Here is a 57,671-nt window from a genome sequence, read left to right as displayed (position 1 = left end):
TTCCCGTATTCTGGTGCCTTTTGACGGCAGCCCCACCTCCGAACAAGCCCTGAAAGAAGCCGCTGGGCTGGCCCGGCTGGCCGGTGCGCAGTTGCGGCTGCTGCACATCGTCGATCCACTGGCCCACATTAGCGGCTTTGAGCGCCCCGAAACCTACAGCCAAGACGTGCTGCCGGCGGCGCTGCGCACCGCCCAAGCCTTGCTTGATCGCGCCTGTGAGCAACTCCACAACCAAGGCATCCGCAGCGATAGCCAATTGCTGGAAAATCTGGATGCCAGCGTGGCCCAACTGGTGGTGGAACATGCTCGGCAATGGGGCGCACAACTGATCGTGCTCGGCACCCAAGGGCGGCGCGGTTTGGAGCGCCTGCTCATGGGCAGTGATGCAGAACAAATTGCCCGTACCTCCCCAGTGCCTGTGCTGCTGGTGCGCCAGCACACCCCCGCCGCCCCCGCGGCCCCCACCCCCAGCGTGCCCTGACTCCCTGCCACTCTATGCCCGTGCAATACGATGCCCCTCCTGTGGCCCTGACCACCCGTTTCCTGCTGGTGCATCCGGCCCACTTTATTGCTTTGGGCTGTGGTGCTGGCTTGGCCCGCACCGCCCCCGGCACCGTAGGCACGGCGTGGGCATGGCTGTCTTTCTTGCTATTGCAACACTGGCTCGATCCGCTGCGCATGGGGCTGCTGATTGTGTTGGCAACGCTGGGGGGATGGTGGGCATGCACCGTCACGGCGCGGGCCTTGCGCGTAGCCGACCCCGGTGCCATCGTTTGGGACGAGGTGGTGGCTTTTTGGCTGGTGCTCTGGCTCGCCATGCCCATGGGTTTTTGGGGCCAGTTCACCGCCTTTGTGCTGTTTCGCTTTTTTGACGCCGTCAAACCCGGCCCAGTGGCTTGGGCCGACCGGCTCTTCAAGGGCTTTGGCTGGCGCGGGGGCTGGGGCATTCTGTTCGATGACTTTGTCGCCGCCTTTTGCACTTTGCTCGTGATCGCGCTTTGGCGCTTTTTTACATGACCCTTCCCACCTTCACAGGCACCGATGCCAGCACACTGGCCCATGTGCTGGCCTCCATCGCCACGGCATTGCAGGCCCGCCAGTGGACACTGGCCACCGCCGAGAGTTGCACGGGCGGCTTGATTGCCGCAGCCTGCACCGATCTGGCAGGCTCTAGTCTCTGGTTTGAGCGCGGCTGGGTCAGCTACTCCAATGCGGCCAAAACAGAACTGCTGGACGTGCCCGCCGATGTGCTCGCCACCCACGGCGCTGTCAGTGAGGCCGTTGCACGGGCCATGGCCGAGGGGGCATTGGCCCACTCTAGCGCCCAAGTCAGCTTGGCCGTCACCGGCGTGGCTGGCCCCAGCGGCGGCAGTGCCGACAAGCCAGTCGGCACCGTCTGGTTTGCATGGTGTGTTGCCGGACGCACCCACAGCCAGCGGCAACAGTTTCTTGGTGAGCGCCACGATGTGCGCGCAGCCACCGTGGCCCACGCACTGCATGTGCTGCAGACCTTGGTGCAGGCCACCGCCGCGTGATGCAGCAGCACTTAGCTCACTGTCATACCGTGGCGCACCGCATATTTGAGCAAATCAACGCTATTGCGCAAGTCTAGCTTTTTCATCAAGTGCATCTTGTGGGTGCTCACCGTCTTGGGGCTCAGGTGCAACTCTTGGGCAATCTCCCCCAGCGACAGACCGGCGGCAATGCGCTCGAGCACTTGCAACTCCCGTGGCGACAGCCGTCCTGGTGCGCTCTCAGCCTCCATCTTGCCGCCATAGCGGAACACCACCGCATCGACCAGTGCCGGATCAATAAAGTGCCCCTTGGCCGCAATTTTATGAACGGCCTCCACCAGCACCGCAGGGGCGCAATTCTTGCTCAGATACCCCGCCGCCCCAGCACGCAACACACGGGCCACCACATCGGGGTCGGCATGCATCGACAGCACCAACACCGGCAACTGCGGATAAAACAGTTGCAACCGCTTGAGCAACTCCACACCACTCAAGCCGGGCATGGACAAATCCAACACCAACACATCTACGGTGCAACCCGGCAACAACTCCAGTAGTTCTTGACCATCTGCGGCCTCTGCCACCACAACGATATTGCCCGCTTCCAGCAAAAGCTGGCGCAAACCGCTGCGCACAAGCTGGTGATCATCGGTCAGAACGACATGGACAGGGTGCATCCTGCTACTCCCTTTCAAGATATAGGCTCCTTACCAGCTCAGTATTACCTGATGATGAATCAGTATCCACTGAAGCGCAAATCAGCAAGTAACGGATATTCAGCACTGCACACAATTCATAGCATGGATCATGTCCTGCACTGTGGCTACAGCCAACGTGGTTTTTATAGACAATAGCTATTGTCTATGGATTCCTGCATCTGGCCTGACACGGATACGTGCAGTAACATAAACCGACCCATCCACTTTGAGGGACGTTGCACATGAATCTGGACGACGCTCTCCAAACCTTCATCGGCGAAAGCCGTGAACTGCTGGAAAACATGGAGGAGGCGCTGCTGCGCATTGAGCAGACCCCCGGTGACAACGATTTGATCAATGCAATTTTCCGGGCAGCGCACACCATTAAAGGTTCGGCAGGGTTGTTTGGAATCGACCATCTGGTGGCCTTCACCCACCATGCCGAAAACGTACTCGACAAGGTGCGTGCTGGCGAGTTGCCCATCAGCCGAGAATTGGTGGCTTTGCTGTTAGAAGTCTGTGACCATATCGGCACCCTGATTGATTTAGTCGCCAGCAACCAACCCCCCAGCTCCGAAATCCACCAACACAGCCAAGCCTTGGTAGAGCAGCTCAAGGCCAGCGACCAAAACAGCCACCACGCCCAAGCCACTGCACCACCAGAGGCGTCTTCTGCACCGGCACCGATGGCTACTTTGACCCACGCCAGCCCCGCACCTGATGCCACAGTGGGAGACTACGCTACCACCAGCCATTGGCATATCTCCCTGCGCTTTGGCCGCGATGTGTTGCGCAATGGCATGGACCCGGTGGCCTTTCTGCAATATTTGGGCACTTTGGGCCAAATCATTCACATCGTCACCCTGAGCGACGCCATTCCTGCCGCCGACGACATGAACCCAGAGGACTGCTACCTTGGGTTCGAAATCTGCTATGACAGCCAGGCAGAACAGGCCGCGATTGAAAACGTCTTCGAATTTGTGCGTGACGAGGCCCAAATTCGCATCCTGCCCCCGCACAGCCCACTGCCCGATTACTTTACCGGCCATGATGACTCGCCCGCAGACCTGTTGCGACAAAGCGAATGCCTCGTGCAATGTGCCAGCCTCACCCGTGCCGAGGCCCAAGCCTTCTTGCACCGCCCCGAAACCCCACCCCCACCCACTGCGGCCCCGGTAGCGGCACCGGCCCCAGCGCCTGCCAGCAGCACCAGCACGGCCATCACAGCGCCACCACGGCCCAAAGAAAACAAAAGCACAGATGCAGGGCTGATCCGCGTCAATGCACAAACTCTGGACGAGCACATCAACCTGGTCGGAGAGCTCATCATTGCCAGCGCCAGCATTAGCCTATGTGCCTTCAAAAGCGGCGCACCCGAGCTGCTGGAGGCCGCCTCCGTGATGAACCGCTTGGTGGAGGAGGTGCGCGATTCGGCCTTGCAACTGCGCATGGTGCAAATTGGTGCCACCTTTAACAAGTTTCAGCGTGTGGTGCGCGATGTCTCTAAAGAAATCGGCAAAGACATCGCACTAGAAGTCAGTGGGGCCGAGACCGAGCTGGACAAAACCGTGGTCGAAAAAATCAGCGACCCCCTCACCCATCTGGTGCGCAACTCGATGGACCACGGCATTGAACCAGCCGAAGTGCGCTTGGCCAGAGGCAAACCAGCCCAGGGCACCTTGCGACTGCACGCCTACCACGATTCGGGCAGCATCGTGATTGAGGTCTCTGACGACGGCGGAGGGCTGCCCAAAGAGCGCATCTTGGCCAAGGCCATTGAGCGGGGGCTGGTCAAGCCCGAACAGCCACTGTCCGACAGTGAAATTCACAACCTCATTTTTGAGCCGGGGTTTTCTACCGCCGAAAAAATCAACAACCTGTCGGGGCGGGGTGTGGGCATGGATGTCGTGCGCCGCAACATCATGGCCCTGCGCGGAAGCACCGAAATCGAGAGCACCGAGGGCGTAGGCACCACCATCCGCATTCGCCTGCCCTTGACCCTGGCCATCATCGACGGTTTTTTGGTGGGAGTGGGTCACTCCTCCTTCGTCATTCCGCTGGACATGCTGGAAGAATGTGTCGAACTCACTGCCCAAGAGATGCAGGCCGCCCAAGGCCGCGACCAACTCAACCTGCGTGGCGAAGTCTTGCCCTTTATCCGACTCAAAGAATTGTTTGCCATAGCCGATGCGCCAGCACCAGCACCAGCGCACGAGGAGGCCAACACCGCCACGACAGACCCAGAACTGGCCTTTTTGTTGCAACCCGTGGTGCGAGAAAACGTGGTAGTGGTCAGCTATGCAGGCCACCGGGCGGGGCTGGTGGTAGACACCTTGCAAGGTGAACACCAAACCGTGATCCGCCCACTAGGAGCCGTTTTTCAAGGAATTGCTGGCATCAGTGGCTTCACCATTCTGGGTTCGGGCCGCGTGGCATTGATCATGGACGTGCCCAGTCTGGTGCGCTATGTCACCCACCGGGATGCCCACCAATATCGGAGTAGCACCTGAGCACCCAACGATTTGCCATACAGAATCACAGTTATTCTTTGCCCATTGCACAAGGAAAAGGTGTTCCACAATGAAATTCACCATCACCAAAAAGATGGGCCTGCTGGCTGGATCGGCACTGATTGGCATTGCGATGCTGACCGCCATGGCTCAGCACAATATGGATCGCGTCTTCGAGGCAGCCAACTTCACCAGCGACAACACCGTGCCAGCATTGGTCATCTTGGCAGATGTGCAAAAGCATTTTCTCAATTTACGAGTCAGTGCCAACCGGCTCATCATCGTTAACAAAGAGTCCGATCGGATGGAGTTGGAGAACAACATCCGCAAAGACCGTGAAGGCATTCTGCAAGGGCTCAAGGATTACGAAAAGACCATTGCCGATGAGAAAGACAAGTCCCTCTTTCTGCAAGTGAGCAAAATCTATGCAGAGTATGAGCCGTTGCTGCTCAACGTTACCCAAGAAGTTCACAATGGCCCAGAAGGCATCGAAAAAGCCAAGGCCTTCACGATGCAGGCCGGTCTGATCGGCACACGGCTCGAAAGTGCCCTGGAAGAGCACTTTGGCTACAACGTCACGATGGGCAAGAAAGGCATTGCCGATGCTGTAGCCACCAAAGAGCGTGCCCTGACCCTCTCACTGCTGATTGCCGCTCTGACGCTGCTCACGGTGGGCATGATCAGTTGGGTGGTCACCCGCTCCGTGCTGCGCCAGCTCGGTGGCGAGCCTGACGAGGCCGCCCACATCGCCAACCGCATTGCGGTGGGTGATTTGAGCAGCAAGATCGCGCTCAGGCACGGTGACAGCACCAGCCTGCTGGCCGCTATGCAAGGCATGACACAGTCGATTCAGGCCGTACTGAACGATACCAATGTCTTGATTCAATCGGGTGCCGATGGGCGCTTGCATGTGCGTGCCGATGCCAGCAAACACCAAGGAGATTTCAAGAAGCTGGTGGATGGCATCAACCAAACCTTGGACGGCATCACTGAACCCATCGACAAGGTGATTGCCGTGATTGGCGACATGGAGCGTGGCGACCTGACCCGAACAGTGCAAGGGCACTACAAAGGCGAGATCAAGAACGTCCAAGACAGTGTCAACAACATGGTGACCAAGCTGGCACAAACCATCACCGAGGTCAACACCACGGCAGAAACCTTGGCCTCTGCCACCGTCCAAGTGTCCTCCACATCGCAAGCCCTGTCACAGGCTGCCAGTGAGCAAGCCGCCTCTGTAGAAGAGACCTCCGCCTCCATCAATGAGATGGCATCTTCCATCCAACAAAACACCGACAACGCCAAGATTGCAGACAGCATGTCTGCCGAAGGCAGCACCAAAGCGGCTGAAGGGGGCCGGGCAGTCAACGACACCGTGGTGGCCATGAAGCAAATTGCCAAAAAGATCGGCATCATCGACGACATTGCCTACCAAACCAACCTGCTGGCCCTGAACGCGGCCATTGAGGCAGCACGGGCGGGCGAGCATGGCAAGGGCTTTGCCGTGGTGGCCGCAGAGGTGCGCAAGCTGGCCGAACGCAGCCAAGTGGCGGCACAAGAAATCGGCCAACTGGCTGTCAATAGCGTGGGCATGGCCGAAAAGGCTGGCAAATTGCTCGATGAGATCGTGCCCGCTACGCAAAAGACAGCCGATGTGGTGCAGGAGATCACCGCAGCATCCCAAGAGCAAACCGTGGGTGTGAACCAGATCAACACGGCCATGAGCCAGTTGAGCCAGATCACACAGCAAAACGCCAGCGCCTCCGAAGAACTGGCCGCCACGGCAGAAGAGATGTCAACGCAAGCCATCAACCTGCAAGAAATCATGTCTTTCTTCCAAGTGGGCGGGCACTCCTCCATCACCCCCAAGCCCACCGCATGGAAGGCGGGCAAGAAACCCGGCACTGCCAGCGCACAACGCACAGCCGTGGCCCACATTGCCTCGGCCCGGTCGAACGCTTTGGCAGACACCAGCAGTCCCGACGAATCGCATTTCGTGCGTTTTTAGTCCACCCCAGCGGAGGCGGCCATGACCAGCCAGACACTGCCAAGCCTTGCATCTTCGTCCGCACTGGCCCAGGATGCCGTACTCGCTGCGGGCACCGACCCGCAGCAGTACCTCACCTTCCATCTGGGGGCGGAGATGTTTGCGATGAGCATTCTGGCGATTCGGGAAATCATCGAGTACCACGCACTGACCGAGGTTCCACTGGTGCCCTCGTTGATTCGGGGGGTGATCAATTTGCGTGGCAGCGTGGTGCCTGTGGTGGACTTGGCCGTGCGCTTTGGGCGCACCCCCCACCCGGTGAGCAAGCGCACCTGCATTGTGATTGTAGAAACCGCTAGCGATGACAACACCTCAGACAGTGCCAGCCAGCACAAAATGGGCATGGTGGTGGATGCTGTCTCAGAGGTACTGGAAATTCCTCCCCAAGCCATTGAGCCAGCGCCCGAGTTTGGCACCCGTTTGCGCACCGATTTCATCAGGGGCATGGCCAACATCAACCAACAATTTGTGGTGTTGATTGATATAGACCGCATCTTGTCACTGCAAGAAATTGCCGTGCGTTCGGCACTTCGATCTGAGTAAGGCCATGCTATGGGAGACTTTCTGCTGTATGGTGAGGACTCCATCTCCAGCCGGGAGTTCTCTCAGTTCCAAAAGCTGATTTTCGATATGGCAGGTATCAGCCTGTCCGAGGCCAAAAAGGTCTTGCTGGTTGGGCGCTTGGCCAAGCGGCTGCGTGCATTGGGACTGCACAGCTTTGGTGACTATTTTCAGCACCTGAGCCAAGCGGCCCAAGCCCAAGAGCGCCAGACAATGGTGAATCTGATCACCACCAACGAGACCTATTTTTTCCGGGAACCACAGCATTTTGATTTTCTACGTGCCAAGGCTGCGCGCTGCGGGGCGCGGGGCACGTTTCGTGTCTGGAGTGCTGCCTCCTCCAGCGGCGAGGAGGCCTACAGCGTGGCCATGGTACTGGCCGACACTTTGGGCACGCAAGCCTGGGAGATTGTGGGCACGGACATCAGCACCAAGGTGCTATCGGCTGCCCGCCGGGGGCTGTATTCGCTCGAGCGCACCAGCGGCATCCCCAAGGCGTTGCTGAAAAGATACTGTCTCAAGGGCATCATGGATCAGCAGGGCATGTTGCTGATCTGCCGCCAATTGCGCGAGCGCACCCAGTTCATGTACTGCAACCTGCTAGAGCCACAGCATGTGCCTGGCAGTTTTGATGTGATTTTTCTGCGCAATGTGCTGATCTATTTCAACCACGAGACCAAACAAAAAGTCATTGCCAACCTGCTGCCCTACCTCAAACGCGATGGACACCTGATTGTGGGGCACTCCGAATCGCTGCATGGTATTACAGGAACGCTGGTGACCGAACAGCCCACCATCTATCGCCTCGTCTCTCACACTGCCACCACGCCCACAGGGCTGCACTGAGACCGTTTGGCTCAAGGGGCGGTGTGGGAGTCTGGGCGCTCGGGACGTTGCAGATCGATCAGCACGGCACTGGCCTCGTTCAAACCAACCACATGGACGGTGCAACCGTGGTGGCGCAGGCGTGCAATCACCTTATCCAGTGCCGCCACCGAGGTGATGTCCCAAAAATGGGCTTGCGAGACATCAATGCACACTGGGCGCTGCTCGGCACTGCGCACATCAAACGCCTCAACAAACGCATCAGCAGAGGCAAAGAACACTTGCCCCGTTACCCGCCAAGTGCGCAGGCCCGTGGTGGCATCGTCTGTGCTGTGCACTTGCAACATCCGCGACACCTTAAAGGCAAAGAACACCCCACTGAGCACCACACCCACCGTAACGCCAGCGGCCAAATTGTGTGTGGCAATAGTGACCACCACCGTCGCTAGCATCACCGCACTGGACAGGCGTGGATGGTGCCACAGCGTGCGCAAAGACTTCCAGTCGAACGTTTCTACCGACACCATCACCATGATGGCGACCAGTGCAATCACCGGCACCTGCGACACCCAAGGCTTGAGCAGCACCATCAAAATCAACAAAAACACACCCGCAAACAAGGTAGAGAGGCGCCCACGCCCACCATACTTGACGTTGCCCACGGCTTGACCAATCATGCCGCACCCGGCAATGCCGCCAAAACAACTGGCGGCGATGTTGGCCAGCCCCAAGCCGGTGCATTCTCGATTTTTGTTGCTAGGGGTGTCGGTCAACTCATCCACCACAGCAGCCGTGAGCACCGATTCGAGCAGACCCACAAAGGCTATCGCCAAAGCAGGCAAGGCAATGATGCGCAAGGTTTGCCAGTCCCAAGGCACCTCAGGAAACGCCCACAATGGCAGGGCTTCGGGCAACTGGCCCAAATCGGCCACGGTTGCCAAGGGCAAGCCCAACAGGCTGGACAACAGTGTGAGCAATAACACGCACACCAAAGGCGGCGGAATGGCCGTCAAGGCCCGCCAGCCCAACAGTGCCCCGCAACGGGGCAGGCCATAAATCAGCAGCAGGCCCAATGCCAACATAGCCAGCGTGGCAGCATTGGCACCGCCCAAATGCGGCCACTGTGCAGCAAAAATCAACACCGCCAGCGCATTGACAAAACCCGTCCGCACCGAGCTGGAGACAAAGCGCATCAGCACGCCCAACCGCAGCAAGCCAAACAACACTTGCACCAACCCAGCCAGCAACCCAGCGGCCAACAAATAGCCTAGGCCATGCGACTGCATCAACGGTGCGGCCACCAGTGCCACCGATCCTGCTGCGGCTGACACCATCGCCGGGCGGCCCCCAGCAAAGGCGATGACGATGCTAATGACAAAAGAGGCAAATAAGCCTACAGACGGATCGACCCCCGCCACAAACGAGAAGGCAATGACCTCAGGAATCAAGGCAAAGGTGGCTACAGCCCCAGCCAGCAACTCGCGCGTAATGCCAGTAGGCGCCCATTCAGAGCGCCAGCGGCCTAATACAGGAATCGTCATGCGATTTATCCGGCGCGCGTACAGCGCACCTTTTTCTTTTCAACAAAAATCGGCCCCGGCCTCCGATGGGCTGACCACAACGGGCCACCACACCGTTAATGCGGCGATCAGACAAGGCCCACACAATGCGGCTATCGACAGCATTCACAGGAACCTTACCATGCCCGCCAAGACCCTTGCCACCTTGACCGCTACCCTGCTTTTGTGTGCCAGCGCATTGGCCCAAACCGCTGCAGGCGGTTTTACTGGCCCCGCCACCGTGGTCACGGCAGAGCACACCAAGTCTTTGGCCGACGATACCCCAGTGACCTTGCGCGGCCAGATTGAGCGCCACCTGGGGGGAGAGAACTACCTCTTTCGTGACGCCACCGGCACCATAGAGGTAGAAATTGATGCGCGCCACTGGAGCGGCCAGAGCGTGTCACCACAAGACAAGGTAGAAATCTCGGGCGAGGTGGACAAGCACTGGACATCGATAGAGATCGACGTCCAGCGCCTGCGCAAACTCTGAGCCTCAGCGGCTGCGCAGCGGCAGTGGCTCAAGCGCCACAGCACTTCTTGTATTTCTTGCCGCTGCCACAGGTGCAAGGATCATTGCGGCCTGGCTCGGGGGCTTTGCGAACGCTCTCCACCCGTGGCCCCATGCTTTGCCACAGCTGGCGCAGGTCATACACCGCAGCCAACGCATCACTGAAGTCATCCAAACGCCGATCACTGATGGTGGCAGGGCCGTTCTCATCGTACAGGTTCACACTGGGTTTGCCTGTGTCGTCCTCGGTCAGGGCAACGATGCCATCCAAAGCGTCGTTGAGCCACTGTGCAGCCTCTTTGTCGCGCGGTGCAGCCCACTCCTCGGGCCAATTTTCTACCGCAAACATAAAACCCAAGGCCCACACTTGGCCCAACGAGGGAATATCGTGGGCCTCAATCTCGGCACGCTCTGCCTCGGGCAGGCTGGCCACCACGGCACGCACATCTTCCACTTCGGGGTGAAAGGCGTTATCTTCGGTGCGCTGCTCCACTGGCAAATCCAGCGATTCCTGCACGGCCTGCCAGCGCCGGCCAAACAACTCCAGAAAACGGGCCTGTTGCTCTGCGTTGGCAAAGACTGGCAACTGCGGCAAGGGCTGGTCTGGGGCCACCTCCAGCACCTCGCCATCACCCAACAGCATGGGCAAGTATTCATTCGGGCCAATCAGACGGCGGCTACACACCAGCGCCGTCAGAAAGCCATCACAAAACTCCCATTGCGGGATTTCTTCGGCACGGGTGCGCAAATCCTCCAGCAAAGCATCTAGCTCGTCGAGTTCGTCAGGGGTCAGGCCACGGGCTGCAGGGGGTTCAGCGGGCTGGGCAGAAATAGGGCTGTTCATCAAAAATCCTTGGGGTACTGCAATCGCAGGGTAGAGAATCAGGAAAGTGTAGTCTGCGGCCACCGCTCATGGCGCCACCATCGGGGCAACCACCAGTGTGGTGGCAACATGGGCATCGTGGCGCAATAGCAGCCGTTTGCGCATACACAGCACGGCTTTGTCTTTGCTCAACAGCACCGCTTGACAGGTAGCGGCCAAATCGATGAACTTCTGGTCGTCGGGGTCTTTGCACACCGCTGGCACACGGGCTGGCACCTCCTGCCATTGCACCTGCTGTGCATAGGCTTGTAGCACCTGTGCCTGCGTGAGGTCATAAAACGCCACCCGCTTGGCAATTTGCGGATAGGCCAACACGCGCTCCAGTTCATCGTGCATAGGACGGGTAGCCACCCAGCGCAGACTGCCCTCTCGCAAGCACTGGCGCACCGGGATCATGGCCGGATCGTTGAATACCAACAGATCGAGCACGATATTGGTGTCGAGCACCAAGGCGCGCGGTAGCGGTGCTGCTGTGCCCTCCACCACCAAAGGCCAACGCAGTTCAACCCGCATGCTGGGGTGCCCCTGCTGCTGCAACCGGCTGGCGGCGTGGCTTGGTCGAGCCTTGCACCAAATCAAAGCGGAACAGGCGGCATTCAATCGGGCCGTTCCACATGGGCACGCGGCGCGATTCTTTCAGGCGCATTTTGCCGGGCAGTTTCAGGTCGGGGGTGAGCATCCATGCTTGCCAGCCGGTATAGTTTTTCTTCCAATGGGCAGCCAGTTGCAGGAAAAACTCGCCGCCATCTTCCGTCTGTGCCACTTCGCGGCCCACAGCCGCCCCCCCAGCGCGTTCAGCGGCCCGGTCGTGGGCATTGCGCCCGGCACTGCCAGCGGCGGCAATCCGTTCGCCATAGGGGGGGTTGAGCAACATCAGGCCGGGCTGTGCGCAGGGGGGCATCCGCTGCAAGGCATCGCCACCGCGCAATTGCACGGCAGCGGCCACGCCTGCCCGCTCGGCATTGCGCTGGGCAAAATCGACCATACGGTGCGAGACATCGCTGCCAAAAATGGGCACTGGGCTGGCTTGTTCGGCACTAGCGGCTTCGTTCTTCAGGGCGTTCCAAACATGGGCTTGGAAGGGCAGGAGTTTTTCAAAGGCAAAGCGGCGGCGCATACCGGGGGCAATGCGGCAGGCGATTTGGGCAGCCTCGATCAGCACCGTGCCACTGCCGCAGCAGGGGTCATACAGGGGCAAGGGGGTCTCGCCCTCTGGGTTCCAGCCGGTGGCGGCAATCATGGCGGCGGCCAAAGTTTCTTTCAACGGCGCATCGCCTTTGTCTTCGCGCCAGCCACGTTTGAACAACGGCTCGCCCGAGGTATCGATATAAACGGTGGCTTGGTCGGTGGTCAGGTGCAGGTGGATACGCACATCGGGCCATTGGGTATTCACATCGGGGCGCACACCCGTTTTGGCGCGAAAGCGGTCAGCCACCGCATCTTTGATGCGCAAGGCAGCAAAGTTCAGGCTGGTCAGGGGGCTGTGTTGGGCCGTCACCTCGATTTTGAAACTCTGGCGTGGCGTGAACCAAATCTCCCAAGCCACGCTGGAGGCCATCTCGTACAAATCGTTTTCAGAGCGGTACGGACGGTGCGCCAATTGCACCAACACGCGCTGTGCCAGGCGGCAATGCAGGTTGAGCAGCAGTGCATCACGCCAAGAGGCGCGCAGCAACACGCCGCCCCGGCCTGTGAGCAGGTCGTGGCCGGTCAGGCCGGTGAGTTGGTGTACCTCATCGGCCAAAAAACCCTCAACGCCCGCCGCACAGGGCAGAAAAATTTGCAGTTGGTTCATGCTTGCCCCAACTTGGCTAGCAAAGCCGCAGGCAGCACACGCACTTTGTGGTCTTGTGGGTCGGTAAACACCAGCCCTTGCTTGCCCTTGGCGACGGCACGGCCTTGGCTGGCTTCGGTGATACGAAACACCAAATCAAAGCCGTATTTGTTGAAATCTGCCGGGGCCATCTCGATGCGCAAGGTCTCGCCATACAGGGCTTCAGACTGGTATTGCACCACCACATCACCCACCACCAGCGCCAGCCCTTCGGCATCGCGGTCGGTATAGCCCAACGAAGTAAAAAAGCGGGTGCGGGCCTCGCCCACCAGCGCCAGCAACTGGGCGTTGTCCAAGTGCTGGCCGTGGTTGATATGGCCGATGTAAATGGGCAGTTCGGTAGAAAAAGTGAACTGCGATGGCAGTTCAAAAACAACGCGGGCCATGTGACGCCACTCCTGAGCAAAAACAAAGCGCGATGGTCGCACAACGCAGCCACTCTCTGCTAAGCCATGCGCTTTAGCTCAGAATTCACCAAGCAGCAAACACCTATTGATTTCTGACGTTCTGTCACCGATAACACGGTCTCTTACTTCTTCTCGCATCACTCATACCCGTCCAGAGGCTTCTATGCTCCATACCCTACGAGTCCGACTGATCGGGATTTGCGTTGCCATTACCGTGGCGGCACTGTTTGCATTGGCTTTGGCCACTTTTGTTGTCGTGCGCAACAACACCCTTGACGCAATGGACGAGCGCATGGGCCAGTTGACACGCAACCATGCCAATGAATTGACCGAATGGGTCAAAGAGAAACAACGCATCACCAGCGCCCTCAAACTGGCGGTGGGCAAACCAGAGCCAGTGCCCTTATTGGAGGCCGCCAAGCAAGCAGGTGCCTTTGATGATGCCTATTTTGTCTATGCCGACAACCGGGCCATCTTTACGCACCCCATGCCAGAGGGCTATAGCGGCACGGGCCGCCCGTGGTATCAACAGGCAGTCCAGGTGGGCGGGCCAGCCCTGACCCCCGCCTATGTGGATGTCAGTACGGGCAAGCTCACCATCAGTTTTGTCGAGCCGGTAGGCCCACGAGGCCAACCCATTGCGGTGGTCGGCACCGATATGCACTTGGACACCATTGCACAAAAAGTCAGCGCCATCCGCCCCATGTCGCAAAGCTTTGCCTTCTTGGTGGATGGTGAGGGCAAGTTCTTGGCCCATGCCAAAGCAGAATACGCCCTCAAACCCATCTCTACCATTGCGCCCCAACTGGACATGACACTGCTGCGCCAATTGGCCGACCAAGGCGGTCGCGCTGGCATGGCCATCGATGGCACCGACCGACTGCTCTATGCAGCCAAAGTCGAGGGCACCCCTTGGTTGCTGGCGGTCGCCATTGACCGCGCACAAGCCACTGCCAGCGTGCGCAACCTGCTGCAGGTGGCTGCCAGCATCACCCTGCTCTGTATCGTGGTCGCGGTGGTGCTGGTGTCCATCGCAGTGAGCCACCAATTGCGCCGACTGGCCGTAGTGCGCGATGCACTGGCCGATATCGCCTCAGGAGAAGGTGATCTAACACGCCGCCTCGACACCCAAGGCAACGACGAACTGACGCACATTGCCCAAGCCTTCAACGACTTTGTCGGCAAAATTGCTGGGGTCTTGGTGCGCATCCGCCAATCCTCCGAGTCGGTGCGCCAAGCCACCCGAGAAATTGCCAGCGGCAACCAAGACCTGTCCTCCCGCACCGAACAGCAAGCCTCCTCACTGGGGCAGACCGCTGCGGCCATGGAGGAGCTCACCGCCACCGTACTGCAAAACGCCGAGAATGCCCGCCAGGCCAATCTGCTGGCCACCGAAACCTCGCAGGTAGCCACCCGTGGCGGCACAGTGGTGGGGCAGGTGGTGCAAACGATGGGGGGCATAGAAAACTCTGCCCGCAAGATTGTGGACATCATTGGCGTAATCGATGCCATCGCTTTCCAAACCAACATCTTGGCATTGAATGCCGCCGTGGAAGCAGCCCGGGCTGGCGAGCAAGGCCGGGGCTTTGCCGTAGTGGCTTCTGAAGTGCGCACTTTGGCCCAACGCAGCGCCACAGCGGCCAAAGAAATCAAGGCACTGATTGATGACTCCGTTACCCAAGTCAATGCGGGCAGTCAGTTGGTGCGTGATGCAGGCACCACCATTGAACAAGTGGTAGACAGCGTGCGCCGCATGACCACCCTCGTCGCCGAAATCAGCCACGCCAGCCAAGAACAAAGCAGCGGCATTGCTGCCATTGGTACCTCTATCAACCAGATGGACCAAGGCACACAACAAAATGCGGCCTTGGTAGAACAAGCCACAGCGGCAGCCCACGCCCTGCAACAGCAAGCCACACAATTGGCCGATGTGGTGGCAGAGTTCAAGCTCGATCACCAGCACGCCACAACACCCGCAGCACGGGCTGCACGCCCTGCAGCCTTGCTACGCTAACAGCCCATACCGGCATCGACCATGACCATCCACACCATCTTGAAAATGGGCGACCCGCGCCTGTGGCGCACGGCCCAGCCTGTTACGGCCTTCAACACCCCAGTGCTGCACCAGTTGGTAACGGACTTGCACGACACCATGCAGGCGGCCAATGGTGCCGGGTTGGCAGCGCCACAAATTGGCGTCCATTTGCAGGTGGTGGTCTTTGGCTCGCACTTGCCCAATCCGCGTTACCCAGATCGCCCCTTGGTGCCCCCCACTGTGTTGATCAACCCCGTGATTACCCCGCTGGATGCCGCCCAAGCCGAGGACTGGGAGGGCTGCCTGTCGGTGCCAGGGCTGCGGGGCCGGGTGCCCCGCTGGAGCCGCATCCGTTACACCGGCATGGACGTGCTGGGCCAGCCCATAGAGCGCATCGCCGAAGGCTTTCACGCCAGAGTGGTGCAACATGAGTGTGACCACCTGATAGGCACCCTGTATCCGCAACGGATGTCTGATTTGCGCCAGCTCGGCTTTACCGAAGTGCTGTTTCCCGAACTGCAGGCCGACGCCAACGATTAACCCCCACCGCCTCGCTACAGCGTTTTGCGCAGCGTGGCCGTGGGGATTTTTAATCCTTCACGGTATTTAGCCACCGTGCGACGGGCACACTCAATGCCCTGCTCTTTGAGCATTTCAGCCAATTGGTTGTCCGACAAGGGCTTGGCGGGGTTCTCGGCAGCAATAAACTGCTTGATCAACGCGCGCACAGCCGTGCTGGAGGCATTGCCACCACTGTCAGTGCCCAAGCCCGAGCCAAAAAAGTATTTCAGCTCGTAAGTACCCTGGGGGGTAGCCATGTATTTGGCTGTGGTCACCCGCGAGATTGTGGACTCGTGCAGGCCCAGCTCGTCGGCAATGTCGCGCAGCACCAGCGGACGCATGGCCAACTCGCCATGCACAAAGAAATTCTTTTGGCGCTCCACAATGGCTTGTGACACCCGCAAGATAGTGTCAAACCGCTGCTGAATGTTTTTGATAAACCAGCGGGCCTCTTGTAAACGCTGTTGCAAAGCCTGATGGCCTTCGTCTTGGCGACGGCCACGCAAGGCACCCGCATAAATGTCGTGGATGCGCAGGCGTGGCATCACTTCGGGGTTGAGTTGCACACTGAACTGGTGCCCCGCCTGACCATGCCCCATGCGGCGCACCAGCACGTCTGGGATGATGGCGTTGCGCTCTACCGAGATAAAGGGCCGCCCCGGACGCGGCTCCAGCCGGGCAATCAAGGCCATTGCTGCACGGGTTTGCTCCTCGGTGGCCCCACAGGTTTGGGCCAAGCGGCGCACATCGCGGCGGGCCAGCCCTTCCAGCGGCTGCTGGCAAATGCGCAGCGCCAATGCAATGGTCTCAGGCGGGATGGCAGGCGCAGGATGTGCGGCCAATGCTGCCAGTTGCAGTGTCAAGCATTCAGCCAAGTGGCGAGCCCCCACACCAGTTGGCTCCAGCGTTTGCAGCAAGTGCAAGGCCACCGTGAAATGGTGCAGCAGCTCCTCTATGTCATCGCTGTGCTCTTCACCCGCCAACCCTTGAGCCAAAGATTCCAGCGAATCCTCCAGATAACCGTCTTCGTTGAGTGATTCGATCAGAAAATACAGTGCGGCTTTATCCTCTGGAGACAAGCGCAAACCCACCGTTTGTCGGTGCAAGAATGCCGCCAGTGATTCATGACCATGTGCCAAATCTGTGGCACTGACATCCATTTCTTCGTCAGTGCCACGGCTGCAGGCCGGGGCATCGCCACCCCATTCACTATCGTCCGGGGCCATGTCCACACTGCCATCGCCCTCCCAGTCCAGCACTTCGGTGCTGCTGCTGTCACTGTTGCCCTGCTCTGCCTCTGTCAATGTGGCCTGACTGCTGTCTGCACTGCTGGTGCTGCTCACAGGGGCTGCCCAGTCGGCATATGGCTCCTCTGGCGGGGGCGTGTCGGCCTGCGCCAAACCAAACTCCTCGCGCGAGGCTTCGTCGGGGTTGCGCTCCAAAAAGGGGTTGTCCGCCAGCATCTGCTCGACTTCCTGGCCCAACTCCAACGTCGAGAGCTGCAACAGCCGAATAGACTGCTGCAACTGCGGCGTCAGGGTCAGGTGCTGCGATACACGCAGAGACAGGCCAGGTTTCATCGGCTCACATACGGAAATGTTCGCCCAGGTACACCCGACGCACCTCGGCGTTGTTGACAATCTCGGAAGGCGTCCCCTGTGCCAACACCCGACCATCACTGATGATGCAGGCGTGGTCACAAATGCCCAGCGTTTCGCGCACGTTGTGGTCGGTAATGAGCACGCCAATGCCGCGCGCTTTCAAAAAACCGATGATGCGCTGAATTTCAATCACGGCAATCGGGTCGATGCCTGCAAAAGGCTCATCCAACAGGATAAAACGCGGCTGCGTGGCCAAGGCACGGGCAATCTCGACCCGGCGCCGCTCGCCGCCAGACAATGCAAGCGCAGGAGAGTCTCGCAGATGGTCGACACGCAGCTCTTCCAACAAAGACTGCAAACGCTGCTCAACTTCGGCCTTGCTCAAAGACTGACCCGCGGCATTTTGTTGCAACTCCAGTACGGCACGCACGTTTTCTTGTACCGTGAGTTTGCGAAAGATAGACGCTTCCTGCGGTAGGTAAGACAACCCCAGACGTGAACGCTTATGGATAGGCATACGCACCACCGACTGCCCATCAATGCGAATATCACCCCCATCGCTGGGCAACAAACCAACGATCATATAAAACGAAGTGGTCTTGCCTGCACCATTGGGGCCCAGCAGACCGACTACCTCGCCTTTTTGCACAACCAGCGATACGTCCTTGACCACCTGGCGGCTGCCATAAGACTTGGCTAAATGCAGCACCTCCAATCGGCTATCCGTAGCTGCCTCGGTGGTGGCATGCGCGGGTGCGGCACTCATGGCTTGTCAGTACCCAGTGCAGAACTGGGGCGCAAAGGCAGAGCAGAAGCAGGTGCCACAGGAGAGGCCGGAGCTGTAGTCGCCTTTGGAGCCAGTATGGCACGCACACGTCCGCCCGACGTTGCTGACGCCCCCTCAGGGCTGCGCTGCTGACCATCCACACTGAACACATCCGTCAGGTTGTTGTAAACGATCACCGCCCCCGTGAGTTCATCTTGTAACTTGGCCCCTTGGTAACGGCGCAACTCGGCACGGCGCAATAGGCGCACGGTGTCGTTGTGGCCGTTGTATTCAATGCGTTCGCCTTCGCCCTCGACAAATTCTTCAGGGGCGCCGGGTGCGGTATCACGCTTTTGTCGGAAGAACGCCCGTTGGCCTGCTGCCGCCGTGACGGTACCAGACTGATAACCATCGGCATCTTGGCGCACTTCCAGACGCTCACCCCGCAGCACGATGGTACCTTTGGTCAGAACCACACGGCCCGTAAACACGCTGGTTTGCTGCAATTCGTCATGGCGCAGGGCATCGGCCTCAATGTTCATGGGCTGATGGCGGTCGGCCTTTTCAGCGTGCGCCAGCGTGAACGGGGCAGCAGCCAAACAGGCGAGCAGGGGGAGCGTGAAGAGGCGGTTCATCAAAAAAGGCACGAATCTTGCGGCGATTGTAGCGATGCCTGCCAGCCACAAAAAAGCCCGCCAAAGCGGGCCGTGGTTGCAGACGAAAGGGGGATGGCTCAACCCTTGACCGTTGTCAGGTGGTTGACCACCTGCAACATGGCTTGCAAGCCACCGGCCATCGTGCCATCGGTGTAGTAGCGGCCTGCCACCCCCATAGATGGCGTGCCTTCAACCCCATAGGCTTCTTGCAATTGCGTGGCGCGGCGCACTTGGTTAGCCACGCTGAAGGACTGGTACATCTCTTTGAATTTGGCCATGTCCAATTCGGGCTGCTTGGCAGCCCAGGCCATGATGTCGTCGTCCTTGGCCAGCTTCTGCTTTTCCACATGAATGGCGCGAAACGCACGGGCATGCAGAGCCTCGACTTTGCCCAGGCCTTCCAAGGTGTAATACAACTTTTGCGCTGGCACAAAGCTGGCATTGAAGGCCACCGGCACGCGGCGCACCACCAAATTGGCTGGCGCTGCCTTGATCCAGTTATGAAACATGGGTTCAAAGGTGTGGCAATGACCGCAGCTGTACCAGAAGAACTCCAACACCTCCACCTTGCCTGCAGGTACATCAGAAGCCACTGGTTTGGCCAGTTTGTTGTAATCCTTGCCTTCTTTGGGCGCAGCCCCCTGCGCTTGGGCCGACAGCGGCAGCAAAGGTGCAGCCAGCGCCAGGGCAGCAGTCAGGGAAAAATCACGGCGTTTCATCAAAAGGTACTCCTTATTGCGGTGGAGGGTCTGAGCAGTATCTGCCTACAAAAGTTCAGCGTTGCACACGCACCAAGGCCGAATCCACGCCAGCACCATCCAATTTTTCTTTGAGCTGCTCTGCATCACCACGTTTGCCAAATGGGCCCACCCGTACGCGAAACACCGTGCGGCCATTCTGTTCACGCTCACTGACGCGAGCCTCCCAGCCCATCATGGCCAGCTTGGCGCGCTGTGCTTCTGCATCAGTTTGGCTGCCAAATGCCCCTGTCTGGAGGAAGTAGGTAAAAGCGTCATCTGCCGTGCTGGTGGCGTTGGCCGTGGCGTTGGCTCTGCTCTTGGCCAAGTCGCCCAACGGGTCGGCACTGGCACTGGTGTTGGCCTTGGCATCGGGCTTAGCCTCGGCCTTACTGTCGGCTTTAGTCTCGGGCTTGGGGGCCGTCTTGGAATCGGCTGCCCCCTCAGGGGTGGGCTTAGACTCGGTCGCACTGGGTTTGGCCACAGGCTCGGCGGCCGATGGCGGTGCCACCACAGGCGCAGACTCCACCACGGCTGGACGGGCCGGATTCTTGCCGTAAAGTGGGGCGTTTGGATCCCAGTCTTTATTTTTCTCATTTTCGGCGGCGTCTTGTTCAGTGCCCCGAACCGCGCCTTTGTTCAAAAAAGGCACCGGCACTTTGGTGACATAGACGGCCACCGCAAAAGCGGCCCCCAGACCCACCACCAGGCCCAAAATAAAGCCCAGAATGGTGCCGCCTTGTTGCTGTTGTTTCATGGCCATGCTTTTGTGCCGAATTTACATACGATCAGGGGCCGAAACACCTAATACCGCCAAGCCATTGGCCAGCACTTGGGCGGTGGCCGCCACCAGCGCCAACCGGGCCAGCTTCACGGCTTCGTCTTCCACCAAAATGCGCTCGGCGTCATAGTAGCTGTGGTAGCTGGCGGCCAGCTCACGCAGATAGAAGGTGACGTCGTGTGGCGCGTTGTCTGCCGCCGCTGCCGTGAGCATTTCGGGGTATTTGGCCAACAGCAGCATCAAGGCTTGGGCTTGTGGGCCTTGCAACGCCGACAAATCGACGTTGCGCAGGGCAGCCACCCCCGCCCCGCCTTGCTCTTGCCATGCCCGCAACACCGAGCAAATGCGTGCATGGGCATACTGCACGTAATAGACCGGGTTGTCGTTGTTTTGTGCCACGGCCAAATCCACATCAAAGGTGTATTCGGTATCGGGCTTGCGGCTCAGCAAAAAGAAGCGCACTGCGTCTTTGCTCGTCCATTCAATCAGGTCGCGCAGCGTCACATAACTACCGGCACGCTTGCTGATTTTGACCTCTTCACCACCCTTGACCACACGCACCATGGTGTGCAGCACATAGTCGGGGTAGCCTTGTGGAATGCCCACATCGGCGGCCTGTAAACCGGCCCGCACACGGGCAATCGTGCCGTGGTGGTCGGTGCCTTGGATGTTGACCACCTTGACAAACCCGCGCTTGAATTTTTGGATGTGGTAGGCCACATCGGGCACAAAGTAGGTGTAGTTGCCGTCTTGCTTGCGCATGACGCGGTCTTTGTCGTCGCCGTAATCGGTCGATTTAAGCCACAGCGCACCCTCTTGCTCATAGGTTTTGCCATTGGCAATCAGGCGCTGCACCGTGGCCTCGACATGGCCGTTGGTGTAGAGGCTCGATTCGAGGTAATACTCGTCAAAGCGCAGCTGAAAGGCTTGCAAGTCTTTGTCTTGCTCGTTGCGCAGGTAGGCTACGGCAAATTGGCGGATGTTGTCGTAGTCTTGCACATCGCCATTGGCTGTGAACTCACGGTCATCGGCCTTGACGGTTTCTTGGCGCAAGAAAGCCTGGGCAATGTCGGCGATGTAGTCGCCGTTGTAGAAATTCTTGGCGGCGGGGTTATCCGGGTCAGTGGGCCAGCAGTCATCCCCCGGTTTAAAACCCTTGGCCCGCAGTTGGGTGCTTTTGGTCAGGGTGTCAATTTGCACGCCCGCATCGTTGTAATAAAACTCGCGGTGTACGCTCCAACCTTGGCTGGCGTATAGGTTGCAAATGGCATCGCCCAAAGCGGCTTGGCGGCCATGCCCCACATGCAACGGGCCAGTAGGGTTGGCCGAAACAAACTCGACCAAGATTTTTTCGCCACGTGTGGGCTGGTAGCCAAACTCTGGCCCTTGGGCCAGCACTTCTTGCACCACTTGCTGCTTGGCGCTGGGGTGCAGGCGGATGTTCAAAAAGCCGGGGCCAGCAATTTCAATCGCCACCACCCAGCGTTGGAAAGCAGCGGTGGCCTCCAACGCTGCTTTGAGCTGTTCGCCCAACGCGCGCGGGTTTTGCTTGAGCGGCTTGGCCAGCTGCATGGCCGCCGTGCAGGCAAAATCACCGTGTGCCGCCATCTTGGGCGATTCAAAGGCAGCTTTGACGCCCGCACCGGGGGAGAGTTTTTCCAGTTCAGCCGCCAGAGCGGCCAGCAATTCTTGTTTGGCAGAGAGCATGGGGTGATTTTACGGGGGCGCTCGGTACGCCCCCCACAGTCAATTGGCTTCAGATCCTAAAGACGGCCACCACTTGCACCAAAGACTGCGCCTGAGCCTCCAAACCACGGGCGGCGGCGGCCATCTCTTCCACCAACGAAGCATTCTGTTGCGTTACTTGGTCTATTTGCGCCACAGCCGCTCCTACCTGGGCCACTCCGGCTGCCTGCTCATGGCTGGCGGTACTGATCTCACCCATGAGCGATGTAGCGTGGCGGATGCTGCCAACCACCTGGGTCATGGTGGTGCCGGCCTGATCCACCAACTCTGCACCTTGCTCCACCCGGTTCACGCTGGCATGGATCAGGGCTTTGATTTCTTTGGCCGCCTCGGCAGAACGCCCGGCCAGACTGCGCACCTCGCTCGCCACCACCGCAAAGCCACGGCCCTGCTCTCCAGCACGAGCCGCCTCTACCGCTGCATTGAGCGCCAAGATGTTGGTCTGAAAAGCAATACCATCAATCACGCCAATGATGTCGGATATCTTGCGTGAAGACTCGTTGATGCCCTTCATGGTGTCTACCACCTGGGCCACCACCTCGCCACCTTGTACGGCCACGGCACTGGCATTGACGGCCAGTTGGTTGGCCTGTTGGGCGCTGTCAGCATTTTGCTGAACCGTGGAGCGCAGGTGCTCCATAGAGCTGGCCGTCTCTTCAAGCGCAGTGGCTTGGGCCTCGGTGCGGGCAGACAAATCTTGGTTGCCTTGGGCAATTTCGGCACTGGCCAGAGAGATACTTTCTGATCCTTGACGCACATGGGTCACTACTGCTGCCAAACGGGCCTGCATACGGGCCAAAGACTGCATTAACGCAGCAATTTCGTCTTGGCCTTCACTTTGGATACGCTGACCCAAATTACCTTGGGCCACGGCTTCGGCAATCTGCACGGCCTGTTGCAATGGCACCGTAATGCCGCGCATCAATGACCAACCAAACCACAGAGCAAATGCCAGCCCCAACACAATGGAAACCACCGACACCGCCCGGATGGTGTGAAAACGGGCGGTGCCTGCGTCATATTCTTTTTTCACCTCGTCCACTTGCAAACGGATCAGTGCATCGGACTGTTGCTGCGCCGCATTGAACAACGGCACGTTCTGCTCCAGCGCAATCCGTTTGGCAGTGTCAAAGTCTGCACTGCGCAGCGCCGCCATAGAGGGCAGCAATCCCTCTTGCACAAACTTCTGGCGAGCTTGGGCAAAGCGGCTGGCAATCTGGGTTTCTTCTGGCGTCAGATACGTCTGCATGTAATCTTTCCAGATGGCCGAGATCCGGTCGATGTTTTGCTGTATCTCTTGGGCATTTTGCTGCACAGACTCGGGGGTCTGCACCACCAAGGCATTGGCAATCAGCATTCTGTTGCGAATCATCAGATACTGAATCGCACCCAACTGGCTTAGCGGCACCGCACGGTCTTTATAGACCGTATCGAGCGCCTGATTGTTCTTGGTCATGCCCAACAGGCCAATACTGCCAATCAATACCAGCAAAGAGGCCAGCACAGCCACCAACAAGGTCAGGCGGGTAGAAATATGAAATCGATTCATGGGGGTCTTTGAAGGGTCTGCACTAGCCCGGCCCTTCAACAACATCTGGGCACATGGGCGCCCGATGGTCTACGGACTCCCTGTCATCAACATTACGTAGTTACCCTTATTAACCCACGATTATTTGATATAAACGATACAAAAAGAGAGGATTTTGACCGAATCAAGGTATCGAAATTGATATTTTTACCCCATTGGTGCCAAATCTGTTACCAGCCACGCGCCCAAAACACGGCCAACACAGCGACGATGGGCAGCAGATGTGCTTGCACCATCACCCACCAGCGGGCCTTTTGTATTTCGGCTGCCGGGGGCAAGACACTGCACTGTTGCCACTGCCCGCGCCAACGCCGAAACGCCCGTGCTGAAGGCACCGACAGCAGCCATACAGCCACCCACAAGGTGCCCTTCAGGTGCAGCAGCGGTTGGCTGGCGTACCACGATTGCCCCTTGATGCCCCAAAACACCCGCACCAAGCCCGTCACCAACACCGCCAACATGACCACACGGCAAATTTGGTCTAGGCGCACCAAGCGTTCAATTACCGCAGCATTGAGCCACTCTGCCCGACACAAGGCGGCCTGACTCGATAAAAAAACCACCAAGGTCAGAACGGCCAACAAATGCAAACTGGCCAGCAAGGCTTCGAGGGTCATGGCGGATACCTTTGTGCAGATCAGGAAAACAAACGCCCCACACCAGTCTGCCAAAAACTTGGCTGGCTGTAATGGTGCTTGAGGTAGTCAATCCACAAGCGCACCCGCAAAGGCAAATGCTTGGCATGTGGAAACACAGCATAAATACCATTGGGCGGCGCTGCAAAACCCTCTAGCACTGGCAACAACTGGCCGGAGGCAATTTCGGCCTGCACCTCCCAAGTGCTGCGCCAAGCAATGCCATAACCGGCCAAGCACCAGTCATAGAGCACCTGTCCGTCAGAACAATCCAACGGGCCAGCAGGGCGCACATGCACCACCTGTGCTCCACCTTCTTCAGCAGGCAGACGAAAGGCCCAACCTCGCGTTTGCGAGGCACCACTGGAGAGAACTAAGCAATCATGCCCGGCCAATTCGCTGGGGTGTTGGGGGGTTCCCCGGCGTTCCAGATAAGAAGGTGCCGCCACACACAACCGCCGGTTGTCGGCAATGCGCACACTGACCAAAGAAGAATCGGGCAAATCCCCCACACGCACAGCACAGTCAAAGCCTTCAGCAGCCAGATCTACCACGCGGTCGCTCAAATTCAACGAAATGCGCACCTCTGGGTGCTCGGCATGAAAGCGCGGCACCAGTGGCGCTACATGGCGGCGGCCAAAGCCTGCCGGTGCTGTGATGCGCAAATGCCCGCTGGCCTGAATGCCACCGGCAGACACACTGGCCTCGGCATGGGCCACTTCGGCCAATAGGCGCTGGCAATCTTCCAAAAAGGCACTGCCCTCCGTAGTCAGGCTCAGGCGGCGGGTGGTGCGTACCAACAACTTGACACCCAAATGCGCCTCTAGCGCGTCCAACCTGCGCCCCATGATGGCTGGGGCGACACCTTCGGCACGGGCTGCTGCCGTCAGGCTGCCACGGGTGGCGACCGAGACAAAAGATTCAAAGGCTTTGAGCTTGTCCATACTGCATTGGATTTTTGCGTAAAAGTCACAGGTTTTTGATTTTTTGCGTCATTTATGTTGGCAAACAATTCGAATACAGTGTCTATCAACACAGATTTCGTTTCCTCCTGTTTTATTTTTGAAGGCTTTCCGCATGACCGCACGCACCACCCTCCACCGTCTGCAAGTGGCCGACAGCCTGCACCGCTTTATCAACGAGCAGGTGCTGTCCGGCACAGGCGTAGACATTGCCGCCTTCTGGCAAGGTTTTGACGCCATCGTGGCCGATTTGGCCCCGCGCAACATTGCCTTGCTGGCCGAGCGCGACCGCCTGCAAGCCGAGCTGGACAAGTGGCACACGGCCCACCCAGGCCCCATCACAGACATGGCAGCCTACCGTCAGTTCTTGGAAACGATTGGCTACTTGGTTCCCCAACCTGCCAATGCCCAAGCCACAACCAGCAATGTGGATGACGAACTGGCCGTTCAGGCTGGCCCCCAGCTGGTGGTGCCAGTGCTCAATGCCCGCTATGCCCTCAATGCGGCCAACGCGCGCTGGGGCAGCCTGTACGATGCCTTGTATGGCACCGATGCCATCTCCGAAGCAGATGGCGCAGACAAGGGCCAAGGCTACAACCCTGTACGTGGCGCGAAGGTCATTGCCTTTGCCCGCAACTTCCTCGACCAAGCAGCACCACTGGCCCACGGTTCACACCAACAATCCACAGGCTACAGCATTGAAGGCGGCGCACTGGTGGTCACGCTGCAAGGGGGCGATCGCACCGGCCTGAAAGACGCCGCCCAACTGGTGGGCTTTCAAGGTGATGCCAATGCACCGCGCTCGGTGCTGCTGGTACACAACGGCCTGCACATCGATATCATCATCAACCGCTCTACCCCCATTGGGCAGTCTGATGCGGCTGGCGTGGCCGATGTGGTGCTGGAAGCCGCACTGTCTACCATCATGGACTTGGAAGACTCCGTGGCCGCTGTGGATGCGGACGACAAGGTGCTGGGCTACAGCAACTGGCTGGGCATCCTCAAGGGTACGTTGGTCGAATCGTTTGACAAGGGTGGCAAGACCCTGACCCGTGGCCTGAATGCCGACCGCATCTATACCGCGCCCCACGGCGGCGAAGTGCGCCTGCATGGCCGCTCCTTGATGTTTGTGCGCAATGTCGGCCACCTGATGACTAATCCGGCCATCCTCTACACCGCTACCGATGGCAGCGTGAAAGAAATTCCCGAAGGCATCATGGATGCCGTGGTCACCACCGCCATTGCCCTGCACGACCTGCAAGGCCACGGGGCCAACGGTATCCGCAACAGCCGCAAGGGCAGCGTCTATATCGTCAAGCCCAAAATGCATGGCCCAGCCGAAGTGGCTTTTGCGGCCGATTTGTTCAGCCGTGTCGAGCAACTGCTGGGCCTGCCCGACAGCACCGTCAAGCTGGGCATCATGGACGAAGAGCGCCGCACCAGCGTCAATCTGAAGGCCTGTATCGCGGCGGCAGCCAGCCGTATCGCCTTTATCAATACCGGCTTCTTAGACCGCACCGGCGACGAAATGCACACCGCCATGCTGGCTGGCCCCATGATTCGCAAGGGCGACATGAAGACCAGTGCCTGGATTCAGTCTTACGAGCGCAGCAACGTATTGGTCGGCCTGACGATGGGCCTGCGTGGCAAGGCCCAAATTGGCAAGGGAATGTGGGCCATGCCCGACCTGATGGCCGCCATGCTAGAGCAAAAAATTGTCCACCCCAAGGCCGGAGCCAACACCGCTTGGGTGCCCAGCCCCACGGGCGCAACCCTGCACGCAATGCACTACCACCAAGTCAAGGTGGCCGACATTCAAGTGGAATTGGAAAAGACCAGTGCCGATGCCGTGCGCGACGATCTGTTGACCGGCCTGCTCACCATTCCGGTCAGCAGCAACCCCCACTGGTCTGACACCGAAAAGCAGCAAGAGCTGGACAACAACATCCAAGGTATTTTGGGCTATGTGGTGCGCTGGGTAGACCAAGGTGTGGGCTGCTCCAAAGTGCCCGACATCAACGACATTGGCCTGATGGAAGACCGTGCCACGCTGCGCATTTCCAGCCAACACGTGGCCAACTGGCTGCACCACGGCATCGTCACCGAAGAACAAGTGCGCGCCACCTTTGAGCGCATGGCCGCCAAGGTGGACAAGCAAAACGCGGGTGATGCGCTGTACCAGCCAATGGCCGGTCACTTTGATACCTCCATGGCCTACCAAGCGGCGCTGGATTTGGTGTTCAAGGGCAAAGAGCAACCCAGTGGCTACACCGAGCCGCTGCTGCACGCTTGGCGTTTGAAGGTCAAAGCGGCACAACGCGGTGCCTAACGCCTGACCATAGCCTTGGAGCCAGAAAAGCGGTACCTTTGGGTGCCGCTTTTTTTCATGGCCACCGCAACGGGTACTACACTGTTTGTGCAACGCAGCAGTGAAAGAACCCTATGCCCAACGGACTCCCCGGAAAAGACGATCCCCTGTTTCAATGGTCACGGCGCATCACCCGCTCTCTGGCCGATCTGGACGCCCGCATTGCACGGCTGGCGCTGTTTCTGGATCTCTCGCTGGAAAGTGAAAGTGTGATGCAACAGGTAATCGACCGCAGCCACCCGCTGTTCCAACGCTACCAGCACAACCCCAATGTGCCCCTTGCCGACGACCACGGGCGCGAACGCCACAGCCTAGAAGAGTTGCGCGGCCTGTTGGTGGTGCGTTGCAACATGATGGCCAATATGCTGAATGAATTTGGGCTGGAGTTAAGCACGCAAATTGCTTCCGCCGCCGAAGATCACATGGAACGCGTGGGCTTTAAGCCCGGCGCTGACGGCTTTACCCTGCTACCACGGCGCAAGCCTTGAACCCAATCACCGATGATTGATGCTTTGATCCAAGGCCGTATCCACGGCCAACCCACGCAGCGCAATGGCAAAAACGGTAAACCCTTCACGCTGGCCAAGGTGCGCACCCCAACCACCGACGGGGAATCCCAATTTGTCAGTGTCATTGCCTTTGATGATGCGCCAGTCACTGCCCTGCTGGGGTTTGGCGATGGGGATGCCGTGGCGGTAGCTGGCACGCTCAAGGTAGGCACTTGGCAAGACCGAGAGGGTGCCCACCGCCCGTCATTGGATTTGGTGGCCCACCAAGTGTTGAGCCTGTATGCCGTGCGCCACAAACGTGCCACGACCCAAGGGGAGGCCCCGGTCGCACCACGCCCGACACCAGCTCGCCCCCCGCACGATCATGGCAGCATGGATGGTGAGATACCGTTCTGAGCTGGATTGACAAGGCCCACATGGGCCAACACCAGCAACAAAAAACCCGCTAACCATTGGCTAGCGGGTTTTTCTATTTGGTGGCCTGGGACGGAATCGAACCGCCGACACAAGGATTTTCAATCCTCATGTTTTAGTGTTTGCCAGTGTTGATATGAGTAGATAGAATCCATATAAATCAATGCTTTATACGATTTTGCCCGGTGGTAAAGCGTGCCAATTGTTGATTGATATTCGCCAGAATAGCCAAAAAGTGGCTACATGGTGGCTACATGGACTGTCCGTGTAGCCAAACAGCGCAAGGAACCTACGATGGCCCGCCCCAAAAAAGCCGACACGCTAGACACTACCCAATCCATCGAGTTGACCGCTGGGGCCATTGAACGATTGAGCTGCCCTTCCGATAAGCAGCAGGTGTTTCTGCGCGACAGCAAAGCGCCCGGCTTACGGGTGCGTGTGACGGCAGCCGGTGCCAAGTCCTATGTGTTTGAGCGCAAACTGCACAGGCAAACTATCCGCCGCACCATAGGTGATGTGCGCGATTGGAGTATTGAGCAGGCACGCGCCGAAGCCCGGCGGCTGGGGGTGTTGCTTGATAACGGGCAAGACCCCAGAGAAATAGAACGCCAGCAGCAAGCCGAGCGTGAAGCAACCAAAGCTGCCGCTGCTGCTGATGCCGTCACGATGGGCCAAGCATGGACACGCTACTTAGAGCAGCGCCGTCCGTTCTGGGGTGAACTGAACTACCGCGATCACCTACAAATGGTGCAACCCGGCGGACAAGAGCGTGCACGCCTACCCGGTACCAAGACCATGCCCGGCCCCTTGGTTGAGTTCTTGCCGCTACGCCTAGTCGAACTGACCGCGCCAGTGATAGAAATGTGGGCGAACAAAGAAGCCCAGCTTCGGCCAGCACGGTTACGGCTGGCGCTGCGCCTGCTGAAAGCCTTTTTACGCTGGACACAAACAGAACCCGACCTAGGCGGCAAGGCAGACCCCAACGCTGCCAGCGCCAAGAAAACGCGCGAGATCGCAGGCAAAGCGCAGACCAAGAACGACTACCTGCAACGCGAACAATTGCCCGCATGGTTCCAGCATGTATGCCAGCTACAGAACCCAGTCATAAGCGCCTATCTACAAGTGCTGTTATTGACGGGTGCCCGCCGTGAAGAATTGGCGGAACTGAAGTGGGACGACGTAAATTTTCAGTGGCGTGGTATTGATATGAAGGACAAGGCAGAAGGCCGCCGCGCCGTACCTCTTACACCCTATGTAGCACAGCTACTCAGCACCCTACCGCGCCGCAATGAATGGGTATTTTCCAGCCCGACCAGCGCATCGGGCCGCTTACAAGAACCCAGCATTGCCCACCGCCAAGCCTGTAGAGCCGCTGGCTTGGACAAACTGACCTTGCACGGACTGCGCCGCTCCTTCGCCAGCTTGTGCGAGTGGTTAGACATCCCCGGCGGCATCAGTGCCCAAATCCAAGGCCATGCCCCCCAAGGCGTGCGTGAGCAGAACTACATCCGCCGCCCACTCGACCTGCTGCGCGTTCACCACGAGCGCATAGAGGCTTGGATTTTGGAACAGGCTCGGGTACCGTTTGATGCCCAAGTCCAGCCCAGTAGGTTGCGCATGGTGGCGAACTAGATCACCTCCAGTTGAGGGGCTAACGCCTAATCAGGCAGCCCAGCCTCCCATGCTCGATAATTGTTTTTATGCAAATAAAGCTGTTTGTAATTGAATCATTGCAAAAACAATCGAATTTTCCGGAAAATAGCTTCCTAAAATTCATTCTGCTGATTGGAGATGCCCTTGAATGACATCCCTGACCCTATCGGTGCTGCGTGGCTTGCACAAACATTTGATGTAATGCCAATGGCGCGATTGCCAGTGGTCAGTCAGATTGGTAGCAGACGTGAGACACAAATTCAAGAAGGCTTTCGGCAGGAGACATTCCAAGAGTCGATGCGTCCAGACAACAAGCTGGCAGCACACCTGCACTTCCATCTGCGTCATGAGGTACCGCACCTTGAATTTTTGGCCCGTCTGTTTACCAAGACAGGAGCCTGCGACATTCAGTCATGGGTAGATGCAGAGCCGACAGGCCAATACGCACGCCGAGCGGCCTTCCTGTACGAATGGTTGACAGGCTCCATGCTGGTACCACCCGCCCGTTTGGGTGGCAACTACATTGATGCCCTTGATAGCGACAAGTTGGTCACTGCCTCGCCTGACCAAGTGGTCAAGGTACCTCGCTGGCGGGTCAACGACAACTTGCCCGGCACCCGAGAATTTTGCCCGTATGTGGTGAAGACGGATGGCTTGAAGAAGGCATCAGCAGTTAATGTGGCGGTTTTACTGGAAGAGCTGACCACAGAGTTTGGCGACGACTTGCTGCTACGGGCTGCCGCTTGGATGACTTTGCGCGAAAGCAAGGCCAGCTTCTTGATCGAAGGCGAAGCAGAACGGACAACCCGTATCCAACGGTTTGCTGATGTGATGGCGCGACGTACCGGCCAAGGCGATTTACCACTCAGCGACAAGGCACTGGCAGAACTACAGCGGGAAATTCTGGGGGATGTCACATCACTTCAACGGCTTGGCGTACGAGAATCGCCGGTCTTTGTGGGCGAAACACTGCGCTATCAAGAAATCGTTCACTATATTGCCCCACCAGAGAATGATTTAGGGCCAATGCTGGATGGTTTACGGACATTTTTGCAACGCACCAAAGGGCAATCCCCAGTAATGCGCAGTGCGGTAGCCGCGTTCAGTTTCGTTTACATCCACCCTCTGGCCGATGGCAATGGACGAGTGCATCGTTTCTTGGTCAATGACATTTTGCGTCGGGATGGCGTAATGCCAGAACCGATGATTCTGCCTATCTCTGCCGTTATCAGTGATAGCAGTGAACGACGTACTTATGACCAAGTGCTGGATCGGGTATCCAAACCCCTCATGCAAAGGGTCAGCGATCAATTTGAGTTCGGCAGTACACGTACTGCCTACCCTGATGGAGTGGTCTCGAACTTCGTATTCCACGCCCCAGAGCAAGCGCGACCTTTGTGGCGATACCCGGATTTAGTCCCTCATGTGGTGTTTATGGCCAACATCATTGCAAGAACCATCACTGAGCAAATGCGCCATGAGTCACGTTACCTGCGCAGCCACCTGCGTGCTCGCCAAGCTATTAAAGAAATTGTTGAAATGCCGGATCACCAAGCAGACCGGATATTGCGTTCCATTGAGCAAACCAATGGGGTGTTGAGTGGTGTGCTGGCCAAGGAAATTCCTGTACTGACCCGATCTGGTATTTGGGAGGCCATTACAGAGGCAGTTAAACAGGTTTTCTTGGAAGGCGCACCATTGGATGGCAGTGTGCTGGAGCGTTATCACCCTACCAAGGCTGCTAGTGCATGATGAATACGGTTATCCAGATCAGCATGGTTCTAGCCACTGAAGTGCCCCTGCCCAAGGTGCCCTCTGATACTGTACGCAAAGCACTGGCCTACACCTGATCTTTTCTGCTGCCAGCTAGGAAGGACTGCAATCCAACCGAACCGCCAGACCCGCTGGTTTGCTGGTGGCTCCTATTGCGGGTTGCAGGATGATGACAATGGGATACCCAAAAGAACTTAGTCACCCAATAGCACGCCCGAAAGAATCGGACGATGAGCGGGTGCGCAATGACTGCGCGCGAAAAATTGACAGAAAGATGCAACTACTCTTTCAGTTTCTCAAGATTGAGGAAGGGGACTGGCCACAGATGGCAAACACTCTTGCAAGACGGCATCTACCCGCATTCGAGCACTTGGAAATAAAGGCAGGCCACCATGAACAACTGGCACGCCTGCTTGCGCATACGTATGTGCCGGGACTCCAGCTATCCGATCGAGCAGGACGGCCTACCAAATGGACTACGGAAGAAAGAAGGTCTCTCTTTTTTCATGTTGAATACCTTGTCCACGAGCATCAAGAACTTCGTTTTTCCGAGGTGCTGCGCAAGGTTCAACGTAGCCCGGCATGGGCGAAGAAAACTAAAGGTCTAACCGATTCGGCCATGCGGAAATTGTTTGATACCTCCAAGGCTTTGGTAAAGAAAGAGGAAGCCGCTTTCAATCTGGCTATTGAGGAGGGGTTGAAGATGCTTGGTGCCCACCCCCAGCCAGCCCAACGAGAAAAATAGGTCGGAATCAATTGGGAGGAGGGCTATTTCTTCCCCTTTTGGCTGGGCACAGTTCATTCCAGAACACAAATCAACGTGTTTGAAAGGTGAACTTTGCAAAACGACATCCATCACAACGCCGCTATCCGCCGCGTAGCCACTGTCCCCAACTTCCCACCGCTGGAGCTGGAAACCCGCCCTACTGTACCGACAGAGCAGGCCGCGTACTACTTGGCACGCCGCCCGCAGACAATGCGCTCATGGGCCTGCACCGAGCAAGGCCCACTGCGTCCGATTCGCATCAATGGCCGTTTGGCGTGGAAGACGGCAGATATTCGCGCACTTCTTGGGGTGTAAAGATGCCCACAAAGCAAAACGCCCCCCACCACCCGAAGGCAATGGAAAGCGTAGCAACATCAAGCGGGATTCTGCCCACCACTGCCCAGCAAGACGCAAGCTGTCAATGTGCTGGGCTGGCTTGCACTTGCTTGGCTGTGGCTGTGGCTGGCCGTGCTACAGTTACCACCGATGCCCAAAAGCATCACGGGCTTGGCCGCCCGGTATCACACAAAGGTGCAGCAGCCGCGCCCACATTGGACAGCGGCTCTTTTTACGTCCATGTGCTGCGCATGGCACGCACAGCTATCCCGTTTTGGTGGGCCGTGTGGGGACACCCGCGAGGGTGTGCCGGTTCCTTTGTGCCGGTCGGCCAACCCTGCACGGCCTGCCACCCTTGCTTGGCCGCTGGGGCGGCAGGTTTCAAACCTGTTCACAAAGGAGCCATTCATGGCTAACACCCTCATGCCCAAGGGCCGTATTGCGCCCAGCACGGGCAAGCATTCCCACCTCTTTGACCCGGTAGCCTTGCATAGCGAAGCCATCACCAGCATCAGTCTGGCCGGGTTCTATCTGCGCCGCGACAACGTGGCTCAAGCCCGACGCAAGTTGCGTCAAGCACTACAAGCCCTGCAACCGCTGACATCCAGCACCCACACAGCCAAGGGGTAAACCATGCCTATCTCGCTGAATGCAGCATCAAGCTGCGCCGCCGGTGTGCCCGGCCTGTGGATGAAGGCTCCCCATGCCGCTGGATAAATCCCGTCTGCCAGACCCGGCCAGCTACTACGAGACCCAAGGCTTGCACCTCACAGGCCCACGCCGCGCCAAATGGAAGACTGCTCGTTGCGAATTCCACGACGGCAGCGACTCCATGCGAATCAACACCGAGACCGGCGCTTTCGTTTGCATGGCCGGTTGCGGCGCTAGGGGTGGAGACGTTATCGGCTACCACATGGCATCTACCGGCACCGGCTTTGTGCAAGCGTGCAAAGACTTGGGAGCATGGGTGGACGATGGCACCACCCCGCCCGGCCATGTGCGTGCAGCACCACTACCAGCACGCGCCGCCTTAGAGCTGCTGGCCTTTGAAGCCCACCTTGTCGCCATCGCCGCCGGAAACATCGCCTACGGGGTGCAACTGAGTGACGAAGACCGCTGCCGCATGCAGCAAGCCGCTGGCCGTATCCAAATGATGCAGGACTTTTTCCAATGACACACGACATCGAACGCATTCAAGCGTTGGGCGCTTTGGCAGACCAGCATGTTTTGCCACGCCACATGCCCAAGCCCCCAGCCCAGTTGCCTGCTGCACCCGAGGTGCCAGAGTACGCGCAAACCTTCGCGCCGCTGGAGCCTAGCGAATGGGAGGCCGTGCCAACCCCACAGGCCACGCCCACGACACCCGCTGTGCAACGCAACGCTAACGATGGTGTGGTGTTGCGCTGTGGTGCTGATATGGAGTCTGTTCCGGTTGTCTGGCTATGGAAATACTGGCTTGCTATCGGCAAACTACACATCTTGGCTGGTGCCCCCGGACAAGGCAAGACCACGATTGCAATGGCCGCTGCCGCAACTGTCACCATTGGGGGTAAGTGGCCCGATGGCAGCCGCTGCGAAGCTGGCAACGTGCTCATTTGGAGTGGTGAAGACGATCCCGCCGATACCCTGCTGCCGCGCCTGTTGGCCGCTGGCGCTGACAAAAGCCGCTGCTACTTTATCGAGGCTACCCGGCGCGATGGTGACGTAGTGCCCTTTGACCCGGCGCGTGACTTGCCCCAATTGCAAGCGGCGATTGAACAAATCGGCGGTATCAAGCTGCTGATTGTTGACCCCGTTGTCAGTGCTGTGACGGGCGATAGCCACAAGAACACCGAAGTGCGCCGCGCCTTGCAACCCTTGGTAGATATGGGGGCCGCCTGTGGCTGTGCTGTGTTGGGCATTACCCACTTTGCCAAAGGCGGACAAGGGACTGACCCTGCACAGCGGGTAGTGGGCAGCGTGGCCTTTACTGCTGTGGCCCGTGTCGTGCTGGTGGCAGCGAAGGTGAAGGGCAAGGACGGGGAAGACGCGCGCATCTTGGCCCGTGGCAAAAGCAACATCGGCCCGGATGATGGTGGCTTTGAATACCACCTAGAGCAGGCCGAGCCGATACCCGGCATCCAAGCCTCGCGCATCGCATGGGGCAAGGCGGTAGAGGGCAGCGCCCGTGAGCTACTGACCGACCCCGAAGACCAAACCGCAAACGAGGCGATGAACGTTGCTGGATTCTTGCGTGGTTTGCTGTCCGATGGCCCGTTATCGGCCAAAGCCATCTACAAAGATGCGGACGGTGCTGGCTACTCCCGCGACCAAATTAAACGGGCATCCCTCAAATTGGGTATAGAAAAAACGAAGGAGGGTATGGGTGGTGGGTGGCTGTGGAGATTGCCAAGCCACCCCCAAAGGGAGCACGAAGGGAGCGAAGAGCGCACATTTAGAAATACGCTCCCTTCGCACTCTTCGGCGCTCCCTTCGGCAAATTCTGGGGGTGATGAATGGATGGAGATCACAGTATGAGTGCCGCAACCATCCTAGAACGCGCCCAAGATGTTGGGGTCAATCTGTACCTTTTGGGTAATGAGGTGAAGGCATCGGGCAACAAAGAAGGCATCGTGGCCCTGCTGCCAGTCCTGCGCCAGCACCGTGTCGAACTGCTGCAACTGCTGTCCCAACAGCCCATAGACCAAGTGCAAAAGGCGCCACTTACCCCCGGTCTATCCCAACTGCTGGCGCTGGCAATGGCCTACTGTGACCACACGGGTGCAAGCCCAAAGGCACGCGCAGACTGGCACAGTGACATTCAATCCACCCCGCACGGCGACTATGATGGACTGGCCGCCTACCTTTGGGGACAACTGGCGAAGCGGGCACCCGTGGCCCCGGCCATGCCATCCAAGGCGATACCACCAGCGCCAGCCCCCACCACATGGCGCGATGCCGATAAGTCTGACCAAGCACATTACTGGGACTGCCCTCAGTGCTTGGCCGTGGTGAAGACCGGAATGGGCACCCGCTGCACGACCGGCCAGCAACTACATGACACCTATATCGAGGTGGCCACCCGTGAGCGGTTCATTGGTGTCCAGCCTGACCCCGCCAAACCGCTACCCCAGTTCCACAGTGCCCAGCCGTGGCATGAGGCAGACAAGGCATATCTGGCACACCATTGGGGCTGTGACACCTGCAAGGCCCATGCCCGAAGCAATGGCCACTCTGACCGCTGCTCCACGGGCCAGCACCTCTACAACCTCTATGAACAGGCCCAAAGCCAGAAAGAATCCACATGACACCCACGCCCAGCGCCCGCACCTGTGGCAACTGCGCTTCTTTTGATCCTCACGGCGACACTGATGGCGGCCCTATCTGTTGGGACGCAACTTCCTTCCGGAATATTGCTACCGGCCAATGGGAACGTATAGAGGCTAAGTTCTGTTGTGACTGTCACCAGACCACGGAGGAAGATGCAGCCCAAACCGCCTACATAGAGGCAAACCGCCCGGCTATTTGGGCATCCATCCATGCGGCGGCTGCCATCCAAAAAGCTAAAGAAAGGACTACCCAATGATTGACGCACTGATTGCAGGCAAGGTACATGGCACACCCACCCAACGCACCGGCAAGAACAGCAAACCCTTTGCCCTAGCCAAGCTGCGCGCCACCAGTACGGACGGCGAAGTGCAGTTTGTGAGCGTGATTGCCTTTGATGATGGCCCGGTGGCCGCCTTACTGGGACTGAAGGAGGGCGATAGCGTGGCAGTGACCGGCCCGCTCAAGGTGGGGACATGGCAGGACAAGGATGGCAATCACCGCCCAGCCTTGGATGTGGTGGCCCAGCAGGTAATGACCGTGTACCAAGTGCGCCATAAGCGCAACGCCACTCAAGGGGAAGGCCAGCAGCAGCGCCGCCCACGGGATGATGATGCTGCACGCGGATTTGCAGCACCACAGCACCACGACCCGATGGATGGCGAGATGCCGTTCTGAAACTCACGGTTTCAACGCACGGGGCAGCAGATAGCGACTCCACCATCATGCAATGGGAGCAAAACACCGCCCCCTTTAACCAGACAGCCCGGCTATGCGCCGGGTTTTGCTTTTTGCTGCACCCTTTATTACTTACTCCTGTTCGTCCTCGTCCGATTCCTCCGGCTTGAACAGAATCTCCTGTGGCAGCACCATCTCCTCCGCTTCGTGCTGTTGCATCCCCTGCTCCATCAGCTTGGCGACCTGCTCGGCTGCCCGTTTGCTGGCCATCTGCGCCGCGTGGTTCAGTTGCCCCTGATCGCGTAGCTCTTGGGTCATTTTGGGTAGCCACTCCTGCCAGTGGCGAAGTGCCAGCCCCGTGTACTGCATTCCCAGCATTTTCGTTCTCCTGTTTGGCCCCTGTATTGGCTTAAACCCGTGACGGCATGGTAATGCACCGGGTTTTGCTTTTTGCTAGCACTCCCCTAAAACCACCCCTGTTTAGGGTTTCGGCATTGAGGTGGGCTACCAAAGAATCAGGCTATGACCAATGCCACGAACACCCATATCCCCAGCACTGAGCGTGTGTACCAAGCTGTCCAAGAGCTACGTGCAGCCGATCAGATCGCAACCCGTGAGACTGTGGCCGCCCTGACTGGCCTCAAGCTATCCATCGTGGATGACCGCCTTGGTGCACTGGTGGACAATGGCCGCCTCAAGCGCCTGATCCGTGGTGTGTACGAGCTGGTGGAGGTGTACCCGGCCCCACGCATCATCAGCAAAACCATTCTTCCCAATCGCTATGTGAAGTACGACATCGGAGACGATGTCATCACGTTGACCCCAACAGAAGATCGGGCGCTGGCATCATTGATGCACGGCACGGCCACCGAAGTTGTAGAGACAGCATTCGAGACGCTGATAACGCCCATGCTGGCTGAGATTGAGGCCGGATTGAAGGTAATCCGCCAAGCTGTGCGTGCGGCGCAAGACGGTGTTTCCAAGGATGGTGTAACCACGGTGTAACCACGCAATTGGCTGTTTGGTTACCAAGGCACTGGTTACCACGGTGGTTACCAGCAAGGACGGCGTTTCCAAGATAGCGGTTTCCAGCCAAGTTTCCACGGAAAACTGCATTTGGAGCAGCGGTATTCAAGGCCGGTATCCACGCTGGTATCCATGAAATAGACCGTTGCCGACTGGTACGCAAGATGGCGGTACGCACCCGGTACGCATGGTTTTGGCGCTTTTGAAGGTGCGTACTTTGGTTGGTGAGCGTTCGCACCAAAGGTGGCATCGCGCATTGACTCTGGCAACCCCACCCCTTGAAGACAGAATGTAATATTTCAAAAATGAATACACCCCAGAACACCAAGCAGAACCTTTGGCGCTCACTAGAACTGCTGATGCAGCGCCACTATGGGGGCGTGAACCTCAACCGCCTATCTAGGGAGTCAGGTGTTGGTCTGGGCACGGTGGCCCGGCTTCGATCCGATGAAACCAGCATCGGGCTCGATAAGCTCGATAAGCTCGCAGCAACCTTTGGTGTGGCTCCTTGGGATTTGCTGCGTCCAGACTTCGATCCAGCAGCTACCTGCATTGAGCGTCTTTCACCAATAGCGGTAGAGCTTGGGCGTACTCTGGATTCAATAGATGATCCACTGTTACAGAACCGTGCCTATGTCGTGGCATTGGGAGCCTTGCAATTAGGAAGCGTGCAGCAAGGGGGAGAACCAACAGTCGTTTCACCAGCCGCCATTTCGATGTCGGAAAAGGGTTTGGACTGAGTTTCAGTCTATCGGAGCAATCCGACACGGTTTGACGTACTGTTTTGACCCTGTTTTCTGAGGCGTTTGAGGCCTTACGTGGCGATAGACGGAAAACACCTGTTTTGTGACACACCACCTGAAAACGTAAGCACGCTCATTGGTGCTGCGGCCACCTTCAAACCCGATGGCGGTTGGTGACACGACTACTGTTCTACCCCTACCAAAGATGGCTTCGTGCATTGACACTAGCGACACTCCTACAAAACTTTTGTAGAACCACCATCGTAGGCAAACCATTCCACTGCGATGGTTTACACCCCGACCAATTACAAAAGTTTCGTTATCGCCAAGCTATCGATAGATGGCCCAGTTTTGGGCTATCCCGATTTCCGACACCCGTTACGACAATGGCGTAGGCCGCGCCATCGTCTAGTCTGCCCATGTGCTGGTGGCCCCAAAGTACCAAAACCATGTACTGGTGGCTACATGGGCTTTAGAAACAAAAAAGCCACTTTGGTAAGAAGTGGCTAAGTTGTTGTTTTGATTGGTGGCCTGGGACGGAATCGAACCGCCGACACAAGGATTTTCAATCCTCTGCTCTACCGACTGAGCTACCGGGCCTAAGCCTTGAATTATAGTGGAAAAAACAAGCCTTGTGCAAATTCAGTGCAATTTATCCATTGCGCTTACCACGCCCCAGATCCACCCCCAACTGACGCAGCTTGCGGTAGAGATGGGTGCGCTCCAACCCGGTCTTCTCCGCCACTCTGGTCATGGAGCCGCCCTCACGGGCCAAATGGAACTCAAAATAGGCTTTTTCAAAACCGTCGCGGGCCTCCCGTAACGGGCGATCCAAATCAAAATCTTGGTACGGCGACAGCGATACAGAGACCACCTCTGCCCCCCCAGAACCAGAGTAGGCAGCGGTGACAACCGGAGCCTGTCCTGGCACCGAGGCAGCCAATGCCGCAGCCGCCAAAGGCGCCACACGCGCTTGGCTGCGCGCCAACCCGGCCTCTACTGCTTTGAGCAGCTTTTGTAAGGTAATTGGCTTTTCCAAAAACGAAAATGCACCGATGCGGGTAGCTTCTACTGCCGTGTCGATAGTGGCATGACCACTCATCATGATGACGGGCATGTTCAACAAACCGCCAGCGGCCCACTCTTTCAGCAGAGTCACGCCATCGGTGTCTGGCATCCAGATATCCAGCAGGACTAGATCGTATGGTGCCGCAGCCCGTGCCGCACGGGCCTGGGTGGCATTCTCGGCCAGATCCACGCTGTGTCCCTCGTCGTTGAGGATTTCTGACAGCAGATCACGGATGCCGTGCTCATCATCGACCACCAAAATGTTTGCCATGTATGTGAAGTGCCTTCCAACTGCAGTACACGCAGCGCCCTCACGAGGCGACCGCATGCTCAGGGACGAATGATAGCGATACTTGCGCCCCCAACACGATGCCATCTTCCAGACGGTTGGCCAGCTCAATACGGGCGCCGTGTTCATCGGCAATCTTCTTCACCACCGCCAACCCCAAGCCAGTCCCCCTGGCTTTGGTCGTGACATAAGGCTCAAAAGCACGCTGCAAAATATGCGTCGGAAACCCACCACCACGGTCACTGACCAGCAACCGTACTCGTCTGGCTGTGCGGCTCCAATGGGTGCTGATGCACACCGCTGGCAAAGGCAGCTGTGGGTCGGTGCGTGCCTGCTCCGTGGCATCCTGCGCATTCTGGAGTAGATTGTGGATCACTTGGCGCAACTGCTGGGCATCACCTGCAATCGGTGGACATTGTGGATCGAGTTGCACCTGCACTGGCACCCTGGCATGGTCGGATTCGTACAGATGCAACACATCTGTGACCAGTGCATTGAGCTGCAAAGGCTGCAATTCAGCCGCAGGCAGGCGGGCGTAGTCACGAAACTCATTGACCAGCCGCAACATGGCATCGACCTGCTGCACGATAGTGCGCACCGACTTGGTGAGCAATGCTTGCTCAGTAGCGGGCAATTTGCCCGAGAGCTTCATCTCCAACCGTTCAGCCGACAGTTGGATAGGTGTCAGCGGGTTCTTAATCTCGTGGGCCAGACGCCGGGCCACGTCACCCCACGCCTGTACGCGTTGGGCCGACACAATCTCAGAAATATCGTCAAACACCAGCAGACGGGCTGCATCAGGCAATTCGGCACCACGGGCTACCAAGCTGGTGGCATGGTGACCCGCTCCACTGGGGGAAGCGTGTAATTCAAAGGCATGTTCCCAATGGTCAGGGCCGTGCTCATCGCGGTGCTCCACAAAAGCAGCAAATTGCTGTTGCACCTCCACGGCAAAACCTTCCAGTCCCGGCACTTGGGCCAAAGGCCGCTCCCAGTAGGCAGCCAATGGAGCACGCAAAATGCGGGTTGCACTGGGGTTAGAAGAACGAATGCAGCCCTGTGCATCCAACACCACCACCCCCGCTGTCAGGTTGTCCAAAATCGTCTGCAACCGCGCACGGGCCGTATCCAGCGCCCCCATACTGCGCTCGGCGGTCTCGCGGGCGTCGGCCAGTTGCTGCGTCATCAAAGCAAATGAGCGGGTCAAGCCATCGAGCTCATCATGGCCTTGCAGCACCACCTTGGGGCGCAGATTGCCTGCAGCCACTTCTCTCACCCCTTCGGCCAGCACAAGCAGCGGTCGTGCCAATTGATTGCCTAACAAAATTGCCAGCAACAAGGCTGTGAAGACTGCCAAAAACAGACTCAGGGTCAGGGTGCCGATGTACATGCGGCGCAGCCCCTCCCGGGCCAGTGCCCGCTCCTGGTATTCACGGTTGGCCTCTTGCACGGCCAAGGCGTTGGCCAGCAGCACCGGTGCCAGTGGCACAGTGACCTGCAAAAAACGCTGTTCAGCCAACAGCCCCACGCTGGAGCTATTCACCAACGCGATGGCCTTGATACGCACTTCACGTCGGGAGGCCAGATTGGGCAAATCGTCCAGCCCCTCAATCTGTGCCACTGCCCGCTGCTCACGCACAGTACGCAATTGCTGTGCCGATAGCCGCTCTGGATGGAGCTGAAAGCTCGTCGGCCCGGCACTGGCTAACAACTGCCCCGAACCGCTCCACAGCAGCACATCCGTAGCCCCCAGCTCATCCCGAATCCGCTCCAGCGCCAGCCCAGCCGCCGCTGGAGAGACCTGAGCCACCTGAGTGCTGGCATTGCGCACCCTGGCTGCAGCTTCACTCACCTGGGTGTCCAATGTAGCCCTAGCCAAGCTCACGCCAGCGACCAACGCACCTTCCACCTTGACATCGAACCAACTCTCAATCGAACGTGAGACAAACTGGTACGACACCACATAAATCAACGCCCCCGGTGCCAGCCCCACCAAAGCAAAAATAGCGGCCAGCTTCACCAACAAACGGCTGCCAAAACGTCCCCGCCGCAGTCGAGCCACCAAACGCCACACCACCCACACCAACAAACCCAATAGGAACAAGGCCACAGCCACGTTGGTAGCAAACAGCCAAGCGTAGTTGTGCTCGTACAGCATCCGATTATTGGTGGCCAGCAGCAACAGAAACAGCAACAGCAAACCAATTACCACCATCACCGTGGTGCCTATACCCAACACCCAACGCACAGCACGGGACTTGGTATTCAAGTCGATAGGAAAGGGTACGGTCATGGCGCAAGCTCCCACAGCACCGGCTGACTGCCCTGCAAAACCAAATTCCAACTGGAGCGCCCCAACATGCCCACCTGCAAGGTTCGGGGTAGTTGGGACGTATCGAGGCGAAAACGCAATTGCACAACGTACTGCCCCCCAGCCTCCAAGGCGGGTGCATCGGCAATCTTCCAACGGGCAATCCGCTTCATGGCAGCCAAAGCCTCCGCCAAACTATCGTGGTTGTTTCCGGGCACTACGCCCAAACCGCTGCGGTCAATTGGAGACGGAGACACCACCAAACGCCAACGGCGCGTCAAAGGCTGATAGCTCAAACGCATATAGCGTACCGTCTGGGCCACGGTTTGCGCAGACCAGTACCACCGTTGACGCAGCACCTGCGCCTCTGCCACAAAAAACAAGGGGATGCCCTGCTGTAAGGCATCCTCAATCGCTTTGGGCAACTCTACAGGAAGCTCCGTGCTCAAATGCAAGCCCTCAGGGCTGCTATATACACGCAACTCCAGTGCATCTGTTGTGGGCTGCGCACCCAACAAGGGCGACCACAACACCAAACCACAACACAGCCATCCCCATAGCCACCAAATACCCCAGCGCCGCCGTAGTGTGCGTTCAGGCAAGGTCTTTTTGCAGCAGGGCGTAGAAAAATCCGTCGTGTTCACCCTCTGGATTGTCCGGGACGATGCGCCCTGCAACATCTACGCCAGGCAACAAATGTCCAGGCGATGACAAATGGCGTGCCGTAGTGTTGCGTGCAAGAAACGCCTGTACCTGCGCAGATCCCTCTGCCCGGAAAACAGAACAAGTGCAATACAACAAGCGGCCACCCGGTTGTAGCAACGGCCAGAGGGTGTCGAGTAAACGGGCCTGGATGAAGGCCAGTTGGGCAATATCGCTTTCACGGCGCAGCCAAGGCACATCGGGATGGCGGCGCACAATACCCGATGCCGTGCAAGGCGCATCCAACAAAATGGCATCAAACAAGGCACCACCACACTGCTGCTGCCACCAATCTTGCGGTCGGCTGGCATCAGCCACCAAGACCTGGGCATGCAGCCCCAAACGCTCTAACGTCTCATGAATACGCTGGGCACGTTGGGAGTCAATTTCCAACGCCGTCACCTGTAGTGGAGCCCCAACACCCGCATACTCCAGCAAATGGGCGGTTTTACCGCCCGGAGCAGCACAGGCATCCAACACCCGCAGGGGTTGCGACAAATCCATGCCCGCGAGCAGCAACGGTGCTGCCTGCTGTGCTGCGGCATCCTGCACCGAGACCCAACCTTGGGCAAAGCCCGGTAGCGTTTGCACAGGCACCGCCTGTTGCAATATCAGACCAGCCTCCCCCACCGCTACAGCGCCAATCCCTGCAACCTCTAGCGCCTGGTGGTACTGAAGTAACGTATTTTTCTGCAAATTCACACGCAGCACCATCGGTGCTTGCCGACGGTTGGCCTGCAATACCTGTTGCCAATGCTGCGGATGGTCTTGGCGCAGTCGCTGCACCCACCAATCTGGATGGTTCCATTGGGCCTGGACATCATTGCTCACCGCTTGCAACAGGCTGGCAGATTCACGCAAAAAACGGCGTAAGCAAGCATTCAAAAATCCTGCCTGCGCGCGGGTGCCTGCCTCCTGCTTAGCAGCCTCCACCGTCTGATTGACCAATGTGAAAGGCTCATACAGCGCCTGTTCCTGATCACAGCACAGGGCCAGTGCCACACACAGCAGCGCATCCACAGCGGGTGCGGGCTTGCGTGGGGCCAACACCCGACCCAAAGCCTGGGCACACCCCAGATGGCGCAACACCTGGAACAACAATGCCTGCACCCCCGGCCGCAAGGCAGGTGCCACAGATTCCAACACCGCAGTCCCTGAGCGGCCTTGGCGAACAGCGTGCAACGCCTGCGCTACTGCACGCAACTGCCGGGACAATGCCACGCCTTGGGCCGGCACTGCAGCATCAGCAACCACTGAGACTGCGGACTGCATACCCGAAATGGAGCGAGAGGCGGGTCTTTTCATAGAGGAATTGCTGCCTTAAAACCAAAAAAACGGGCCAACACCAACGCAGGAAACTGGGCAATTGCCTCGTTGTACTGCACTACAGCATGGTTGAACTGCTCTATAGCCAATGTATTTTGCAGTTGATGTTGCTCCCAACGCTGCGCCCAAGGGGCCCATATTTCAGCAGAAACATCGGGGCCAGCCAGCAATGCAGCCCAAGCCCCATCCAACGCCTGACGGGCTGCCACCAACTCCGCAGCCACCTCCGACTGCAAAGGCCGCGCACGGGCTACCGCTAGGCAAGCAGCAAAGCGATTCATGGCGGCCAGCCATTCTGGCCGCCCCGACACAATCACCCGCCCTGCCGTCACCTGTGCGGCATCACATTCGCCCAACATCGCCAACATGCGTACCCAATGGGCATCTAGACCACCAAAAGCCTGCAATGCTGCTGAACGCAAGCGCACGATGCGGTGGTAAGCCCCCACCGCCCAAAACACCATGATGGCAAGAACACCCCAAAAAACAGACGAAGACAACATACACTTTCTTTTCCCATGCCCCATGCGGTGCAGGCATGGCCCACCGAACGGTTGGCACCAGAAAAAACTCCCGGCCTGTTGCTTCCGCAACAGACCGGGAGCCAGCAGTTACACGCTACAGCCGGTGATCAATCAGCAGCGGCGTCGTGTGTGTCTGCCTCTGTGTCAGACAGATCGATACTGGCCATTTCAGCCGCTTCAGCCTCGGCAATGGCGCGACGCTCGGCATCGTCCATCGCCTCTTTGGCTTTGCGGGCCTGATGGTAGGCCATACCAGTGCCCGCAGGAATCAAGCGGCCAACGATCACGTTTTCTTTCAGACCACGCAGCTCGTCCTTCTTGCCCATGATGGCTGCTTCGGTCAGCACACGGGTCGTTTCTTGGAACGAAGCAGCCGAGATGAACGAATCGGTAGACAACGACGCCTTGGTAATACCCAACAACAAGTTGCTGTAGGTAGCTGGGATCTTGTCCTCGCCCTGCAAAGCATCATTAGTGTTGAGAATTTCAGAACGTTCGACCTGCTCACCAGCAATGTAGGTGGAATCGCCTGGGTTCTCCACCACCACGCGGCGCAGCATCTGGCGCACGATCACTTCAATGTGCTTGTCATTGATCTTCACGCCCTGCAAGCGGTACACATCCTGCACTTCATCCACGATGTAGCGCGAGAGTTCTTCCATACCCAACAGACGCAAAATATCTTGCGGATCGGCCGGGCCGTCCACAATCAGTTCGCCCTTGTTGACCACCTGGCCTTCGTGCACCAAGATGTTCTTTTCCTTGGGGATCAGTTCTTCCCACACCTTGCCATCGGGGTCGGTGATTTGCAAACGCACCTTGCCTTTGGTCTCTTTGCCGAAGGAAATAGTACCCGTGGCTTCAGCCAATGTGCCCTTGTCCTTGGGAGTACGGGCTTCAAACAGTTCGGCCACACGGGGCAAACCGCCGGTAATGTCGCGGGTCTTTTGACCTTCGATTGGGATACGGGCCAGCACTTCGCCGGGGCCGACATCCTGACCATCGCGCACCTGAATCAGCGCACCCACTTGGAAGCCAATCGTCACCGAATGGTCGGTACCCGGAATCTTGACTTCGTTGCCGTTGGCATCGATCAGCTTGACTTGTGGCTTGACCACCTTGGTGGAGCCACGGCGCTTGGGATCGATGACCACCAGCGTTGACAAGCCGGTCACTTCATCGACCTGCTTGGCTACCGTCAAACCTTCTTCCACGTTCTCGAACTTGGCCTGACCGGCAAATTCGGTAATGATGGGGCGGGTCAGCGGGTCCCAGTTGGCCAAAATCGTGCCCGCCTTGATGGTTTGGTCGGGTTTGATGGTCAAGATAGCGCCATAAGGCACCTTGTGACGCTCACGCTCGCGACCATGCTCGTCCTGAATGACGATTTCACCAGAGCGGGAAATCACCACCAGCTCACCCTTGGTGTTGGTCACATAACGCACCGTGGCATTGAAGCCAATGATACCGTTGGACTTGGCTTCCACGCTGGAGGCAATAGCCGCACGCGATGCCGCACCACCAATGTGGAAGGTACGCATGGTCAGCTGTGTGCCGGGCTCACCGATGGACTGGGCCGCAATCACACCCACAGCTTCGCCCAGGTTGATCAAACCACCACGGCCCAAATCGCGGCCATAGCAGCGAGCACACAAACCAAAGCGGGTTTCGCAGGTCAGGGCGGTACGCACGCGCACTTCATCCACACCGGCCTGTTCCAGTTCTTCGATCAGGTCTTCTTCCAGCATCTGACCCGGTTGCACCAGCACAGCCCGTGTTTCTGGGTGCAGCACTTCTTCAGCAGCAGTACGACCCAAAATACGCTCGCGCAGCGATTCGATCACTTCACCGCCTTCAACGATGGCACGCATCAAAGCGCCATTGGCTGTGCCGCAATCCTCTTCGGTCACGACCAAATCCTGCGTCACATCGACCAAACGGCGGGTCAGGTAACCCGAGTTGGCCGTCTTCAGCGCCGTATCCGCCAGACCCTTACGGGCACCGTGGGTGGAGATAAAGTACTGCAACACGTTCAGACCTTCACGGAAGTTGGCCGTGATAGGGGTCTCGATGATGGAGCCATCGGGCTTGGCCATCAGGCCACGCATACCAGCCAACTGACGAATCTGAGCGGCAGAACCCCGAGCACCCGAGTCGGCCATCATGTAGATGGCGTTAAACGACTCTTGCTCCACTTCCTTGCCGTGGCGGTCGGTAGTCTTTTGCTTGGCCAATTGGGCCATCATGACCTTAGAGACCTCGTCACCGGCCTTGCCCCAGATATCCACCACCTTGTTGTAGCGTTCACCAGAAGTCACCAGACCCGAGACATATTGCTGCTCGATCTCTTTGACTTCCTTCTCGGCACGCTCCAAGATGCCCTGCTTTTCCTTGGGCACCAGCATATCGTCCACCGCAATGGAGATACCAGCACGTGTCGCCAAACGGAAGCCGTTTTGCAGCAGCTTGTCGGCAAAGACTACGGTTTCCTTCAAACCGCACTTGCGGAACGAGACGTTGATGAGTTTGGAAATTTCCTTCTTCTTCAGCGCCTTGTTGATATTCTCAAACGGCAGCCCCTTGGGCAGGATTTCCGACAACAGAGCACGGCCTGCAGTGGTTGGCACCAGCGCGGTAGAAGGCACAAACTCGCCCGTGACCTTGTCCTTAGTCCACTGGGTCAGGCGCACGGTGATTTTGGCGTTGAGTTCCACCTCACCACCATCGAGCGCACGTTGCACCTCGCCGGTGTCAGCAAACACCAGACCTTCACCCTTGCCATTGATCTTGTCACGGGTAGCGTGGTACAGGCCCAGCACCACGTCTTGCGAGGGCACAATCGAGGGCTCGCCCGAGGCTGGGAACAGCACATTGTTGGAGGCCAGCATCAAAGTGCGGGCTTCCATTTGTGCTTCCACCGACAGCGGAACGTGCACAGCCATCTGGTCACCGTCAAAGTCGGCGTTAAAGGCCGCGCAAACCAGTGGGTGCAGTTGAATCGCCTTGCCTTCGATCAGAATCGGCTCAAACGCTTGGATACCCAAACGGTGCAGCGTAGGCGCACGGTTGAGCATCACGGGATGCTCTTTGATCACCTCTTCCAAAATGTCCCACACCACCGGGGTGCCAGATTCCACTTCTTTTTTGGCCGCTTTGATGGTGGTGGCAATGCCACGCTGTTCCAACTGGGCAAAAATGAAGGGCTTGAACAGTTCCAGCGCCATCAGCTTGGGCAGGCCGCACTGGTGCAACTTGAGGGTTGGGCCCACGGTAATGACGGAACGGCCCGAGTAGTCGACGCGCTTACCCAGCAAGTTCTGGCGGAAACGGCCGCTCTTACCCTTGATCATGTCGGCCAAGGACTTGAGGGCGCGCTTGTTGGCGCCCGTCATGGCCTTGCCACGGCGGCCATTGTCCAGCAGGCTGTCCACGGCTTCTTGCAGCATCCGCTTTTCGTTGCGGGCAATGATTTCTGGAGCCTTCAGTTCCAGCAAACGGCGCAGACGGCTGTTACGGTTGATAACCCGGCGGTACAGATCGTTCAGGTCGGAGGTAGCAAAACGGCCACCGTCCAGTGGCACCAGCGGACGCAAATCCGGTGGCAACACAGGCAGCACTTCCAGCACCATCCATTCGGGCTTGATGCCCGACTTCTTGAACGCTTCGAGCACCTTCAGGCGCTTGGCATTCTTTTTGACCTTGACTTCAGAGCCGGTCAAGTCACCACGCAGGCGCTCAATTTCGCTCTCAATGTCAATGCTTTCGAGCAGATCCTTGATGCCTTCGGCACCCATCTTGGCAACAAACTCATCGCCATACTCTTTCACCTTGGCATCGTAGTCGTCTTCCGACATGATGCTGAACTTCTTCAGCGGCGTCATGCCGGGGTCGGTGATGACATAAGCTTCAAAGTACAGCACACGCTCAATGTCGCGCAGGGTCATGTCCAGCACCATGCCCAAACGCGAAGGCAAGGACTTGAGGAACCAGATATGGGCGCAAGGCGCGGCCAAGTCGATATGGCCCATGCGCTCGCGGCGCACCTTGGTCTGCGTCACTTCTACGCCGCACTTTTCGCAGATCACGCCACGGTGCTTCAGGCGTTTGTACTTGCCGCACAGGCATCCGTAGTCTTTGATGGGGCCAAAAATTTTGGCGCAAAACAAACCATCACGCTCGGGCTTGAAAGTGCGGTAGTTGATGGTTTCGGGCTTTTTCACCTCGCCAAAAGACCAAGAACGGATCTTCTCAGGCGAGGCCATGCCGATGCGAATGGCATCGAAATGCTCATCGGGCGTAAATTGCTTGAACAGGTCGAGTAACGATTTCATAAGACTCTTTCCCTTTCAAATTAGGAGCGTTCCAGTTCGATGTCCAAGCCCAAGGAGCGAATTTCCTTGACCAGCACATTGAACGATTCGGGCATACCAGCTTCGATGGCGTGTTCGCCCTTGACGATGCTTTCGTACACCTTGGTGCGGCCCACCACGTCATCGGATTTGACGGTGAGCATTTCTTGCAGCACGTAAGAAGCACCATAGGCTTCCAGCGCCCACACTTCCATTTCACCGAAACGCTGACCACCAAACTGTGCCTTACCACCCAGCGGCTGCTGTGTAACCAGCGAGTATGGGCCGGTAGAGCGGGCGTGCATCTTGTCATCAACCAAGTGGTGCAGCTTGAGGTAATGCATATAGCCGATGGTGGTGGGACGCTCAAAACGCTCACCTGTGCGGCCATCGTACAAATAGGCTTGGGTGCGGGTGGGGGTCAAACCCTTCTTGGCAGCAATATCGTCTGGATAGGCCAACTTGAGCATATCCTTGATTTCTTGTTCCGAAGCACCATCAAACACCGGCGTGGCATAAGGCACGCCGCTGGTCAGGTTCTGCGCCATCGCCAAGATATCTGCATCGCTCAGTTGCGACAGGTCTTCTTGGCGGCCACGCGAGTTGTACACCTCTTCCAAGAATTTGCGCAGCTCGGCCACCTTGACTTCTTGGCGCAGCATTTCGTCAATGCGCTGACCAATGCCCTTACCAGCCCAGCCCAAATGCACTTCCAGCACCTGCCCAATGTTCATCCGCGAGGGCACACCCAGCGGGTTGAGCACGGTATCGGCAGGCGTGCCATCGGCCATGTGGGGCATATCTTCCACGGGCACGATCTTCGAGACCACACCCTTGTTACCGTGGCGACCGGCCATCTTGTCACCGGGCTGCAAGCGGCGCTTCACAGCCAGATAGACCTTGACCATCTTGAGCACACCAGCGGGCAGCTCATCGCCTTGGGTGAGCTTTTTGCGCTTTTCTTCAAACGACAAGTCAAAGCTGTGGCGCGTTTGCTCCAAAGCATTTTTGATGCTTTCGAGTTGTGCAGCCACCACCTCATCCGCAGGCCGAATATCAAACCAGTGGAATTTCTCCACCGAGTTCAGATAGGCCTTGTCGATCTTCGTACCCTTGAGCAACTTTTGTGGGCCACCGTTGGCTACCTTGCCATCGAGCAGCTTCTCGATACGATCAAAGGCATCGGCCTCCACAATGCGCAACTGGTCGTTCAAATCCAGGCGATAGCGTTTGAGTTCATCATCGATGATCTGCTGGGCGCGCTTATCGCGCTGAATGCCTTCGCGGGTAAAGACCTGCACATCGATCACCACGCCTTGCGAACCTTGCGAAACGCGCAGCGAGGTATCCTTCACGTCCGAAGCCTTCTCGCCAAAAATGGCGCGCAACAGCTTTTCTTCGGGCGTGAGCGTGGTTTCGCCCTTGGGCGTCACCTTACCGACCAGCGTATCACCGGGCTGCACTTCGGCACCCACGTAGATGATGCCAGACTCATCCAGACGGTTGAGTTGCTGCTCCGACAGGTTGGGAATATCGCGGGTGATTTCTTCTGCGCCCAACTTGGTATCGCGGGCCATGACCACCAGTTCTTCGATATGGATCGAGGTGTAGCGGTCTTCAGCCACCACACGCTCCGAGATCAAAATCGAGTCCTCGAAGTTGTAGCCATTCCAAGGCATGAAGGCGATCAGCATATTCTGACCGATGGCGATTTCGCCCAAATCGGTAGAAGCACCGTCGGCAATCACATCGCCCTTGGCCAGCTTATCGCCACGCTTGACGATAGGACGCTGGTGGATGTTGGTGTTCTGGTTGGAGCGTTGGTATTTGATGAGGTTGTAGATGTCTACACCCACTTCACCAGCCACGGCCTCCGCATCATTGACGCGGATCACGATGCGGGTGGCATCCACATAATCCACCACACCGCCCCGGCTGGCCGTCACCACGGTGCCCGAGTCGACAGCGGCCACACGCTCAATACCAGTACCGACCATCGGTTTTTCTGGACGCAGCACAGGCACAGCCTGACGTGACATGTTGGCGCCCATCAGCGCGCGGTTGGCGTCATCGTGCTCCAAGAACGGCACCAGCGATGCGGCCACCGACACGATCTGTGCAGGCGACACATCCATGTACTGGATACGTTCAGCACTCACCAGCACCGACTCACCCTTCTCACGGGCCGAAACCAAATCACCCGTCAGGCGGCCTTCAGCGTCCAGCACCGCATTGGCCTGCGCGATGATGTATTTGCCTTCCTCAATGGCGGACAAATAATCAATCTCGTTCGTGACCTTGCCGTCGGCCACGCGGCGATAAGGGGTTTCGATGAAACCGTACTCATTCAGGCGCGCATACAGAGCCAGCGAATTGATCAGACCAATGTTCGGGCCTTCAGGCGTTTCGATAGGGCACACCCGACCATAGTGGGTTACGTGCACGTCACGCACTTCAAAGCCAGCACGCTCACGCGTCAAACCACCAGGGCCCAGGGCCGAAACGCGACGCTTGTGCGTAATTTCGGCCAGCGGGTTGGTTTGATCCATAAACTGCGACAACTGCGAAGCACCAAAGAACTCTTTCAGTGCAGCAGAAATCGGCTTGGAGTTGATCAGATCGTGCGGCATCAGCGGGTCTTGCTCAGCCTGACCCAAACGCTCTTTCACCGCCTTTTCAATCCGAGCCAAACCGGTACGGTACTGGTTTTCGGCCAATTCGCCCACGCAGCGCACACGACGGTTGCCCAAGTGGTCAATGTCGTCCACTTCGCCCTTACCGTTGCGCAAGTCCACCAAGATCTTGACCACAGCCAAGATGTCTTCATTGGTCAGCACCATCGGGCCAGTAGCCCCATCTGTACCCACCTTGGCATTGAACTTCATCCGGCCCACGCGCGACAGATCGTAGGTATCGGGGTTGTAGAACAGCCGCTGGAACAACGCCTGCACAGCATCCTCAGTGGGCGGCTCGCCGGGGCGCATCATGCGGTAGATGGCAACACGGGCTTGGAATTCGTCGGTGGTTTCGTCAATGCGCAAGGTCTGGCTGATATAAGCGCCTTGATCGAGCTCATTGGTATAGATGCACTGCAAATCACGCACGCCCGCCGAACGCAGCTTCTTCAACAACGCTTCGGTCAGCTCTTCGTTGGCCTTGGCCAAAATTTCGCCCGTATCGGGATCGACCACCGCACGAGCCACCACACGGCCCAACAAGAAATCCTCGGGCACCGTGATGTGGGTCGTGCCGGATTGCTCCAAATCGCGCGTGTGGCGAGCCGTCACGCGCTTGTCTTTGGCCACCACGACTTTGCCAGACTTGTCCGTGATATCAAAACGGGCCACTTCACCGCGCAGACGTTCGGCCACGTATTCCATCTGGGCACCGTTGTCCATCAGACGGAAATTGTCATTGACAAAGAAGTTGGCCAAGATCGATTCGGGATTCAGACCAATCGCCTTGAGCAAAATCGTGACCGGCATCTTGCGACGACGGTCGACACGGAAATACAAAACATCCTTGGGATCAAACTCGAAATCGAGCCACGAACCACGGTAAGGAATGATACGAGCCGAAAACAACAACTTGCCCGAGCTGTGCGTCTTGCCCTTGTCGTGTTCAAAGAACACGCCTGGGGAACGGTGCAACTGCGACACAATCACGCGCTCAGTACCATTGATGATGAACGAGCCTTTAGTGGTCATGAGCGGTACTTCGCCCATGTACACTTCTTGCTCTTTCACTTCCTTGACCACTTTGGATTGTGATGTGGAAGACTCGCGGTCATAAATGATGAGCTGCACCTTGGCGCGCACCGCCGAAGCAAAAGTCAAACCACGGGTCTGGCATTCGCGCACATCAAAAGCAGGCTTGGCCAAGTTGTATTCGAGAAACTTCATCTCGACAAAACCGTTGTGCGACACAATCGGGAAAGCGGCATTAAACGCTGCCTGCAATCCTTCATTGGTACGCTTCTTAGGCGGTACGTCCGCTTGCAGGAAGGCAGTGTATGCATCTTTCTGCATCTGCAGCAGATAAGGAACCTCCAGCACGCTGTCGCGGCTGCCGAAACTTTTGCGAATTCGCTTGCGTTCGGTGTAGGAATAGGCCATGAGATCTCCGGGAAAAGACTTGAGTCCAGGGTCTGCGACGACGGACCCGTGGGCAACACACCCTGCGGGCTTGGCGGTTGGCCACTACCAACCATGGCGGACGGCGATGCCTTGCACATCGCCCGAACCAAGGCATCTTCTGCTGTCGGGTGGTCAGAAGACACTAGGAAACAACAATTTTTGCTGCTTTCTGGTGCACTCTGAAGAAAGCTCCATAAGCGCCAAAGGCTGGGGTCTCTTTTCCGAGACCCCAGCCTAATCGAAAAACTGATTACTTCAGTTCGACCTTGGCGCCAGCATCTTCCAGCTTCTTCTTAGCGGCTTCAGCGTCAGCCTTGGACAGGCCTTCCTTCACAGCCTTAGGAGCGCCGTCCACGACGTCCTTGGCTTCCTTCAGGCCCAGGCCAGTGATTTCACGCACAGCCTTGATCACGGACACCTTGTTGGCGCCGGCATCGGTCAGGATGACGTTGAACTCGGTTTGCTCTTCAGCAGCAGCAGCGCCGGCACCGGCACCAGCGGCAGCAGGAGCAGCCATAGCGGCGGCGCTCACGCCAAACTTCTCTTCAATGGCCTTGACCAGGTCATTGAGTTCCAGAACCGTCATGCTGTCCAGCGCGGCCAAAAATGCGTCTTTATCGAATGCCATTTGAATTTCCTAACAATATTGGTTACTACAGGTGGGCCGCAATTACGCTGCCACAGCCTCTGCGGGTGCAGCTTCTGCTGCGCCAGCGCCACGTTGCTCTGCCAGTGCGGCCAACACGCGGGCCGTACGGGAGATGGGGGATTGCATCAAGCCCAGCAACTGAGCCAGCAACACTTCCTTGGAAGGGATGTTGGCCAACTGCTTTACACCGTCGACATCCAAGGCCTTGCCTGCAAACGCGCCACCGCGAATCACCAACTTGTCATTGGTTTTCGCGAAGTCGGCCACCACCTTAGCGGCAGCCACTGCGTCTTCAGAGAAGCCATAGATCAGCGGGCCAGTCATCTGGTCAGCCACCACGTCAAAACCGGTACCGGCCACAGCACGGCGTGCCAAAGTGTTTTTCAGAACACTCAGGGTCACACCCTTGCTGCGGGCATCGACACGCAGTTTGGTCATGTCAGCCACCGTGATGCCACGGTATTCCGCAATCACCAGCGTTTGAGCTTTAGCGGCGAGGCTGGTCACTTCATTGATGACCGCTTCTTTCTCACTGCGATTAAGACTCAAGGTCTACTCCTTAAATTGTGGGGTGCAGGCAGCAGCCCTAACCCACGCTCTTGTTGCAGCGACCAACTGTTTTGGAAAGATTCCATCTGCAGCGGGATCGCCATCTGCGTTGGCTTAGGTATTTAAGTGCCTTTTGACGGGCACACCAACGGTCTTGGATAGCCTGTAGCTTTTTGACGAACTACAGCCCACCACATCAGGCCACCGTTTCAGATAGCCCGAAGATTTTTTGCAATTACGCTGCGATGGATTGCGTATCCACACGGACGCCCAGGCCCATGGTGGAAGAAACCGCCACCTTACGCAGATACAAGCCCTTGCTGGTAGCAGGCTTGGCCTTGTTCAGGGCGTCAATCAGTGCAGCCAAGTTGCCTTGCAACTTATCATCGCCAAATGAACGACGACCGATGGTGCTGTGGATGATACCGGCCTTGTCCACACGGAACTGCACCTGACCAGCCTTGGCGTTCTTCACTGCCGTAGCCACATCAGGCGTCACAGTGCCCACTTTAGGGTTAGGCATCAGACCACGGGGGCCCAAGATTTGACCCAAAGTACCCACCACACGCATAGCGTCAGGCGCAGCGATCACCACGTCAAAGGGCATATCGCCAGCCTTGACCATAGCGGCCAAGTCGTCCATGCCCACAATGTCAGCACCGGCTGCCTTAGCTTCCTCAGCTTTGGCACCTTGTGCAAACACAGCAACACGGGTGGTCTTGCCAGTACCATTGGGCAGCACCACAGCGCCACGCACCACTTGATCCGACTTCTTGGCATCTACGCCCAACTGCACCGCCACGTCGATGGACTCGTCAAACTTGGCAGTAGCTGCCTCTTTAACGATTACCAGCGCCTCAGCGATAGGATACAGCTTGGTGGTTTCGACCTTGCCTTGCAGGGCTTTTTGTTTCTTGGTCAGCTTGGCCATTTACACACCCTCCACAGCCACACCCATGGAACGGGCAGAACCAGCGATCGTACGCACAGCAGCATCCAAGCTGGCAGCGTTCATGTCTTTCATCTTGGTCTTGGCAATTTCTTCCAGCTGTTCGCGGGTGATCTTGCCCACCTTCGAGCTCAGGGGGTTCGAAGAACCTTTGTCGAGCTTGATGGCTTTCTTGATCAGCACAGTGGCTGGAGGCGTCTTGATGACGAATGTGAAGCTCTTGTCTGCAAATGCGGTAATCACCACAGGCAATGGCAGACCGGGTTCAACACCTTGGGTCTGGGCATTAAATGCCTTGCAGAATTCCATGATGTTGAGACCACGTTGACCCAGCGCGGGACCAATGGGTGGTGAGGGGTTGGCCTTACCAGCTGGCACTTGCAGCTTGATGAAGCCGACGATTTTCTTCGCCATGACTTACTCCTTGCGGGTCAACGCCTGCGACACAGCACAGGCTCCCCGGGGTTAACGACTCGATTTATCAACCAGGCACTGAGTCGGGAAGTGCCATCAACCATGCCAGAAAAAAAGATCAGGTCTTTTCTACTTGGCTAAATTCAAGCTCCACAGGTGTGGAGCGGCCAAAAATCATGACCGAAACGCGGACACGATTTTTCTCGTAATTGACATCTTCCACCGAGCCATTGAAATCGGTGAACGGGCCTTCTTTGACGCGCACCATCTCGCCCACCATGAACTCCACCTTATGGCGAGGCTTATCGGTGCCTTCTTGCATCTGGCTAACGATCTTTTGCACCTCGTCTTCAGAGATAGGCGCTGGACGATTTTTGGCGCCACCCACAAAGCCAGTCACTTTGCTGGTGTGCTTGACCAAATGCCAAGTCTCGTCGTCCATGACCATCTCGACAAAGACGTAACCTGGAAATAAACGGCGCTCAGTGGTTTTGCGCTGGCCGTTTTTCATCTCGACCACTTCTTCGGTCGGCACCAACACACGACCGAATTTGGCGGTCATACCAGAACGCACTACACGCTCTGCAATATTGCGCTCCACCGCCTTTTCCATGCCTGAGTAAGCATGGACGATGTACCAGCGCAGATCAGGATTCTGGGCTGAGTTGGCAGCCGACGCAGAGGCATCCACTTCAACGGTAGCTGTCATTTATTTTCTCCAACCAAGAATAAGGTCATAAAACACCCATTCCAATGTTTTATCCGTGATCCAAAGAAACAGTGCCATGACCACTACAAAACCAAAAACATAGAGGGTCATCTGCACGGCCTCTTTACGGGAGGGCCAGACCACCTTCTTAGCTTCGCGCCAGGCATCTCGACCGAATGCAGTAAATTGACGTCCAGGTTCAGAAATGAGAAAAACGGCCACTGCAGCAACCAACCCAACCAACAAAGCCGCCCACTGCACTATTGGGCCTTGTTTGCCGAAGGCATAAAAAGCAGCCACGGCAGCAATCACCAGCACAGCCACAGCAGCCAATTTTGCCTTGTCTGCACCAGTATTTACTGTCTCAACCTGCGAAGTAGTCATTCTCTGCTTTCCTGTATCGCCACGCCATTGCAGACGGCGAAGCCCGCCAGAGACTGGCGGGCTTAACTTTTGCCATGATTAGATGGCAGGGGCAGTAGGAATCGAACCTACAACCTTCGGTTTTGGAGACCGACGCTCTGCCAATTGAGCTATACCCCTTTTAGCTGAAAATTAGGCGAGGATCTTGGCAACCACGCCAGCGCCGACGGTACGACCGCCTTCGCGGATAGCGAAGCGCAGACCTTCTTCCATAGCGATGGGGTTGATCAGCTTGACCGTGATTGACACGTTGTCACCAGGCATCACCATTTCTTTGCCTTCGG

The 57,671-nt window shown here is 57.6% G+C and carries 54 protein-coding genes and 2 tRNA genes (1 of these 56 running past the window's edge); 24 read left to right on the top strand and 32 right to left on the bottom strand.

Going from position 1 to position 57,671, the window contains the following annotated elements; all coding sequences use genetic code 11:
• The 3 genes in view from ACYVB2_RS15005 to ACYVB2_RS14995 are tightly spaced (at most 14 nt apart) and all read left to right on the top strand, a layout consistent with a single transcriptional unit that may run on beyond the window.
• Positions 1-481: the 3' portion of a universal stress protein gene (locus ACYVB2_RS15005; RefSeq protein ID WP_382434701.1), read on the top strand. It extends 5 nt beyond the left edge of the window; the window shows 481 of its 486 coding nt (coding positions 6-486); the start codon falls outside the window, past its left edge; it ends in the stop codon at positions 479-481.
• 14 nt (positions 482-495) lie between these two features.
• On the top strand, positions 496-1,017 hold the full coding sequence (locus ACYVB2_RS15000) for a phosphatidylglycerophosphatase A family protein (protein ID WP_382434699.1): 522 nt from the start codon (positions 496-498) through the stop codon (positions 1,015-1,017).
• Positions 1,014-1,535 (top strand): CinA family protein, encoded by a 522-nt coding sequence (locus ACYVB2_RS14995; RefSeq protein WP_382434697.1) that lies wholly within the window; start codon positions 1,014-1,016, stop codon positions 1,533-1,535. Before ACYVB2_RS15000 ends, ACYVB2_RS14995 begins: the two co-directional genes overlap by 4 nt.
• Before the next feature lie 11 nt (positions 1,536-1,546).
• On the opposite strand, the gene ACYVB2_RS14990 is transcribed toward ACYVB2_RS14995, so the two are convergent.
• A complete protein-coding gene (locus ACYVB2_RS14990; RefSeq protein ID WP_382434694.1) occupies positions 1,547-2,191 on the bottom strand; it encodes a response regulator in 645 nt (214 codons plus the stop codon).
• Positions 2,192-2,454: 263 nt separating this feature from the next.
• Here ACYVB2_RS14990 and ACYVB2_RS14985 point away from each other — a divergent pair, with 263 nt between their 5' ends.
• From ACYVB2_RS14985 to ACYVB2_RS14970, 4 genes are all read left to right on the top strand, one after another.
• Positions 2,455-4,722, top strand: coding sequence for a chemotaxis protein CheA (locus tag ACYVB2_RS14985; protein WP_382434690.1), 2,268 nt, complete (start codon positions 2,455-2,457; stop codon positions 4,720-4,722).
• Positions 4,723-4,792: 70 nt separating this feature from the next.
• A complete protein-coding gene (locus ACYVB2_RS14980; RefSeq protein ID WP_382434687.1) occupies positions 4,793-6,730 on the top strand; it encodes a HAMP domain-containing methyl-accepting chemotaxis protein in 1,938 nt (645 codons plus the stop codon).
• A gap of 21 nt (positions 6,731-6,751) precedes the next feature.
• Positions 6,752-7,312, top strand: coding sequence for a chemotaxis protein CheW (locus ACYVB2_RS14975; RefSeq protein ID WP_382434684.1), 561 nt, complete (start codon positions 6,752-6,754; stop codon positions 7,310-7,312).
• 9 nt (positions 7,313-7,321) lie between these two features.
• Complete coding sequence (locus ACYVB2_RS14970; protein WP_382434682.1) at positions 7,322-8,176, top strand: CheR family methyltransferase; 855 nt, start codon at positions 7,322-7,324, stop codon at positions 8,174-8,176.
• Between the two features lie 11 nt (positions 8,177-8,187).
• Here ACYVB2_RS14970 and ACYVB2_RS14965 read toward each other — a convergent pair whose 3' ends face one another.
• Complete coding sequence (locus ACYVB2_RS14965) at positions 8,188-9,696, bottom strand: SulP family inorganic anion transporter (RefSeq protein ID WP_382434680.1); 1,509 nt, start codon at positions 9,694-9,696, stop codon at positions 8,188-8,190.
• A gap of 160 nt (positions 9,697-9,856) precedes the next feature.
• Between ACYVB2_RS14965 and ACYVB2_RS14960 the strand changes: the two genes are divergently transcribed.
• Positions 9,857-10,207: a NirD/YgiW/YdeI family stress tolerance protein gene (locus ACYVB2_RS14960; protein WP_382434678.1), complete on the top strand. Its 351-nt coding sequence runs from the start codon at positions 9,857-9,859 to the stop codon at positions 10,205-10,207.
• Positions 10,208-10,235: 28 nt separating this feature from the next.
• Here ACYVB2_RS14960 and ACYVB2_RS14955 read toward each other — a convergent pair whose 3' ends face one another.
• The 4 genes from ACYVB2_RS14955 to ACYVB2_RS14940 form a co-directional block, all read right to left on the bottom strand.
• Positions 10,236-11,069 (bottom strand): UPF0149 family protein, encoded by an 834-nt coding sequence (locus ACYVB2_RS14955; protein ID WP_382434676.1) that lies wholly within the window; start codon positions 11,067-11,069, stop codon positions 10,236-10,238.
• Between the two features lie 66 nt (positions 11,070-11,135).
• Positions 11,136-11,621: a putative toxin-antitoxin system toxin component, PIN family gene (locus tag ACYVB2_RS14950; RefSeq protein ID WP_382434672.1), complete on the bottom strand. Its 486-nt coding sequence runs from the start codon at positions 11,619-11,621 to the stop codon at positions 11,136-11,138.
• A complete protein-coding gene (locus ACYVB2_RS14945) occupies positions 11,611-12,903 on the bottom strand; it encodes a THUMP domain-containing class I SAM-dependent RNA methyltransferase (protein WP_382434669.1) in 1,293 nt (430 codons plus the stop codon). The genes ACYVB2_RS14950 and ACYVB2_RS14945 overlap by 11 nt, the downstream gene beginning before the upstream one ends.
• Positions 12,900-13,328, bottom strand: a complete 429-nt coding sequence (locus tag ACYVB2_RS14940) for an acyl-CoA thioesterase (protein WP_382434667.1) — start codon at positions 13,326-13,328, stop codon at positions 12,900-12,902. Before ACYVB2_RS14940 ends, ACYVB2_RS14945 begins: the two co-directional genes overlap by 4 nt.
• A 184-nt stretch (positions 13,329-13,512) precedes the next feature.
• Here ACYVB2_RS14940 and ACYVB2_RS14935 point away from each other — a divergent pair, with 184 nt between their 5' ends.
• Positions 13,513-15,363 (top strand): methyl-accepting chemotaxis protein, encoded by a 1,851-nt coding sequence (locus tag ACYVB2_RS14935; RefSeq protein WP_382434665.1) that lies wholly within the window; start codon positions 13,513-13,515, stop codon positions 15,361-15,363.
• A gap of 21 nt (positions 15,364-15,384) precedes the next feature.
• Positions 15,385-15,924 (top strand): peptide deformylase, encoded by a 540-nt coding sequence (gene def / locus ACYVB2_RS14930; protein ID WP_382434663.1) that lies wholly within the window; start codon positions 15,385-15,387, stop codon positions 15,922-15,924.
• A 14-nt stretch (positions 15,925-15,938) separates the two neighbouring features.
• Here the strand turns inward: def and ACYVB2_RS14925 are convergent, their stop codons facing one another.
• The 9 genes from ACYVB2_RS14925 to ACYVB2_RS14885 form a co-directional block, all read right to left on the bottom strand.
• The gene (locus ACYVB2_RS14925; protein WP_460537174.1) at positions 15,939-17,525 is read right to left on the bottom strand and encodes an RNA polymerase factor sigma-54; all 1,587 of its coding nucleotides are present in this window, start codon (positions 17,523-17,525) and stop codon (positions 15,939-15,941) included.
• A gap of 4 nt (positions 17,526-17,529) precedes the next feature.
• Positions 17,530-18,312, bottom strand: coding sequence for an LPS export ABC transporter ATP-binding protein (gene lptB, locus ACYVB2_RS14920; protein WP_382434659.1), 783 nt, complete (start codon positions 18,310-18,312; stop codon positions 17,530-17,532).
• Entirely contained in the window at positions 18,309-18,947 is a 639-nt protein-coding gene (lptA, locus tag ACYVB2_RS14915; RefSeq protein WP_382434657.1) for a lipopolysaccharide transport periplasmic protein LptA, read from the bottom strand. Before lptA ends, lptB begins: the two co-directional genes overlap by 4 nt.
• Before the next feature lie 98 nt (positions 18,948-19,045).
• On the bottom strand, positions 19,046-19,687 hold the full coding sequence (locus ACYVB2_RS14910; protein WP_382434655.1) for a thiol:disulfide interchange protein DsbA/DsbL: 642 nt from the start codon (positions 19,685-19,687) through the stop codon (positions 19,046-19,048).
• A 55-nt stretch (positions 19,688-19,742) separates the two neighbouring features.
• Positions 19,743-20,462: an SPOR domain-containing protein gene (locus ACYVB2_RS14905; RefSeq protein WP_382434653.1), complete on the bottom strand. Its 720-nt coding sequence runs from the start codon at positions 20,460-20,462 to the stop codon at positions 19,743-19,745.
• Positions 20,463-20,483: 21 nt separating this feature from the next.
• On the bottom strand, positions 20,484-22,193 hold the full coding sequence (gene argS / locus ACYVB2_RS14900) for an arginine--tRNA ligase (protein ID WP_382434650.1): 1,710 nt from the start codon (positions 22,191-22,193) through the stop codon (positions 20,484-20,486).
• Positions 22,194-22,242: 49 nt separating this feature from the next.
• Positions 22,243-23,781 (bottom strand): methyl-accepting chemotaxis protein, encoded by a 1,539-nt coding sequence (locus tag ACYVB2_RS14895; protein ID WP_382434648.1) that lies wholly within the window; start codon positions 23,779-23,781, stop codon positions 22,243-22,245.
• A gap of 209 nt (positions 23,782-23,990) precedes the next feature.
• Entirely contained in the window at positions 23,991-24,437 is a 447-nt protein-coding gene (locus tag ACYVB2_RS14890; protein ID WP_382434646.1) for a DUF2214 family protein, read from the bottom strand.
• A gap of 20 nt (positions 24,438-24,457) precedes the next feature.
• Entirely contained in the window at positions 24,458-25,399 is a 942-nt protein-coding gene (locus ACYVB2_RS14885; protein WP_382434644.1) for a LysR family transcriptional regulator, read from the bottom strand.
• 133 nt (positions 25,400-25,532) lie between these two features.
• Between ACYVB2_RS14885 and ACYVB2_RS14880 the strand changes: the two genes are divergently transcribed.
• From ACYVB2_RS14880 to ACYVB2_RS14825, 12 genes are all read left to right on the top strand, one after another.
• Positions 25,533-27,746: a malate synthase G gene (locus ACYVB2_RS14880; protein WP_382434642.1), complete on the top strand. Its 2,214-nt coding sequence runs from the start codon at positions 25,533-25,535 to the stop codon at positions 27,744-27,746.
• 113 nt (positions 27,747-27,859) lie between these two features.
• Positions 27,860-28,273, top strand: a complete 414-nt coding sequence (locus ACYVB2_RS14875; protein ID WP_091458984.1) for a hypothetical protein — start codon at positions 27,860-27,862, stop codon at positions 28,271-28,273.
• Between the two features lie 12 nt (positions 28,274-28,285).
• Positions 28,286-28,690 carry a single-stranded DNA-binding protein gene (locus tag ACYVB2_RS14870; RefSeq protein WP_382434640.1) on the top strand — a complete coding sequence of 135 codons (405 nt, stop codon included), beginning with the start codon at positions 28,286-28,288 and terminating at the stop codon, positions 28,688-28,690.
• A gap of 312 nt (positions 28,691-29,002) precedes the next feature.
• The gene (locus ACYVB2_RS14865) at positions 29,003-30,340 is read left to right on the top strand and encodes a tyrosine-type recombinase/integrase (protein WP_382434638.1); all 1,338 of its coding nucleotides are present in this window, start codon (positions 29,003-29,005) and stop codon (positions 30,338-30,340) included.
• Between the two features lie 165 nt (positions 30,341-30,505).
• Positions 30,506-32,113: a Fic family protein gene (locus tag ACYVB2_RS14860; RefSeq protein ID WP_382434636.1), complete on the top strand. Its 1,608-nt coding sequence runs from the start codon at positions 30,506-30,508 to the stop codon at positions 32,111-32,113.
• A gap of 196 nt (positions 32,114-32,309) precedes the next feature.
• Positions 32,310-32,879: a hypothetical protein gene (locus tag ACYVB2_RS14855; protein WP_382434634.1), complete on the top strand. Its 570-nt coding sequence runs from the start codon at positions 32,310-32,312 to the stop codon at positions 32,877-32,879.
• Between the two features lie 93 nt (positions 32,880-32,972).
• On the top strand, positions 32,973-33,215 hold the full coding sequence (locus tag ACYVB2_RS14850) for a hypothetical protein (RefSeq protein WP_382434632.1): 243 nt from the start codon (positions 32,973-32,975) through the stop codon (positions 33,213-33,215).
• A gap of 429 nt (positions 33,216-33,644) precedes the next feature.
• Positions 33,645-33,866 (top strand): hypothetical protein, encoded by a 222-nt coding sequence (locus tag ACYVB2_RS14845; protein WP_382434630.1) that lies wholly within the window; start codon positions 33,645-33,647, stop codon positions 33,864-33,866.
• A 73-nt stretch (positions 33,867-33,939) separates the two neighbouring features.
• On the top strand, positions 33,940-34,410 hold the full coding sequence (locus ACYVB2_RS14840; protein ID WP_382434628.1) for a CHC2 zinc finger domain-containing protein: 471 nt from the start codon (positions 33,940-33,942) through the stop codon (positions 34,408-34,410).
• Entirely contained in the window at positions 34,407-35,753 is a 1,347-nt protein-coding gene (locus ACYVB2_RS14835; RefSeq protein WP_382434626.1) for an AAA family ATPase, read from the top strand. Before ACYVB2_RS14840 ends, ACYVB2_RS14835 begins: the two co-directional genes overlap by 4 nt.
• Entirely contained in the window at positions 35,750-36,523 is a 774-nt protein-coding gene (locus ACYVB2_RS14830) for a hypothetical protein (RefSeq protein WP_382434624.1), read from the top strand. Before ACYVB2_RS14835 ends, ACYVB2_RS14830 begins: the two co-directional genes overlap by 4 nt.
• A 274-nt stretch (positions 36,524-36,797) precedes the next feature.
• On the top strand, positions 36,798-37,220 hold the full coding sequence (locus ACYVB2_RS14825) for a single-stranded DNA-binding protein (RefSeq protein WP_382434622.1): 423 nt from the start codon (positions 36,798-36,800) through the stop codon (positions 37,218-37,220).
• A 132-nt stretch (positions 37,221-37,352) separates the two neighbouring features.
• Here ACYVB2_RS14825 and ACYVB2_RS14820 read toward each other — a convergent pair whose 3' ends face one another.
• Positions 37,353-37,598, bottom strand: coding sequence for a hypothetical protein (locus ACYVB2_RS14820; RefSeq protein WP_382434620.1), 246 nt, complete (start codon positions 37,596-37,598; stop codon positions 37,353-37,355).
• 144 nt (positions 37,599-37,742) lie between these two features.
• Here ACYVB2_RS14820 and ACYVB2_RS14815 point away from each other — a divergent pair, with 144 nt between their 5' ends.
• Both ACYVB2_RS14815 and ACYVB2_RS14810 read left to right on the top strand, forming a co-directional pair.
• Complete coding sequence (locus ACYVB2_RS14815) at positions 37,743-38,225, top strand: hypothetical protein (RefSeq protein ID WP_382434618.1); 483 nt, start codon at positions 37,743-37,745, stop codon at positions 38,223-38,225.
• Between the two features lie 326 nt (positions 38,226-38,551).
• Complete coding sequence (locus ACYVB2_RS14810) at positions 38,552-38,986, top strand: helix-turn-helix domain-containing protein (protein ID WP_382434616.1); 435 nt, start codon at positions 38,552-38,554, stop codon at positions 38,984-38,986.
• A gap of 527 nt (positions 38,987-39,513) precedes the next feature.
• Here the strand turns inward: ACYVB2_RS14810 and ACYVB2_RS14805 are convergent.
• From ACYVB2_RS14805 to ACYVB2_RS14730, 16 genes are all read right to left on the bottom strand, one after another.
• Positions 39,514-39,589: transfer RNA gene (locus ACYVB2_RS14805), tRNA-Phe, on the bottom strand.
• A gap of 52 nt (positions 39,590-39,641) precedes the next feature.
• Positions 39,642-40,328 carry a response regulator gene (locus tag ACYVB2_RS14800; protein WP_382434613.1) on the bottom strand — a complete coding sequence of 229 codons (687 nt, stop codon included), beginning with the start codon at positions 40,326-40,328 and terminating at the stop codon, positions 39,642-39,644.
• A 40-nt stretch (positions 40,329-40,368) separates the two neighbouring features.
• Entirely contained in the window at positions 40,369-42,639 is a 2,271-nt protein-coding gene (locus ACYVB2_RS14795; protein WP_382434611.1) for a sensor histidine kinase, read from the bottom strand.
• Positions 42,636-43,259: a DUF4390 domain-containing protein gene (locus ACYVB2_RS14790; protein WP_382434609.1), complete on the bottom strand. Its 624-nt coding sequence runs from the start codon at positions 43,257-43,259 to the stop codon at positions 42,636-42,638. The genes ACYVB2_RS14795 and ACYVB2_RS14790 overlap by 4 nt, the downstream gene beginning before the upstream one ends.
• Positions 43,252-44,631 (bottom strand): 16S rRNA (cytosine(967)-C(5))-methyltransferase RsmB, encoded by a 1,380-nt coding sequence (gene rsmB, locus ACYVB2_RS14785; RefSeq protein WP_382434732.1) that lies wholly within the window; start codon positions 44,629-44,631, stop codon positions 43,252-43,254. The genes ACYVB2_RS14790 and rsmB overlap by 8 nt, the downstream gene beginning before the upstream one ends.
• Positions 44,632-44,660: 29 nt before the next feature.
• Positions 44,661-45,188, bottom strand: coding sequence for a LemA family protein (locus ACYVB2_RS14780; RefSeq protein ID WP_382434607.1), 528 nt, complete (start codon positions 45,186-45,188; stop codon positions 44,661-44,663).
• Between the two features lie 128 nt (positions 45,189-45,316).
• Positions 45,317-49,540, bottom strand: coding sequence for a DNA-directed RNA polymerase subunit beta' (rpoC, locus tag ACYVB2_RS14775; protein ID WP_460537152.1), 4,224 nt, complete (start codon positions 49,538-49,540; stop codon positions 45,317-45,319).
• A gap of 20 nt (positions 49,541-49,560) precedes the next feature.
• Positions 49,561-53,673 carry a DNA-directed RNA polymerase subunit beta gene (gene rpoB / locus ACYVB2_RS14770; protein WP_460537149.1) on the bottom strand — a complete coding sequence of 1,371 codons (4,113 nt, stop codon included), beginning with the start codon at positions 53,671-53,673 and terminating at the stop codon, positions 49,561-49,563.
• A 271-nt stretch (positions 53,674-53,944) separates the two neighbouring features.
• On the bottom strand, positions 53,945-54,322 hold the full coding sequence (rplL, locus tag ACYVB2_RS14765; protein ID WP_382434601.1) for a 50S ribosomal protein L7/L12: 378 nt from the start codon (positions 54,320-54,322) through the stop codon (positions 53,945-53,947).
• A gap of 42 nt (positions 54,323-54,364) precedes the next feature.
• Positions 54,365-54,892: a 50S ribosomal protein L10 gene (gene rplJ, locus ACYVB2_RS14760; protein ID WP_382434599.1), complete on the bottom strand. Its 528-nt coding sequence runs from the start codon at positions 54,890-54,892 to the stop codon at positions 54,365-54,367.
• 235 nt (positions 54,893-55,127) lie between these two features.
• Positions 55,128-55,823: a 50S ribosomal protein L1 gene (rplA, locus tag ACYVB2_RS14755; protein ID WP_382434598.1), complete on the bottom strand. Its 696-nt coding sequence runs from the start codon at positions 55,821-55,823 to the stop codon at positions 55,128-55,130.
• The gene (gene rplK / locus ACYVB2_RS14750; RefSeq protein ID WP_382434596.1) at positions 55,824-56,255 is read right to left on the bottom strand and encodes a 50S ribosomal protein L11; all 432 of its coding nucleotides are present in this window, start codon (positions 56,253-56,255) and stop codon (positions 55,824-55,826) included.
• 118 nt (positions 56,256-56,373) lie between these two features.
• Positions 56,374-56,964, bottom strand: a complete 591-nt coding sequence (gene nusG / locus ACYVB2_RS14745; RefSeq protein ID WP_382434594.1) for a transcription termination/antitermination protein NusG — start codon at positions 56,962-56,964, stop codon at positions 56,374-56,376.
• Positions 56,965-57,348, bottom strand: coding sequence for a preprotein translocase subunit SecE (gene secE, locus ACYVB2_RS14740; protein ID WP_382434591.1), 384 nt, complete (start codon positions 57,346-57,348; stop codon positions 56,965-56,967).
• Between the two features lie 83 nt (positions 57,349-57,431).
• Positions 57,432-57,507 (bottom strand) — tRNA-Trp (locus ACYVB2_RS14735).
• Positions 57,508-57,519: 12 nt separating this feature from the next.
• Positions 57,520-57,671, bottom strand: a 152-nt coding sequence (locus ACYVB2_RS14730; RefSeq protein ID WP_460536226.1) for an EF-Tu C-terminal domain-related protein, incomplete at its 5' end; no start/stop codon positions are given.

The organism is Giesbergeria giesbergeri, assembly GCF_054779375.1.
This window is presented reverse-complemented; position numbering and strand designations above follow the sequence as displayed.

Bases quoted from the DNA above. Each gene is read 5' to 3' on its own strand.
- ACYVB2_RS15000 (WP_382434699.1), top strand. From the start codon at position 496: ATGCCCGTGCAATACGATGCCCCTCCTGTGGCCCTGACCACCCGTTTC.
- ACYVB2_RS14995 (WP_382434697.1), top strand. From the start codon at position 1,014: ATGACCCTTCCCACCTTCACAGGCACCGATGCCAGCACACTGGCCCAT.
- ACYVB2_RS14990 (WP_382434694.1), bottom strand. From the start codon at position 2,191: ATGCACCCTGTCCATGTCGTTCTGACCGATGATCACCAGCTTGTGCGC.
- ACYVB2_RS14985 (WP_382434690.1), top strand. From the start codon at position 2,455: ATGAATCTGGACGACGCTCTCCAAACCTTCATCGGCGAAAGCCGTGAA.
- ACYVB2_RS14980 (WP_382434687.1), top strand. From the start codon at position 4,793: ATGAAATTCACCATCACCAAAAAGATGGGCCTGCTGGCTGGATCGGCA.
- ACYVB2_RS14975 (WP_382434684.1), top strand. From the start codon at position 6,752: ATGACCAGCCAGACACTGCCAAGCCTTGCATCTTCGTCCGCACTGGCC.
- ACYVB2_RS14970 (WP_382434682.1), top strand. From the start codon at position 7,322: ATGGGAGACTTTCTGCTGTATGGTGAGGACTCCATCTCCAGCCGGGAG.
- ACYVB2_RS14965 (WP_382434680.1), bottom strand. From the start codon at position 9,696: ATGACGATTCCTGTATTAGGCCGCTGGCGCTCTGAATGGGCGCCTACT.
- ACYVB2_RS14960 (WP_382434678.1), top strand. From the start codon at position 9,857: ATGCCCGCCAAGACCCTTGCCACCTTGACCGCTACCCTGCTTTTGTGT.
- ACYVB2_RS14955 (WP_382434676.1), bottom strand. From the start codon at position 11,069: ATGAACAGCCCTATTTCTGCCCAGCCCGCTGAACCCCCTGCAGCCCGT.
- ACYVB2_RS14950 (WP_382434672.1), bottom strand. From the start codon at position 11,621: ATGCGGGTTGAACTGCGTTGGCCTTTGGTGGTGGAGGGCACAGCAGCA.
- ACYVB2_RS14945 (WP_382434669.1), bottom strand. From the start codon at position 12,903: ATGAACCAACTGCAAATTTTTCTGCCCTGTGCGGCGGGCGTTGAGGGT.
- ACYVB2_RS14940 (WP_382434667.1), bottom strand. From the start codon at position 13,328: ATGGCCCGCGTTGTTTTTGAACTGCCATCGCAGTTCACTTTTTCTACC.
- ACYVB2_RS14935 (WP_382434665.1), top strand. From the start codon at position 13,513: ATGCTCCATACCCTACGAGTCCGACTGATCGGGATTTGCGTTGCCATT.
- def (WP_382434663.1), top strand. From the start codon at position 15,385: ATGACCATCCACACCATCTTGAAAATGGGCGACCCGCGCCTGTGGCGC.
- ACYVB2_RS14925 (WP_460537174.1), bottom strand. From the start codon at position 17,525: ATGAAACCTGGCCTGTCTCTGCGTGTATCGCAGCACCTGACCCTGACG.
- lptB (WP_382434659.1), bottom strand. From the start codon at position 18,312: ATGAGTGCCGCACCCGCGCATGCCACCACCGAGGCAGCTACGGATAGC.
- lptA (WP_382434657.1), bottom strand. From the start codon at position 18,947: ATGAACCGCCTCTTCACGCTCCCCCTGCTCGCCTGTTTGGCTGCTGCC.
- ACYVB2_RS14910 (WP_382434655.1), bottom strand. From the start codon at position 19,687: ATGAAACGCCGTGATTTTTCCCTGACTGCTGCCCTGGCGCTGGCTGCA.
- ACYVB2_RS14905 (WP_382434653.1), bottom strand. From the start codon at position 20,462: ATGAAACAACAGCAACAAGGCGGCACCATTCTGGGCTTTATTTTGGGC.
- argS (WP_382434650.1), bottom strand. From the start codon at position 22,193: ATGCTCTCTGCCAAACAAGAATTGCTGGCCGCTCTGGCGGCTGAACTG.
- ACYVB2_RS14895 (WP_382434648.1), bottom strand. From the start codon at position 23,781: ATGAATCGATTTCATATTTCTACCCGCCTGACCTTGTTGGTGGCTGTG.
- ACYVB2_RS14890 (WP_382434646.1), bottom strand. From the start codon at position 24,437: ATGACCCTCGAAGCCTTGCTGGCCAGTTTGCATTTGTTGGCCGTTCTG.
- ACYVB2_RS14885 (WP_382434644.1), bottom strand. From the start codon at position 25,399: ATGGACAAGCTCAAAGCCTTTGAATCTTTTGTCTCGGTCGCCACCCGT.
- ACYVB2_RS14880 (WP_382434642.1), top strand. From the start codon at position 25,533: ATGACCGCACGCACCACCCTCCACCGTCTGCAAGTGGCCGACAGCCTG.
- ACYVB2_RS14875 (WP_091458984.1), top strand. From the start codon at position 27,860: ATGCCCAACGGACTCCCCGGAAAAGACGATCCCCTGTTTCAATGGTCA.
- ACYVB2_RS14870 (WP_382434640.1), top strand. From the start codon at position 28,286: ATGATTGATGCTTTGATCCAAGGCCGTATCCACGGCCAACCCACGCAG.
- ACYVB2_RS14865 (WP_382434638.1), top strand. From the start codon at position 29,003: ATGGCCCGCCCCAAAAAAGCCGACACGCTAGACACTACCCAATCCATC.
- ACYVB2_RS14855 (WP_382434634.1), top strand. From the start codon at position 32,310: ATGGGATACCCAAAAGAACTTAGTCACCCAATAGCACGCCCGAAAGAA.
- ACYVB2_RS14845 (WP_382434630.1), top strand. From the start codon at position 33,645: ATGGCTAACACCCTCATGCCCAAGGGCCGTATTGCGCCCAGCACGGGC.
- ACYVB2_RS14840 (WP_382434628.1), top strand. From the start codon at position 33,940: ATGCCGCTGGATAAATCCCGTCTGCCAGACCCGGCCAGCTACTACGAG.
- ACYVB2_RS14835 (WP_382434626.1), top strand. From the start codon at position 34,407: ATGACACACGACATCGAACGCATTCAAGCGTTGGGCGCTTTGGCAGAC.
- ACYVB2_RS14830 (WP_382434624.1), top strand. From the start codon at position 35,750: ATGAGTGCCGCAACCATCCTAGAACGCGCCCAAGATGTTGGGGTCAAT.
- ACYVB2_RS14825 (WP_382434622.1), top strand. From the start codon at position 36,798: ATGATTGACGCACTGATTGCAGGCAAGGTACATGGCACACCCACCCAA.
- ACYVB2_RS14820 (WP_382434620.1), bottom strand. From the start codon at position 37,598: ATGCTGGGAATGCAGTACACGGGGCTGGCACTTCGCCACTGGCAGGAG.
- ACYVB2_RS14815 (WP_382434618.1), top strand. From the start codon at position 37,743: ATGACCAATGCCACGAACACCCATATCCCCAGCACTGAGCGTGTGTAC.
- ACYVB2_RS14810 (WP_382434616.1), top strand. From the start codon at position 38,552: ATGAATACACCCCAGAACACCAAGCAGAACCTTTGGCGCTCACTAGAA.
- ACYVB2_RS14800 (WP_382434613.1), bottom strand. From the start codon at position 40,328: ATGGCAAACATTTTGGTGGTCGATGATGAGCACGGCATCCGTGATCTG.
- ACYVB2_RS14795 (WP_382434611.1), bottom strand. From the start codon at position 42,639: ATGACCGTACCCTTTCCTATCGACTTGAATACCAAGTCCCGTGCTGTG.
- rsmB (WP_382434732.1), bottom strand. From the start codon at position 44,631: ATGCAGTCCGCAGTCTCAGTGGTTGCTGATGCTGCAGTGCCGGCCCAA.
- ACYVB2_RS14780 (WP_382434607.1), bottom strand. From the start codon at position 45,188: ATGTTGTCTTCGTCTGTTTTTTGGGGTGTTCTTGCCATCATGGTGTTT.
- rpoC (WP_460537152.1), bottom strand. From the start codon at position 49,540: ATGAAATCGTTACTCGACCTGTTCAAGCAATTTACGCCCGATGAGCAT.
- rpoB (WP_460537149.1), bottom strand. From the start codon at position 53,673: ATGGCCTATTCCTACACCGAACGCAAGCGAATTCGCAAAAGTTTCGGC.
- rplL (WP_382434601.1), bottom strand. From the start codon at position 54,322: ATGGCATTCGATAAAGACGCATTTTTGGCCGCGCTGGACAGCATGACG.
- rplA (WP_382434598.1), bottom strand. From the start codon at position 55,823: ATGGCCAAGCTGACCAAGAAACAAAAAGCCCTGCAAGGCAAGGTCGAA.
- rplK (WP_382434596.1), bottom strand. From the start codon at position 56,255: ATGGCGAAGAAAATCGTCGGCTTCATCAAGCTGCAAGTGCCAGCTGGT.
- nusG (WP_382434594.1), bottom strand. From the start codon at position 56,964: ATGACAGCTACCGTTGAAGTGGATGCCTCTGCGTCGGCTGCCAACTCA.
- secE (WP_382434591.1), bottom strand. From the start codon at position 57,348: ATGACTACTTCGCAGGTTGAGACAGTAAATACTGGTGCAGACAAGGCA.